This is a genomic window from Corynebacterium sp. AOP12-C2-36 (genome assembly GCF_052379185.1).
Taxonomy (GTDB): Bacteria; Actinomycetota; Actinomycetes; order Mycobacteriales; family Mycobacteriaceae; genus Corynebacterium.
The window spans coordinates 1-57,671 of the sequence record NZ_JBQSYJ010000014.1; the positions used below are offsets into that span (position 1 = coordinate 1).

The 57,671-nt window shown below is 69.6% G+C and carries 45 protein-coding genes and 1 tRNA gene (1 of these 46 running past the window's edge); 25 read left to right on the plus strand and 21 right to left on the minus strand.

The genetic code is table 11. The features are described 5' to 3' along the window. Positions 1 to 94: 94 nt before the first annotated feature. From ACT3UN_RS12225 to ACT3UN_RS12240, 4 genes are read right to left on the minus strand one after another with little or no spacing between them, the layout of a single operon-like run. On the minus strand, positions 95 to 985 hold the full coding sequence (locus ACT3UN_RS12225; protein WP_301442533.1) for a patatin-like phospholipase family protein: 891 nt from the start codon (positions 983 to 985) through the stop codon (positions 95 to 97). Next, a complete protein-coding gene (locus ACT3UN_RS12230; protein WP_301442532.1) occupies positions 982 to 1,650 on the minus strand; it encodes an SDR family oxidoreductase in 669 nt (222 codons plus the stop codon). The genes ACT3UN_RS12225 and ACT3UN_RS12230 overlap by 4 nt, the downstream gene beginning before the upstream one ends. Before the next feature lie 52 nt (positions 1,651 to 1,702). Next, the gene (locus ACT3UN_RS12235; protein WP_301442531.1) at positions 1,703 to 3,436 is read right to left on the minus strand and encodes a hypothetical protein; all 1,734 of its coding nucleotides are present in this window, start codon (positions 3,434 to 3,436) and stop codon (positions 1,703 to 1,705) included. Then, complete coding sequence (locus ACT3UN_RS12240) at positions 3,433 to 4,161, minus strand: DUF4232 domain-containing protein (protein ID WP_441582160.1); 729 nt, start codon at positions 4,159 to 4,161, stop codon at positions 3,433 to 3,435. Before ACT3UN_RS12240 ends, ACT3UN_RS12235 begins: the two co-directional genes overlap by 4 nt. A 120-nt stretch (positions 4,162 to 4,281) precedes the next feature. Between ACT3UN_RS12240 and ACT3UN_RS12245 the strand changes: the two genes are divergently transcribed. Beyond that, complete coding sequence (locus tag ACT3UN_RS12245) at positions 4,282 to 5,451, plus strand: acyl-CoA dehydrogenase family protein (RefSeq protein ID WP_301442529.1); 1,170 nt, start codon at positions 4,282 to 4,284, stop codon at positions 5,449 to 5,451. Positions 5,452 to 5,774: 323 nt separating this feature from the next. On the opposite strand, the gene ACT3UN_RS12250 is transcribed toward ACT3UN_RS12245, so the two are convergent. Together ACT3UN_RS12250 and ACT3UN_RS12255 are read right to left on the minus strand one after the other, a co-directional pair. Then, positions 5,775 to 6,326 carry a DUF402 domain-containing protein gene (locus ACT3UN_RS12250; RefSeq protein ID WP_301442528.1) on the minus strand — a complete coding sequence of 184 codons (552 nt, stop codon included), beginning with the start codon at positions 6,324 to 6,326 and terminating at the stop codon, positions 5,775 to 5,777. A 28-nt stretch (positions 6,327 to 6,354) separates the two neighbouring features. Beyond that, positions 6,355 to 7,158: an Rv1157c family protein gene (locus ACT3UN_RS12255; protein ID WP_441582159.1), complete on the minus strand. Its 804-nt coding sequence runs from the start codon at positions 7,156 to 7,158 to the stop codon at positions 6,355 to 6,357. Between the two features lie 286 nt (positions 7,159 to 7,444). Between ACT3UN_RS12255 and typA the strand changes: the two genes are divergently transcribed. The 6 genes from typA (at position 7,445) to dapC (ending at position 14,411) form a co-directional block, all read left to right on the plus strand. Then, positions 7,445 to 9,355, plus strand: coding sequence for a translational GTPase TypA (gene typA / locus ACT3UN_RS12260; protein WP_444657199.1), 1,911 nt, complete (start codon positions 7,445 to 7,447; stop codon positions 9,353 to 9,355). Between the two features lie 47 nt (positions 9,356 to 9,402). Further along, complete coding sequence (locus tag ACT3UN_RS12265; protein ID WP_441582157.1) at positions 9,403 to 11,289, plus strand: ABC transporter family substrate-binding protein; 1,887 nt, start codon at positions 9,403 to 9,405, stop codon at positions 11,287 to 11,289. Then, complete coding sequence (mshB, locus tag ACT3UN_RS12270) at positions 11,282 to 12,274, plus strand: N-acetyl-1-D-myo-inositol-2-amino-2-deoxy-alpha-D-glucopyranoside deacetylase (RefSeq protein WP_441582156.1); 993 nt, start codon at positions 11,282 to 11,284, stop codon at positions 12,272 to 12,274. The genes ACT3UN_RS12265 and mshB overlap by 8 nt, the downstream gene beginning before the upstream one ends. A 5-nt stretch (positions 12,275 to 12,279) precedes the next feature. Beyond that, on the plus strand, positions 12,280 to 12,735 hold the full coding sequence (locus ACT3UN_RS12275) for a hypothetical protein (protein ID WP_301443812.1): 456 nt from the start codon (positions 12,280 to 12,282) through the stop codon (positions 12,733 to 12,735). Positions 12,736 to 12,901: 166 nt separating this feature from the next. Continuing rightward, positions 12,902 to 13,225, plus strand: a complete 324-nt coding sequence (gene fdxA, locus ACT3UN_RS12280) for a ferredoxin (protein ID WP_301443811.1) — start codon at positions 12,902 to 12,904, stop codon at positions 13,223 to 13,225. Positions 13,226 to 13,268: 43 nt separating this feature from the next. Further along, the gene (dapC, locus tag ACT3UN_RS12285; RefSeq protein WP_301443810.1) at positions 13,269 to 14,411 is read left to right on the plus strand and encodes a succinyldiaminopimelate transaminase; all 1,143 of its coding nucleotides are present in this window, start codon (positions 13,269 to 13,271) and stop codon (positions 14,409 to 14,411) included. Positions 14,412 to 14,509: 98 nt separating this feature from the next. Here the strand turns inward: dapC and ACT3UN_RS12290 are convergent, their stop codons facing one another. The 3 genes from ACT3UN_RS12290 to ACT3UN_RS12300 form a co-directional block, all read right to left on the minus strand. Beyond that, positions 14,510 to 17,155 (minus strand): ABC transporter permease, encoded by a 2,646-nt coding sequence (locus ACT3UN_RS12290; protein WP_444657200.1) that lies wholly within the window; start codon positions 17,153 to 17,155, stop codon positions 14,510 to 14,512. 144 nt (positions 17,156 to 17,299) lie between these two features. After that, positions 17,300 to 18,244 carry a 2,3,4,5-tetrahydropyridine-2,6-dicarboxylate N-succinyltransferase gene (dapD, locus tag ACT3UN_RS12295; RefSeq protein ID WP_441582153.1) on the minus strand — a complete coding sequence of 315 codons (945 nt, stop codon included), beginning with the start codon at positions 18,242 to 18,244 and terminating at the stop codon, positions 17,300 to 17,302. 55 nt (positions 18,245 to 18,299) lie between these two features. Further along, complete coding sequence (locus tag ACT3UN_RS12300) at positions 18,300 to 19,754, minus strand: amino acid permease (protein ID WP_301442203.1); 1,455 nt, start codon at positions 19,752 to 19,754, stop codon at positions 18,300 to 18,302. Positions 19,755 to 19,865: 111 nt separating this feature from the next. Between ACT3UN_RS12300 and dapE the strand changes: the two genes are divergently transcribed. The 5 genes from dapE (at position 19,866) to ACT3UN_RS12325 (ending at position 24,567) form a co-directional block, all read left to right on the plus strand. After that, positions 19,866 to 20,993, plus strand: a complete 1,128-nt coding sequence (gene dapE, locus ACT3UN_RS12305; RefSeq protein WP_444657209.1) for a succinyl-diaminopimelate desuccinylase — start codon at positions 19,866 to 19,868, stop codon at positions 20,991 to 20,993. A 5-nt stretch (positions 20,994 to 20,998) separates the two neighbouring features. Beyond that, positions 20,999 to 21,850, plus strand: a complete 852-nt coding sequence (locus tag ACT3UN_RS12310; protein ID WP_441579243.1) for a TIGR00730 family Rossman fold protein — start codon at positions 20,999 to 21,001, stop codon at positions 21,848 to 21,850. 11 nt (positions 21,851 to 21,861) lie between these two features. Continuing rightward, positions 21,862 to 22,134: a hypothetical protein gene (locus tag ACT3UN_RS12315; RefSeq protein ID WP_301442204.1), complete on the plus strand. Its 273-nt coding sequence runs from the start codon at positions 21,862 to 21,864 to the stop codon at positions 22,132 to 22,134. Next, on the plus strand, positions 22,131 to 23,621 hold the full coding sequence (locus ACT3UN_RS12320; protein WP_441582152.1) for an aminopeptidase: 1,491 nt from the start codon (positions 22,131 to 22,133) through the stop codon (positions 23,619 to 23,621). Before ACT3UN_RS12315 ends, ACT3UN_RS12320 begins: the two co-directional genes overlap by 4 nt. A 64-nt stretch (positions 23,622 to 23,685) precedes the next feature. After that, positions 23,686 to 24,567, plus strand: a complete 882-nt coding sequence (locus tag ACT3UN_RS12325) for a methyltransferase domain-containing protein (RefSeq protein WP_301442206.1) — start codon at positions 23,686 to 23,688, stop codon at positions 24,565 to 24,567. Positions 24,568 to 24,590: 23 nt separating this feature from the next. On the opposite strand, the gene ACT3UN_RS12330 is transcribed toward ACT3UN_RS12325, so the two are convergent. Both ACT3UN_RS12330 and ACT3UN_RS12335 read right to left on the minus strand, forming a co-directional pair. Further along, positions 24,591 to 26,120, minus strand: a complete 1,530-nt coding sequence (locus ACT3UN_RS12330; protein WP_441582151.1) for a GH32 C-terminal domain-containing protein — start codon at positions 26,118 to 26,120, stop codon at positions 24,591 to 24,593. Positions 26,121 to 26,190: 70 nt separating this feature from the next. Beyond that, complete coding sequence (locus ACT3UN_RS12335; RefSeq protein WP_301442208.1) at positions 26,191 to 26,850, minus strand: O-methyltransferase; 660 nt, start codon at positions 26,848 to 26,850, stop codon at positions 26,191 to 26,193. Between the two features lie 273 nt (positions 26,851 to 27,123). Between ACT3UN_RS12335 and sigE the strand changes: the two genes are divergently transcribed. The 3 genes from sigE (at position 27,124) to tatB (ending at position 28,854) form a co-directional block, all read left to right on the plus strand. Beyond that, positions 27,124 to 27,711 carry an RNA polymerase sigma factor SigE gene (gene sigE, locus ACT3UN_RS12340; RefSeq protein ID WP_441579246.1) on the plus strand — a complete coding sequence of 196 codons (588 nt, stop codon included), beginning with the start codon at positions 27,124 to 27,126 and terminating at the stop codon, positions 27,709 to 27,711. An 87-nt stretch (positions 27,712 to 27,798) separates the two neighbouring features. After that, complete coding sequence (locus ACT3UN_RS12345) at positions 27,799 to 28,236, plus strand: anti-sigma factor (RefSeq protein ID WP_301442209.1); 438 nt, start codon at positions 27,799 to 27,801, stop codon at positions 28,234 to 28,236. 48 nt (positions 28,237 to 28,284) lie between these two features. After that, complete coding sequence (tatB, locus tag ACT3UN_RS12350; RefSeq protein WP_367620294.1) at positions 28,285 to 28,854, plus strand: Sec-independent protein translocase protein TatB; 570 nt, start codon at positions 28,285 to 28,287, stop codon at positions 28,852 to 28,854. A 76-nt stretch (positions 28,855 to 28,930) separates the two neighbouring features. Here the strand turns inward: tatB and ACT3UN_RS12355 are convergent, their stop codons facing one another. From ACT3UN_RS12355 to ACT3UN_RS12365, 3 genes are read right to left on the minus strand one after another with little or no spacing between them, the layout of a single operon-like run. Then, a complete protein-coding gene (locus tag ACT3UN_RS12355; RefSeq protein WP_301442210.1) occupies positions 28,931 to 30,061 on the minus strand; it encodes an Mrp/NBP35 family ATP-binding protein in 1,131 nt (376 codons plus the stop codon). Between the two features lie 50 nt (positions 30,062 to 30,111). Further along, a complete protein-coding gene (locus ACT3UN_RS12360) occupies positions 30,112 to 30,657 on the minus strand; it encodes a DUF1003 domain-containing protein (protein ID WP_301442211.1) in 546 nt (181 codons plus the stop codon). Between the two features lie 17 nt (positions 30,658 to 30,674). Continuing rightward, positions 30,675 to 32,000 carry a magnesium transporter MgtE N-terminal domain-containing protein gene (locus tag ACT3UN_RS12365; protein ID WP_301442212.1) on the minus strand — a complete coding sequence of 442 codons (1,326 nt, stop codon included), beginning with the start codon at positions 31,998 to 32,000 and terminating at the stop codon, positions 30,675 to 30,677. 130 nt (positions 32,001 to 32,130) lie between these two features. Here ACT3UN_RS12365 and ACT3UN_RS12370 point away from each other — a divergent pair, with 130 nt between their 5' ends. Beyond that, positions 32,131 to 32,325, plus strand: a complete 195-nt coding sequence (locus tag ACT3UN_RS12370) for a hypothetical protein (RefSeq protein WP_301442213.1) — start codon at positions 32,131 to 32,133, stop codon at positions 32,323 to 32,325. 55 nt (positions 32,326 to 32,380) lie between these two features. Next, positions 32,381 to 33,034: a hypothetical protein gene (locus tag ACT3UN_RS12375; RefSeq protein WP_301442214.1), complete on the plus strand. Its 654-nt coding sequence runs from the start codon at positions 32,381 to 32,383 to the stop codon at positions 33,032 to 33,034. 97 nt (positions 33,035 to 33,131) lie between these two features. Here ACT3UN_RS12375 and ACT3UN_RS12380 read toward each other — a convergent pair whose 3' ends face one another. Then, complete coding sequence (locus ACT3UN_RS12380) at positions 33,132 to 36,899, minus strand: multifunctional oxoglutarate decarboxylase/oxoglutarate dehydrogenase thiamine pyrophosphate-binding subunit/dihydrolipoyllysine-residue succinyltransferase subunit (protein ID WP_444657201.1); 3,768 nt, start codon at positions 36,897 to 36,899, stop codon at positions 33,132 to 33,134. Between the two features lie 330 nt (positions 36,900 to 37,229). Here ACT3UN_RS12380 and ACT3UN_RS12385 point away from each other — a divergent pair, with 330 nt between their 5' ends. Further along, on the plus strand, positions 37,230 to 38,006 hold the full coding sequence (locus ACT3UN_RS12385) for a hypothetical protein (protein ID WP_441582150.1): 777 nt from the start codon (positions 37,230 to 37,232) through the stop codon (positions 38,004 to 38,006). On the opposite strand, the gene ACT3UN_RS12390 is transcribed toward ACT3UN_RS12385, so the two are convergent. The 3 genes from ACT3UN_RS12390 to ACT3UN_RS12400 form a co-directional block, all read right to left on the minus strand. Continuing rightward, positions 37,988 to 38,587: a hypothetical protein gene (locus ACT3UN_RS12390; protein ID WP_444657202.1), complete on the minus strand. Its 600-nt coding sequence runs from the start codon at positions 38,585 to 38,587 to the stop codon at positions 37,988 to 37,990. The two genes, ACT3UN_RS12385 and ACT3UN_RS12390, sit on opposite strands and share 19 nt — an antisense overlap. Before the next feature lie 84 nt (positions 38,588 to 38,671). Continuing rightward, a complete protein-coding gene (locus ACT3UN_RS12395) occupies positions 38,672 to 40,141 on the minus strand; it encodes a glyceraldehyde-3-phosphate dehydrogenase (protein ID WP_444657203.1) in 1,470 nt (489 codons plus the stop codon). Positions 40,142 to 40,232: 91 nt separating this feature from the next. Beyond that, positions 40,233 to 41,681, minus strand: a complete 1,449-nt coding sequence (locus ACT3UN_RS12400; RefSeq protein ID WP_301441816.1) for an amino acid permease — start codon at positions 41,679 to 41,681, stop codon at positions 40,233 to 40,235. 90 nt (positions 41,682 to 41,771) lie between these two features. Here ACT3UN_RS12400 and ACT3UN_RS12405 point away from each other — a divergent pair, with 90 nt between their 5' ends. After that, complete coding sequence (locus tag ACT3UN_RS12405) at positions 41,772 to 43,904, plus strand: DEAD/DEAH box helicase (RefSeq protein WP_301441817.1); 2,133 nt, start codon at positions 41,772 to 41,774, stop codon at positions 43,902 to 43,904. A gap of 3 nt (positions 43,905 to 43,907) precedes the next feature. Here ACT3UN_RS12405 and ACT3UN_RS12410 read toward each other — a convergent pair whose 3' ends face one another. Together ACT3UN_RS12410 and putP are read right to left on the minus strand one after the other, a co-directional pair. Further along, positions 43,908 to 44,579 carry an HNH endonuclease family protein gene (locus ACT3UN_RS12410; protein WP_444626385.1) on the minus strand — a complete coding sequence of 224 codons (672 nt, stop codon included), beginning with the start codon at positions 44,577 to 44,579 and terminating at the stop codon, positions 43,908 to 43,910. Positions 44,580 to 44,669: 90 nt separating this feature from the next. Then, positions 44,670 to 46,310, minus strand: a complete 1,641-nt coding sequence (gene putP / locus ACT3UN_RS12415; protein ID WP_444657204.1) for a sodium/proline symporter PutP — start codon at positions 46,308 to 46,310, stop codon at positions 44,670 to 44,672. A gap of 241 nt (positions 46,311 to 46,551) precedes the next feature. Here putP and ACT3UN_RS12420 point away from each other — a divergent pair, with 241 nt between their 5' ends. Genes ACT3UN_RS12420 through ACT3UN_RS12435 form a run of 4 tightly spaced genes read left to right on the plus strand, consistent with a single transcriptional unit; the run spans position 46,552 to position 54,954 of the window. Further along, on the plus strand, positions 46,552 to 49,725 hold the full coding sequence (locus ACT3UN_RS12420; RefSeq protein WP_444657205.1) for a DEAD/DEAH box helicase: 3,174 nt from the start codon (positions 46,552 to 46,554) through the stop codon (positions 49,723 to 49,725). Next, positions 49,718 to 50,920 carry an SWIM zinc finger family protein gene (locus tag ACT3UN_RS12425; protein ID WP_301441821.1) on the plus strand — a complete coding sequence of 401 codons (1,203 nt, stop codon included), beginning with the start codon at positions 49,718 to 49,720 and terminating at the stop codon, positions 50,918 to 50,920. Before ACT3UN_RS12420 ends, ACT3UN_RS12425 begins: the two co-directional genes overlap by 8 nt. After that, the gene (locus ACT3UN_RS12430; RefSeq protein ID WP_301441822.1) at positions 50,913 to 52,208 is read left to right on the plus strand and encodes a metallophosphoesterase family protein; all 1,296 of its coding nucleotides are present in this window, start codon (positions 50,913 to 50,915) and stop codon (positions 52,206 to 52,208) included. Before ACT3UN_RS12425 ends, ACT3UN_RS12430 begins: the two co-directional genes overlap by 8 nt. Positions 52,209 to 52,218: 10 nt before the next feature. After that, complete coding sequence (locus ACT3UN_RS12435; protein ID WP_444657206.1) at positions 52,219 to 54,954, plus strand: AAA family ATPase; 2,736 nt, start codon at positions 52,219 to 52,221, stop codon at positions 54,952 to 54,954. 53 nt (positions 54,955 to 55,007) lie between these two features. Here ACT3UN_RS12435 and ACT3UN_RS12440 read toward each other — a convergent pair. Beyond that, positions 55,008 to 55,080, minus strand: a tRNA-Arg gene (locus tag ACT3UN_RS12440). 100 nt (positions 55,081 to 55,180) lie between these two features. Here ACT3UN_RS12440 and argS point away from each other — a divergent pair. Beyond that, the gene (gene argS / locus ACT3UN_RS12445; RefSeq protein WP_301441824.1) at positions 55,181 to 56,857 is read left to right on the plus strand and encodes an arginine--tRNA ligase; all 1,677 of its coding nucleotides are present in this window, start codon (positions 55,181 to 55,183) and stop codon (positions 56,855 to 56,857) included. A gap of 9 nt (positions 56,858 to 56,866) precedes the next feature. Continuing rightward, positions 56,867 to 57,671, plus strand: partial view of a diaminopimelate decarboxylase gene (gene lysA / locus ACT3UN_RS12450; RefSeq protein ID WP_441579675.1) — the 5' portion only. 602 nt of this gene lie beyond the right edge of the window; the window shows 805 of its 1,407 coding nt (coding positions 1-805); the start codon lies at positions 56,867 to 56,869; its stop codon lies beyond the right edge, outside the window.

The window sequence follows — 57,671 nt, forward strand, 5'->3', positions numbered from 1 at the left end:
GGAGACCACCGTCCCCGCTGGACCTGACGTACATGATGGGAACTGTACAGTGCTTTCGGCGATCCGGCGCGGTATGCCCGACACACCCCGGGGTTCAGGCGGTGAGGAAGTCCTCCCAGCGCGCCCAGTCGTCACGCATCTGGTTCTCACCGTCGGTGAAGGACGCCCGCAGCTTGTCGATCTTGCGCTCGGTGTTGGAGATGCGCATGTGCTCGGGGAAGAACAACAGGGCACGGCCCTGCTCCTCGAGCTCCAGGAGACGACGCTTCGTGGCGTTGTAGCGGCCCGGGCGGGTGATCACCGCCTCGGCGACGGCCGGGGTGTCGCGCAGCACCCGGCGCACCGCGCCGGGGTACTTGACCTCGGGCTTGACGTAGTCGCGCGGGCGGGTGCAGACCACCAGGAACTTGCTGAAGCCGTCCTGCTCGGCGGCTTCCAGCGCGATGCCGCCGGAGGATCCCAGGGCGCCGTCCACGTAGGGTTCCCCGTCGACGACGGGGGTCTTCATCAGCACCGGCATCGTCGAGGACGCCCGGACCCGCTTCATCAGCGAGGGGAGGTCGGTGAGGTCCTCGCGTCCCCAGTAGACGGTCTCACCGGTGCGGGCGTGCATCGCACCGACGCGGAAGGGCGTCGGGTCGGCGGTGAAGGTGTCCCAGTCGAAGGGGAACTCGTTGCCGGGGAGCCCGGAGGTCTCGTAGATGAACTCGGCGTTGAAGTAGCCGTCGCCGCGCAGGAAGGAGCTGATGCCGCCGGTGCCGGGGGCGGCCCCGAACTCCACGAAACTCTCGCGGGCGCGCTCGGCGTCGTGCGAGAGCATGTTCACCGTGTGCGAGGCCCCGGCGGAGATGCCGCCGACCCAGCCGACCTGGACCTCGTGCTCGATCAGGGCGCTGACACAGGCGGCCGTGTAGCTGTTGCGCATGCCGCCGCCCTCGAAGATCAGGGCCACGTCGGGCGCGGCCAGTGCGGAGGAGCCGCTCACCACTCGACCCCGCGCAGCGCCTCGTGGGGATCCTCGTTGCCGGCGTTGAACCGGATCGTGCGACCGGAGGTCTGCGGGCACTCGAGTGCGGCGACGATGGTCTGGGCCACCGTCTCACGCGGGACCTCGGTGGCGTCCGTGCGTCCGTCGCCCTCGGGCAGGATCTCGATGCCGCCACGGTCGCGGTCGTCGGTCAGCCGGCTCGGCGCGATGATCGTCCAGTCCAGTTCGGAGTCCCGCAGGTGCTGGTCGGCGGCCGCCTTGGACTCGGCGTAGGGGTAGAAGTCGCTGTCCTCCGGGAAGCTGTGGTCCAGGTACGAGCCCGACCACGACAGCATGATGAACCTGCCGACACCGACCTCCTCGGCGGCGTTGATGGTGCGGATCGCCGCGTCGCGGTCCACGGCGAAGGTGCGCTCCGGGTTCCCGCCGCCGGCGCCGGCAGCCCAGATGACCGTGTCGTGGCCCTCGAGCAGGTCGGCGATGGCGTCGGTGCTCATCGTCTCGACGTCCGCCACCGTCGGGGTCGCCCCGGTCTCGCGGGCGTCGTTGAACTGGTCACGCGAGCGGATCACGGAGGTCACCGAATTGCCCGCCTCGACGAGCATCGGTGCCGTGAGCCTGGCGACCTTCCCGTTGCCGCCGATGATGACGATGTCGTACATGGTGTGGGGTGCCTTTCGTCGAGGGCGTTGTCGCGTCGCTGGTCTCCCCAGCCTAGCGGGCCGTGAGCGCGCCCACAGCCCCGGCACCGACGCACACGTGGGCGCCGGGTGGGCCGTCGATCTCCGCCAGGATCGTGCCGCCTCCGCCGGAGAGGTTGACCCACCTGGTGACCAGGTCGGTGTCGACGTCCACGTCCACCGCACGCGCCCGCCACTGCGCCTCGTCCTCCAGGCCGTTGGGGGTGGACAGTTCCACGGTCAGCTCCCGGTCGGCGGTGGCGGTGAACTCCCACGTCCAGTCGCCGAAGGGCAGCGCGGGTTCCACGGTGATGATCTGCGGCTGGCCGGCGTCGACACGGACGCCGCAGTCGGGGACGTCGCCCTGGACGCGGCGTGCGACGTCGAGCACGTGGGCCTCGGCGACGCGTCCGTCCGGCAGGACGACCGTGGGCGCGGTGCTCACGTCGCCGACACCGTCCCCGCCGCCACCGGCGGCGATCGCGCCGACCCTGTTGTAGGGCGACATCAGCGGGGTGAGGACCTCCAGCGGGGTGTTCTGGTCGAGTAGGACGGTGCCGGCGTCCTGCGCCTCCGACACGGCCTGCCGCACGCCGGCGAGGTACGCGGCGGTCGCGTCGTCCGACCACGCGGACACCCACGTCACGGTCGAGACCGTGGAACTCAGCGTGAACAGGACGGCGGCCAGTACCGCGGTCCAGGTGCGTGCCATTACCGGGGCCGCGGCCACCACGAGCACCACGGTGACCGACCACCAGTCGGCGTAGTAGTGCATGCCGCGGGCGAGCAGGTCGGACGCCCCGTCGCCGGTGCGTCCCTCACGCAGCAGCAGCAGGACGACCAGCAGGTACGCGCAGGACGCGGCCAGCGCCGTGAGCGCCGCGAGGAACGCCGCCGGGCGGCGGCGCGTGCGCGCCAACGTCCACACGAGCAGGACGGCCAGCAGGACGCCCACGATGACCTGCACCAGGGTCGACGTCGTGGAGAACGCGGGGGAGGGGTCCCACCGGTCCCAGCTCCACGGCCCGCCGAGGACGCCGGGCAGCACCGAGGAGCCGAGCGCGGAGGTGACCCCGTGCAGCCCCGGCGCCTCACCACCGCCGTCACCACGTCCGACCAGGGCGAGGTACACCCCGGCCCATGCGAGGGTGAGCAGCGCCGGCGCCACCAGCACCAGCCGGTCGCGGGAGGGGCCCCGGCGCACCCGCAGGACGAGCGCGACGGCCAGCACCGCCGGCACCACCGTCAGCGCCCGCTCCGTCATGAGCAACCCGCCCAGCAGCACCAGCGTGGCGAGCGTGGTGCGCAGCACGACCCCGCGCGGGGCTGTCAGCGCCAGGCCGACACCTGCGGCGGTGAGCTGCCAGGCCAGGGCGTTGACTCCGGCCGACCACCACCCGGTGGCGGTGCCCAGGAACGGGGAGAACACCAGGGCGGTGAACCCCAGGACCCGCAGACCCCACCGGTCGGTGAGCCGGCCGAGCAGGACCCGCCACAGGCCCACGGCCAGGGCCGTCGCCGCCAGGGTGACCACGCACGGCAACCACCACTGCAGGGGTGCGAGGGAGTCCACGGCGATCTGCAGCGCCGCCGAGCCGGGCATCAGGTGCCCGTCGTAGGGGGCCCACAGTCCGGAGTCACGGAAGGACGGAGGGATGACCAGGTCGTCCCAGTAGAAGGTCCGCTGGCTGAGCTGCCACCCGCGCAACGCCAGGAGCGCGACGACGAGCAGCAGCGGGAGCAGGACCGGGAGCCGGCCCCGTCTCACGCGCCGTCGGTCAGGGGCTGGACGGACAGCAGCGTCACGTCATCGGCGGTGCAGGCGGTCAGGTCAGGCACGTCGAGGACGGTGGTCTGCTCCTCCTCCGGCACGATGACCTGTAGACCACCGGCCGGGGTGGGGCCGCAGGCGGTCTCGTCGTAGTTCTCCGCCCGGCCGATGCTCAGCGCCGACGTCGCGGTCGACCCCGCGGCGAGCTCCACCACCGACGACGGCACGTTCTCCTCACGCTCGGCCGGCGCACCGACCGGCTCGCCGGCCTCGTCGACGAGGGTGACCCCGGGGAACCCGGCGAGGGCGCAGGAGCCGTCGGAGGTGTTGGTGAACTCCACGTCCAGCAGGATGCTGCCGGCCGCGCCCTGGGACTGATCCGCGGTGACGTCCAGGTCGCCGGTGGTGCACCGCCTGTCGGCGCCGGACGCCGCGGCGCCCTCCGAGGTTTCAGTGTCGCCGCCGCTGCCGCCGGGTTCGCCGGTGGCCACCGGCGTCGGCGTCGTCGTGCTCGTCGAGGCGTCCGAACCGGCGTCGGACCCGGAGCCGTCGCCGTCGGAACACCCGGCGAGGACGGATAGGGCCAGAACGCCGACCGCGCCGGCGGCGCACGCGGCACCGGCGGCGCGCCGGGGCGTCCTACGACGTCTGTGCAGGTCGTGGGCGCCTCCGGCGGTGAGGCGAGGGGTGGTCGGGGCGTCTGACGGGTGCTCGGTAGACATGACCCCCAGTGTAGGCTGAATCACAACACCGGGTTCACGGTACCTCCACGCGGGACCGCGGCCCCGGGGTAACGTCCCGTGCGAGCACTGCCCACGATTTTCCCCAGGAGACTGACGTCCATGGCTTTCAACCCCGATTTCGACCTCTTCCAGCTGCCGGAAGAATACCGCGAACTGCGCGACAGCATCCGAGGCCTGTCAGAGCAGGAGATCGCCCCCTACGCCGCCGCCGTCGACGAGGACGAGCGCTTCCCGGAGGAGGCGCTCAAGGCCCTCAACGACAGCGGGTTCAACGCCATCCACGTCGGTGACCAGTACGGCGGACAGGGCGGCGACTCGCTGGCTGCGGTGATCGTGATCGAGGAGGTCGCCCGCGTGTGTGGTGCCTCCTCGCTGATCCCGGCGGTGAACAAGCTCGGAACGATGGGCCTGATCCTCTCCGGCTCCGAGGAGCTCAAGCAGCAAGTCCTGCCGGACATCGCCAACGGTGCCATGGCGTCCTACGCGCTGACCGAGCGCGAGGCAGGTTCCGACGCCGGCGGCATGAAGACCAAGGCCGTGCGCGACGGCGAGGAGTGGGTCCTCAACGGCTCCAAGTGCTTCATCACCAACGGCGGCAAGTCCACCTGGTACACCGTGATGGCCGTGAGCGACCCGGCGGCCGGGGCCAACGGCATCTCCGCGTTCATGGTGCACAAGGACGACCCCGGATTCCGCGTCGGCGGGCTCGAGCACAAGCTCGGCATCAAGGGTTCCCCGACCGCCGAACTGTACTTCGAGGACTGCCGCATCCCCGCAGACCGCATCATCGGTGAGGAGGGGACCGGCTTCAAGACCGCCCTGGCGACGCTGGACCACACCCGCCCCACGATCGGTGCCCAGGCGCTGGGCATCGCCCAGGGTGCCTTCGACGCCGCGGTGGACTACGTCAAGGAGCGCAAGCAGTTCGGCAAGCCGATCGCGGCGTTCCAGAACACCCAGTTCATGCTCGCGGACATGAAGATGAAGATCGACGCCGCCCGGCTGATGATCTACACCGCCGCGTCCAACGCAGAGCGTGGCGAGGCCGAGGGCGGCGACAAGCTCGGCCTGCTGGCCGCCGGGTCGAAGACCTTCGCCTCCGACATCGCCATGGAGGTCACCACCGACGCCGTGCAGCTGCTCGGCGGCTACGGCTACACCCGTGACTTCCCGGTGGAGCGCATGATGCGCGACGCCAAGATCACCCAGATCTACGAGGGAACCAACCAGGTGTGCCGCATGGTGATGGGCCGCCAGATCCTGAAGTAGGCGGTTAGACAGGCGCTGAGCCGGGCGCCAGGGGCAAAAATCGAGCGTGGGATGGTTGAACCGTCGGGTTCAACCATCCCACGCTCGATTTCGGCCCCTATGGGGAAGCGACGAGCACCCGGCCCCGGACACAGTGGACCCCCGGACCGAAAGGGCCGGGGGTGCACTGCTGACGTTTCAAGAGGAGAATGCTCAGCTGCCGTATACGAGGTGTCCTTCCGGTGGGGTCCGTGTCGCTCGGCCACCTTCTCGGTGGCACTGACATCAATCTACGACTGCGTTCTTGGGGGAAGCTGTCAGGCTGCTGGAGCGTCAGTGCAAGTTCACGTAGCGCTGTCGCAGGGGGCGGCGAGCTGCACGTCAGTGGCCCAGTGGAGGGGAAAACCCACCCCGTCGAGCCACGCTTCCACGCCGCCGGCGTCGAGCATGCCGTTGATGAGGCGTTGCGAGGAGTGCAGTGCGCGGGACGCCGCGGCGGCGTCGACGTACCCGGCGAGCAGGGCGTCGCCGAGCTCCTCGAGGTCGAGCACCTCCCATTTGCGTCCGGCGTAGGTCACCAGGTCGACGTAGAGGTCGGTGGTGTGCCAGGTGTCGCCGGCGTCCTCGACCAGGGCGATGTCGACGTAGAGGTCCTGGCCGTCGAAGCGTCCGCCCTCGCCCTTCCGGAAGTGGAATCGGTTGACCCGCAGGTCGAGCTCCGGGATGAGCCAGCTCTCGAGGTAACCGAAGCGGGGGTGGTCGGCGGGACGGGCCATGTACAGCATGCCGTCGGTCCGCGACCAGTGGTCCACGGCGCGCAGGAAGCCCTTGGGGTCGGTGTTGGTGTCGTTGACGAGGTCGAAGGTCTCGACCTTGGGCGGGTGCAGGTCGCTCATCTCGGCTCCGGGGGTGGCCGGTGGTGGGTCAGCGGACGTTGAAGATACCGGCGGTGGGCAGGAAGGTGCAGTTGCCCTGGGCGCCCTCCTCGTCGGTGGTCACGCCGCCCTCGAGCAGGGTGAGGACGTTGCCGGGGCCGGTGTCCGCCAGGCCGTTGATGGTGGCGGGGCCGTCGGGGTTGATCCCGCCGAAGCCGAGGGGGGTCTGGCCCACGCGGCCGTTGTCGATGTTGACCCAGTGCACGCGCATGCCGTCGTTCTGGTGCTCGGCGACGGGTCCGGTGCCCAGGGCGGTGAAGACGAAGGAGATCTGTCCGGCGGGGACGCCGGGGAGGGGCAGCTCCGCGGGGCCGGGCACGCCCATGGCCAGGCCGACGGCGTTGCTGTCGCCGCCGATGCAGTTCTGGGCGAGTGTCGGCCAGCCGAACTGGGTGAAGCCGGGGGCGTCCTCGGGCAGGCCCACACCGGGTTCACCGTCGCCGCGGAAGAAGCTGACGACGCGCTTGAGGACACCGGAGACCTCTTCGGGGATCTCGGGCCGGTTGGCGACGTCCTCGATCTGCGCCAGGAGTTCGGGGGTGGGCCGGCCGAGGTTGTCGAGCGGCAGGTCCGGCATGGCCGGGAGCCCGGGCAGTCCCGGGATCGTGGGGGCGGCCTGCGCCGCCGGGGCGGCGGCGAGCGACATGCCGGCGGACGCCGCGGCGGCGGTCAGGACGGCGACGACGGTGCGCGCCACGCGGCGCGTGGGGCGTCCGGCGCGATTGGTGCGTCCTGCCCGGGCCGGGCGGGCGGGGCGGGTGAGCTGGGTGAGCTGGGGTAGCTGGGGTAGCACTGTCAGCCTCTCGGTGGTCTGGAATGGTGCCCCGTACGCTGCGGTCGCCGGGAACATCAAACGTCACATGAGTCCCAACCGTAACATGCGTAACAGGCCGGACCAAGTGTCGGTTTTGCCTACCATAGCAGCGATAGGCGTTCACCGCGCGCCGGAGAGCAGCACACGATAGTCTCGATGAGAGAAAACAGGGTGCTGTCGAGTACCCTGGACCGTCGTTGAACCCCGAGTCGTCCTCCGGGCCCGCCGACCTCGACTCATTCTCAATTAGGAAGCTGAAGGATCTGTGTCACTGACTGAATTCCGCAATGTCGCCATCGTCGCCCACGTTGACCACGGCAAGACCACCCTCGTCGACGCCATGCTGCGTCAGTCCGGGGTCTTCGATGCCCACGGCGAGGTCGAGGACCGTGTCATGGATTCGGGGGACCTGGAGAAGGAGAAGGGCATCACCATCCTGGCCAAGAACACGGCGATCCGCCGTGCCGGCCTGGGTAAGGACGGCGGTGACCTGGTCATCAACGTCATCGACACCCCCGGCCACGCCGACTTCGGTGGCGAGGTCGAGCGTGCCCTGTCCATGGTCGACGGTGTCGTCCTGCTGATCGACGCCTCTGAGGGCCCGCTGCCCCAGACCCGTTTCGTGCTCGGCAAGGCCCTCGAGGCCAAGATGCCGGTCATGATCTGCGTGAACAAGACCGACCGTCCGGACGCCCGGATCGACGAGGTCGTCACCGAGGCGCAGGACCTCCTGCTCGAGCTCGCCTCCGCACTGGACGACGAGGAGGCCGCGGCCGCCGCCGAGACCCTCCTCGACCTGCCCGTGCTCTACGCCTCCGGCCGCGCCGGCAAGGCCTCCACCGAGAACCCCGGCAACGGCAACGTGCCGGAGGCCGAGGACCTGCAGGCCCTCTTCGACGTCCTCTACGACGTGCTCCCGGAGCCGTCCGCAGACATCGAGGCCCCGCTGCAGGCCCACGTCACGAACCTGGACTCCAGCTCCTTCCTGGGCCGCATCGGCCTGATCCGTGTCTTCGCCGGCACGATCCGCAAGGGTCAGCAGGTCGCCTGGATCCACTACGACGCCGACGGCGTCGAGCACACCAAGACCGCCAAGATCGCCGAGCTGCTGCGCACCGTCGGCGTCTCGCGCGTCCCCGCCGAGGAGGTCATCGCCGGCGACATCGCCGCGATCTCCGGCATCGAGGACATCATGATCGGCGACACCCTCGCCGACCCCGAGCACCCGGTCGCCCTGCCGCGCATCACCGTGGACGAGCCCGCGATCTCGATGACCATCGGTGTCAACACCTCCCCGATGGCCGGCCGTGGCGGCGGCGACAAGCTCACCGCCCGCGTCGTCAAGGCCCGTCTGGACCAGGAGCTCATCGGTAACGTCTCCATCCGCGTGCTGCCCACCGAGCGTCCCGACGCCTGGGAGGTTCAGGGCCGTGGCGAGATGGCCCTGTCCGTCCTGGTGGAGACCATGCGCCGCGAAGGTTTCGAGCTGACCGTGGGCAAGCCCCAGGTGGTCACCCGGACCGTGGACGGCAAGCTCCAGGAACCCTACGAGCACATGATCATCGACGTGCCCGAGGAGCACCTCGGTGCCGTGACCCAGCTCATGGCCGCCCGCAAGGGCCGCATGGAGGGCATGGACAACACCGGTACCGGCTGGATCCGGATGAACTTCACCGTCCCGTCCCGTGGTCTGATCGGTTTCCGCACCATCTTCATGACCGAGACCCGCGGCACCGGCATCGCCAACCACTACTCGGCCGGCTACGAGGGTTGGGCCGGCGAGATCAAGGACCGTCCCAACGGCTCCCTGGTCTCCGACCGCACCGGTCAGATCACCGCCTACGCGCTGACCCAGCTCGGCGACCGTGGTGAGTTCTTCGTCGAGCCCGGCACCCAGACCTACGAGGGCATGGTCGTCGGGCAGAACAACCGCGACGAGGACATGGACATCAACATCACCAAGGAGAAGAAGCTCACGAACATGCGTTCCGCCACCGCGGACGCCACCGTGACGCTCGCCAAGGCGCGCAACCTCACCCTCGACGAGGCCATGGAGTTCTGTGGCGGCGACGAGTGCGTGGAGGTCACCCTGGAGAACATCCGCGTGCGCAAGGTCATCCTCGGCGCCACCGAGCGTGCCCGTGCGCTGTCGCGCATGAAGGCCCGCAACAAGTAGGCCGTTCCGGCACAGTCGCAGCCACGTACATGAGGAGCCGTCGCCAGGTGAACAAGATCAGTCGTCCCCGGCGGCGGCTTCCGTCGGTCGTAGCTGCCCTCGCGGCCTGCGGTCTCGTCCTGTCCGCCTGTCAGGCGAACCCCGGTGACGCGCCGACGGTCGAGGAAGCCAACGACCCCGACACCGAGGCCGGCGACGCCGCCGACGGCGGGGGAGACGGCGACACCGGGGCGTCCTCCGTGCCCGAGGAACTGCGCACCATCACCGTGGGCGTGGACCGCATCCCCGCGGACCTGAACCCGCACCTGGTCGGGTCGCGGTCGATGCTGACATCGACGGTCGCCGACCTCACCCTGCCGAGCGCCTTCACCGTCGGCGAGGACGGCGACCGCACCGTGCTCAACACCGACCTGCTCGACGCGGCCGAGGTCACGGCCGGCGAGGAGGACGCACCCACCGAGGTGCGCTACACCCTGGCCAGCGAGGCCCAGTGGTCCGACGGCACGCCCATCAGCGGCACGGACTTCCACTACCTGTGGCAGCAGGTCGTGACCATGCCGGGGACCACCGACACCGCCGGGTACGGGGACGTCGACGACGTCGCCGTGTCCGCCGGCGGCAGCACGGTGACGGTGTCCTTCACCCGTCCGCAGCAGGACTGGCGCGAACTGTTCGCACACCTGCTGCCCAGCCACATCTACGGGGCCGAGGGCCGCAACTTCACCACCTTGCTGGGATCGTTGCCCGCGGCGTCCGGCGGGGTGTACACCGTGCGCCAGTTCGACCCCTCGCGCGGCAACCTGGTCCTGGAGCGCAACACCCGTTACTGGGGCGGGTCCCCGGCACGCACCGACCGGGTGGTCTTCTCCGAGTCGGCCGACCTGAACACCTCCACGCAGATGCTGCGCGCGGGGCAGTACCAGATGCTGACGACCCGTAGCGGGGCGGTGACCTCCGAGTCCGTGGACTCCGTGCCGACGGTGGGCGCCAGGACCGTGGACCTGGACACCCGGCTCGACCTGGTGCCCAACGTGGCCTCCGGTCGCCTCGAGTCCGCCGCGGCGCGGCGCGCGCTGCTGGGCAGCATCGACGCCGACCAGGTCTCACGCCTGGTCACCGGCGCGCCGGACGCCACGGCACCCGCCGGGGTCATCGGCGCGTACGGCGGAGGCGCCGGCGACGTCGACGCGGCGGAGGCCGTCGGGGCGAGCGACGCCGACCCGCTGCGCATCGCCGCGGACACCCTGGACGACGAGGCCGTCGAGGCCGCCCGCCGGGTCGCCGACCAGCTGACCTCCGCGGGCATTCCCGCGACGGTGGTCACCCCGTCCGCGTCCGACCTGTACTCCGCCTTCCTTCCACGCGGCGAGGTCGATGCGGTGCTGGTGTGGCAGGACCGGGACCGCTCGCGCACCGACCTGCGCAGCTCCTTCGCCTGCGACGACGCCGACCGACCCGTGATGTCGCCGTCGCGCTCCCTGCCCACCGAGTCCGAGCTGCCGGAATCCCCGGAGACCCCGGAGAGCACGGAGGACCCGGCTGCCACCGACTCCTCTGAGTCCTCTGAGTCTTCTGAGACCTCCGAACCGACGACCACCAGCCCGGCCCCCGGCGACAGCGAGCTGACCGCCCGGGCGTCGAACGTCTCCGGGATCTGCGACCCCGAACTCGACACGCTGCTGGACGACGGTTCGGACACCCAGGTCTCCGGGTACCTCTCCAACCTGGCGCTCTCGCTGCCGTTGATGGGCGACTCCGTGGTCGTGGGCCGCGCGGCCGAGCTGGCCGGTCCCGCAGGCCGCGTCGCGGACTGGCCGGTCGGGCAGAGCACCGGCCTCTTCGTGAGCATCCCGGAGTGGTTCCGCGCCAGCCAGCAGTCCGACGCCGCCTCCGACGACGAGGCGGACACCACGAATGAGGCAGACGATGACTGACGTGACAACCGAAGAAGCGCGCGGGGACGGCGATCTCGCCGGACTGCGCGTGCTCGCCGTCCACGCCCACCCCGACGACGAATCCATCTGGGGTGGCCTGGCGTTGGCTAACTGGGTGCGCCGTGGCGCCGACGTTTCCGTGGTGACCTGCACCTTGGGGGAGGAGGGCGAGGTGATCGGCGAGAAGTACGCCGACATCGTCGCCGACGGCTACGACATCCTTGGCGGATACCGCATCGCCGAACTCCAGCGGGCCCTCGGTGAACTGGGGCTCGGACGCCCCCGGTTCCTCGGCGGCCCGGGGCGCTGGCGTGACTCCGGCATGGTCGGAACCCCGGCCGCGGAGCACCCGTGTGCATTCGTCAACTCCGGGCAGACGGCCGTCGACCAGCTCGCCGAGATCTTCGACGAGCTGCGTCCCCACGTGGTCGTCACCTACGGCCCGGACGGTGGCTACGGCCACCCCGACCACATCCGTGCCCACGAGATCACCCACACCGCTGCCGACCAGGCGGCTCAGGACGCTCAGGACGCTCACGGCGGCAGGTGGGTGCCGTCGCGGATCTACTGGACCGCCCAGGAACGTGAGCGGGTCGAGGAGGGCCTGCGCGACCTCGACTCCCAGGGTGAGCCGCCGCAGGGTTGGCGGCGTCCCGAGCCCGGGGAGCTGGCCACCGTCCCGGCCCGCGTGGTGGACGCGAGGGTCGAGGGCAGCGGGGAGGACCTGGCGGCGAAGCGTCGGGCCATGGCGGCCCACGCCACGCAGATCTGGGTCGCCGACGGTTCCGTCAGCGACGTCAACGACCGGCCCCGCATTGGGCGTGCAGGTCATGCGGGGACGGTCGCCTACTGCCTGTCGAACCTCATCGCCCAGCCGCTGCTGGACACCGAGAGCTACACCCTCGCCCGGGAATTTCCGGCGCGGGGCGGTGTTTCGCAGGAGACAGTGGACAGACTAGACTGTCTATTTGCCGAAGGGAGGTGAGAGCGATGGGCGCACAGGACGGGACGGACACGTCCCGCACCGCCGAGCCGCACTGGGGAGACCCGGAGCGCTCGCAGGTCCGTCGTGACACCTCACGCTCCGAACGGGTGGCGGGGATCGTCTGGCTGTGCGTCGGCGCGGTCGTCGCCACCCTGTTGTCGGCGCTGTACCTGGGGTCGAGGATCACCGTCGGTGAGGTCTCGGTCCCGTTCCCCTGGCCGGTCGTCGCCGCACCGTGGTTCAACTTCGTGCTGGTCAGGACGGCTATGCTGTGGACCGACAACCGTCGGGTCGCCGCGACACCGTTGTGGGTGTGGCTGGCGACGTACAGCGTCCTGCTGTTCTGGCCGGTGCTCCCGGGGACCGGCGGAGACACGCCCCTCGGCGGTACCGTGTGGGCGGTCCTGCTGCTCGCACTGGGGGCGGCCGGGGGTGGTTGGGCATTACTGCGGTTGAAGTGAGATGATCACTTTCGACGAACGGCTGTGCAGCAGCCACGACTGCGGTGCGCACACCTCACAGGTGCGGGCCACCGGGACCCGGTGACTCCGGGACCCACCGAGCTAGACCAAGAGACAAGACCCCGAGAATCCTTGACAGTGACGAACTCCAGAAGGTGACAACGAGATGACCTACGTGATCGCGCAGCCGTGTGTGGATGTGATGGACCGGGCGTGCGTGGAAGAATGCCCCGTCGACTGCATCTACGAGGGCAAGCGTTCGCTGTACATCCACCCCGACGAATGTGTGGACTGCGGCGCTTGCGAACCGGTGTGCCCGACCGAGGCGATCTTCTACGAAGACGACCTGCCGGACGAGTGGGAGGACTACATCGACTACAACGTCGCCTTCTTCGACGACCTGGGTGACCCGGGCGGAGCCGCCAAGCTCGGCCCGCAGGACTTCGACGTGGAGGGCATCACGAACCTCCCGCCGCAGAACCAGGACTAGCACCGGACAAGCAGAAACCACCACCACAGCCAGAGGAAACCGCATGCCGCGCAGCACCCGCCGAACGCTCTCCGCAGAACTCCCGGATTTTCCCTGGGACTCGCTGGCCGACGCCAAAGCCACCGCCGCGGCGTACCCCGACGGCATGGTCGACCTGTCGGTGGGCACCCCGGTGGACGAGGTCGCCCCGTCGATCCAGCTGGCCCTGGCGGAGAGTGCCGGGGCACCGGGGTACCCGCAGACCGTCGGCACCCCGGCGCTGCGCGCGGCGATCGTCGCGTCCCTGGGCCGGCGCTTCGGCGTCACCGGTGTCGGGGAGGATGCCGTCCTGCCCGTGGTGGGCACCAAGGAGGCCATCGCCTGGCTGCCGTTCCTGCTGGGTGTCACACCCGGGCAGACCGTGGTCATCCCGGAGCTGGCCTACCCGACCTACGAGGTCGGCGCGAAGCTGGCCGGTGCCGAGGTGCTGCGCAGCGACTCGCTCGTGGCGCTGGGCCCGCAGGCCCCGGCGATGATCTTCATCAACTCCCCGGCCAACCCGCACGGCAAGGTGCTCGGTGTCGAGCACCTGCGCAAGGTCGTGGAGTTCGCCCGTGAACGCGACGTGGTCGTGGTGTCCGACGAGTGCTACCTCGGCCTCGGCTGGAACAGTGCCGAGTCCGGAGACGATGGTGCGCCGGTCTCCGTGCTGGATCCGCGTGTCTGCGACGGTGACCACACCAACCTCATCGCGGTGCACTCGTTGTCGAAGACCTCGAACCTGGCGTCCTACCGCTCCGGGTTCCTCGCCGGCGACCGTGACCTGATCGCCGAGCTGCTCAGCGTGCGCAAGAACGCCGGGCTGATGATGCCCGGCCCGATCCAGGCCGCCAGCGTGGCAGCCTTCGAGGACGACGGCCAGGAGATCCTGCAGAAGGAGCGCTACCGCAAGCGTCGCGAACTGCTGTCCGCAGCGGTCGAGGTCGCCGGGCTGCGCATCGACCACTCCGAGGCCGGCCTGTACCTTTGGGCCACCGAAGGCCGACCGTGCCGCGAGACCGTGGACCGGCTCGCCGGGCTCGGCATCCTGGTCGCCCCGGGCGAGTTCTACGGTCCCTCCGGCGCCGAGCACGTGCGTATCGGGCTGACCGCCACCGACGAGCAGATCGTCACCGCCGCGCGTCGCCTCGCCGGGCAGGCGGAGTAGACCGCCCAGGCGGCAGCACCCGCTTTCAGGCAGCAACCCCGCAGGCTGGTCCGACCAGCCTGCGGGGTTGCTGCCTCGACAGGTCGTGCCGACGGCTCCTACCGCGGTTCGACGGCGTCCAGCGGTGGCACCCGGGCCGCGCGCACGGCCGGGGCTACGGCGGCGCAGACGCCGAGCACCACGGACCCGCCGAGGACGGCCCCCAGCAGGCCCCAGGGCACGCTGAGCACCGACAGTCCCACGTCCGAGAGCACGGTGAGCACCGCCCACCCGGCACCCAGCCCGAGCAGCACGCCCGGCACCGCCCCGTAGAGGGTGGTCTGCAGCGACTCGACGACCACCATGCGCCGGACCTGCCCACGGGTGACCCCCACGGCCCGCAGCACACCGATCTCGGCGCGACGTTCCACCACGGACAACGCCAGGGTGTTGACCACACCGAGCACCGCCACCGCGACGGCGAGGGCGAGCAGGGCGTAGACGGCCATGATCACCCGGTCGATCAGCTGGGACTGTTCGCCGGCGTACTCGTCCGGGGTGAGGACGTCGGTGGCCGGGGTGGTGGCCAGGGTCGTGGCGAGCCGGGTGTCCAGCTCGTCGGGACCGGTCGAGCCGTCGCCGGCGACGAAGAGGGCGAGGACGCGGTGACCGCCGCGTCCCTGCGCGCCCGGTGCGAGCCGCCAGAAGGCGCTCGCCCCGACGACGACGTCGCCGAGCACCCGGGACCCCTCGTAGGTGCCCTTGAGCGGCATGGTCACCGAGCGGCCTTGCCCGGGCGCGGCGACCGGCACCATGTCACCGACCTGCCAGCCGTTGTCGGCGGCGTAGGACGCCGACATCGTGACACCGTCCTCGCGGCCCAGGTCGAGGTCGCCGTGGACCCCGCCGACGTCCAGGACGCCGGCGGGGTCGCCGTTGCTCACGGTGACCAGGGGGAGGGTGCCGCCGTCGTGCTGCGACGGGTCGCCGACCGTGGCCAATGCCTTGGCCACGGTGAAGGTGGAGCCCACCCCGTCGGTGTCGCGGACCGCGCTCACCGCCTCTCCGGGCACGGGGACGTCGACGGCCCCGCCCGGGGCGGCGACGACCCGGTCGGCGGTGACCTCGGTGTCGATGACCTCACGCATCGACGCCGCGGTGGACGCCCCGGTCATCCCGGTCACCGTCACCAGGCACAGGCCCAGGGTGAGGGCGAAGGCGGTGCCGGCGGTGCGGCGCGGGGTGCGTCCGGCGTTGCGGACCGCGAGTCCGCCGGGGGCGCGGAAAGGACGCCCCGGGACCAGGTCGAGTACCCCCACGAGGCAGTGTCCCAGCACCGGGACGACCACGGTCGAGACCCCCGGGGAGAGCAGGTAGGTGCCCAGCAGCACGGCCAGGAGCCCCGCCGCGCAGAGGCCGCCGCGCACGCTGGTGCCCCAGTCCCAGTCCCCGTCCCCGGTAAGCACGGCCAGCACCGTCGCCGCGGCACCGAGCACGGCGAGGACGCCGCCGACGACGGTGCGCCGGACCAGCGGCGTCGCGGCGTCCTGCGCGTCGGCGACGGTGGGGGAGGCGACCGCGGCACGTCGGGCAGGTCCCCACGCGGAGACCACGGTGGTGACCGTACCCAGCACCAACGGCACCAGGGCCGTCGCGGCACCCGGTGAGGACGCGACCTCGGCAGGCTCGGGCAGCGGCAGTCCGGAGGTCACTTTCGCGGTCGCCCAGAGCCCGGCGACGACCGCGCCGGCGCCGGCCAGCACGCCGAGCACGGAGCCGAGCACGCCGATCACGACGGCCTCGGCGAGCACCGAGACGCCGACCTGCATCCGCGACATGCCCAGGCCGCGCAGCAGAGCGAAGTCGCGTAGGCGTTGACCGACGGTCATCGCGAAGGTGTTGGCGATGATGAACATGCCGACGACCAGGGCCAGTGCACCGAACACCGCCAGGGTGTAGCGCAGGAACGCCAGGCCGGACGTGGCGGGCGAGCGTTCCTGGGCGGCCAGGGCCTCGGCGGTGCGCACCGAGGGAGAGTCGTCCTGGCCGGAGAGCTCCCCGTCCAGCTTCTCGGCGACGTCGCCGGCGGACCTGCCCCCGGCGACGGTGAGGCCGAGGCCCGGGAGTCCGTCGGCGGCGAGTTCGCTGCGGTAGTCGTCCTCGTTGAGGGCCAGGCGGACGGCACCGTCTGCGCCGCCGCCGTCACCGTCGCCGTGGTAGAGCCCGGCGACGGTGACCTGCAGGTCGCCGGCGGCGTGGCTGACGGTGAGTTCGTCACCGACGTCGAGCCCGGCGGTGGCGGCGACGTCGGCACCGAGGGCGACCTCGCCGGGGGCGGGTTCCGTGCCCTCGACGATCCGGGTGTCCGGGTCCAGGGCGGTGGACGCGTCGTGCCAGGGGCCCGGGCGCACCGGGACGCCGCCGGTGTCGACGGTCGTCCCGTTGTCCGCGCCGCCGCGGGTGAGCACCACGCTGCGCCGGTCCAGCACGGTGAGCCGGTCGACCAGCGGGTCGTCCTGCAGGCGGTCGGGGATGTCGTCGGGCAGGACGAGGTGACCGTCGCCGGGCAGCACCACGACCTCGGCGCGGCCGTGGCCGGGGGAGAGCAGGCGGTCGACGGAGTCGTCGAGCACCCCGGACAGCACGGCGGTGCCGGAGATGAAGGCGGTGGAGAGCACCACCGCCAGCACCGTGAGCGCCAGGCGACCGAGGTGTGCGCGGAGCCCGCGGGTGCTCAGCCGCAGGACGGTGGCCGCCGCGCTCATCGGGGGCGGGTGAGGGTGGGGAGCAGGAGGGCAGGTGAGGCTGCGGGGAGTCCCATGGGGAGAGGAGAGCTTTCCGGGCCGCCGACGGCCCTGGAGGAGGGAGGAGAGCGGGGAGAGGGAGGAGAGTGGGCGTGCGCCCCCGGTCTAGTTCTTGTGGAGGTCCTCGTTGAGCTCCACCGAACCGCTGCGACGGGCCACGGCCTCGACCGCGCCGGACACGGAGTTGCGGCGGAAGAGCACGTTGGAGACACCGGAGAGTTCGGAGGCCTTCACGGTGGCGCCGTCCTCGACGCCGAGGGCGCAGGCGACGTCGCCGGAGACCACGGCCTTGGTGCCGAAGGTCACGTACAGGCCGGCCTCGACCACGCAGTCGTCGCCGAGGGAGATGCCCAGCCCGGAGTTGGCGCCGAGCAGGCAGCGCTCACCCACGGAGATCACGGCCTTGCCGCCGCCGGACAGGGTGCCCATGATCGAGGCGCCGCCGCCCACGTCGGAGCCGTCGCCGACGACGACGCCGCCGGAGACACGGCCCTCGACCATCGAGGAGCCCAGGGTGCCGGCGTTGAAGTTCACGAAGCCCTCGTGCATCACGGTGGTGCCCTCGGCGAGGTGGGCGCCGAGGCGGACACGGTCGGCGTCGCCGATGCGCACCCCGGACGGCACCACGTAGTCGACCATGCGCGGGAACTTGTCCACGGACAGCACGGTGACCCGGCCGTGGCGGCTCAGGCGGGCGCGGGTGGCCTCGAAGCCGTCGACGGCGCAGGGGCCGAAGTTCGTCCACACCACGTTGGCGAGCTTGCCGAAGATGCCCTCCAGGTTGCAGCCGTGCGGGCGGATCTCACGTCCGGAGATCAGGTGCAGACGCAGGTAGACGTCGGCGGTGTCGGTGGGGGTGGCGTCCAGGTCGTCGATGACGGTGGAGACCACGGTGCGCCGGACGCCGCGGTCGGCGTCCTCGCCCTCGAGGTGGGTCAGGTCCAGGGGGGCACCCGGTGCGGCCCCGAGGCCGAACTCGGGGTACCACACGTCCAGGACGGTGTCGTCTGCGGTCAGTGTCGCGATTCCGGTTCCGTAAGCGGCAGTCATGGTGAGTCAGTCTACCCGGACCCGGGTGGGCGCACGGCCGGTACCCGGTGTGCTGCTAGGCGCCGGCGGTGGCTTCCTCAGCCTCCCTGGCCTCCGTGCGCGCGTGGTGGCGGGTGACGTAGAGCCCCAGCAGGCTGACCGCGGTGAACGCGATGGCCACGGTGACCACCTGGTCGCGGGCGGTCTCGTCGAAGAGCATCAGCACCGCCAGGCCGACCAGGGCCACCAGCGTGATGATCGGCAGCACGGGCCAGGCCCACATTCGCACCTTCAGGCTGCCCTCGGCCTCCAGCTGCGGTCGCAGCCGCAGCTCGCTGAGCACGATGATGAACCAGATCACCAGCAGGCAACCGCCCACGGCGTTGAACAGGATGTTGATCAGGTTGTCCGGGCCCCAGACCTGCAGACCGACGGAGACGAAGGCGAAGACCAGGGAGCAGACCACCGCGGCGGTCGGCACCTTCTGCGCGGAGACCTTCCGAAACATCTTCGGGGCATTGCCCTGGTGGGCGAAGGAGAAGGTCAGCCGGGAGGTGGCGTAGATCTGCGCGTTGAACGCCGACAGCAGCGCCAGCACGATGATCGCCTCCATGAACCCGACCACGCCGGGGACGTCCGCCATGGCCAGCACCCGGGTGAACGGGGAGTCCGCGGCACTGTCGGCCTCGTCGAGGGTGGAGACGTTCAGCAGGGCGACGATCACCAGGATCGAACCCAGGTAGAACACCGAGATGCGCCACACCACGGCACGCACCGCGGCGGTGATCGCCTCGCTGGGCTTCTCCGACTCCGCGGCGGCGATCGTCACGATCTCGATACCGCCGAAAGCGAAGGCGACGGCGAGCAGACCGGCGGCGATGCCGGAGATGCCGTAGGGGGCGAAGGGCGTGAAGTTGTCGACGCCCACCGCCTCGTGGCCGGGCAGCAGGCCGAAGATCAGCAGCGCGCCGACGACCAGGAAGAAGACGATGACGGCGACCTTGACGAAGGAGAACCAGTACTCGAACTCACCGAAGCCACGCACCGAGGCCAGGTTGATCACGGTGAACAGCACCACGCAGATCAGCCCGGGGATCCAGCCGTCCACGCCGAACCAGTTGCCCATGATCGCCCCGGCACCGGTGATCTCGGTGCCCATCACCATGATGAGCATGAACCAGTACAACCAGCCGGTGGAGAACCCCGCCCAGGGGCCGAGGGCCATCTTCGCGTAGGTGGCGAAGGTGCCCGAGGCCGGACGTGCCGCGGCGAGCTCGCCGAGCATGCGCATCACGAACACCACGATGATGCCGGCGACGATGTAGGACAGCAGGACGGCCGGCCCGGCCGCCTTGATGCCCACCCCGGTGCCGAGGAAGAGACCGGCGCCGACGGCGGAGCCCAGTCCCATCATCGTGAGGTGCCGGACCTTCAGGCTGTGCCCGAGATCCCTGTTTCCGGCCTCGGCCGGGTCGGCCCCCTGCGGATCGGAGGGTTGGCCGGCGGGGGAACCGGCGTGCTGTGTACTCATAGGTTCAAATTCTCGCACACTGGGCAGGCGGTTTCCGGCACAGGTCGTTAGAGTGAGGGCACGATGAACAATTCGACTCCCCCCGTCAACGACCATCCCACCGAACTGACCCTGTCCGGCCTGACCGGCTCCCCGGTGGAGCTGACCCGGGCGCTCGTCGACATCCCCAGCGTCTCCCACGAGGAGAAGGACATCGCCGACGCGCTGGAGCGGGTGCTGGGCGAACTCGCCGCCCAACACGACCACGTCACCGTGGACCGCAACGGCAACACCCTGGTCGCACGGACGAACCGGGGCCTGCCCACCTGCGTCATCCTGGCCGGGCACATCGACACCGTCCCGGTGGCGGACAACGTCCCCTCGGTGCGCCGGGCGGACGGGGAGGGCCGCGACGCCATCCACGGGCTCGGCTCGGTGGACATGAAGTCCGGCGACGCGGTCTACCTGCACGCCTTCGCGACGCTGGCCGGCTCGCCGGAGCTGGCCCACGACCTCACCCTGGTGCTCTACGAGGGGGAGGAGGTCGCCACCCGCTACAACGGGCTGGGCCACCTCGTCACCGCCCACCCCGAGTGGCTGGTCGGCGACGTCGCCCTGCTGGGCGAGCCGTCCGGCGCGGTCATCGAGGCAGGGTGCCAGGGGACGCTGCGGCTGCGGGTGACCGCCCACGGCACGCGCGCGCACTCGGCGCGCGCGTGGCTGGGCGACAACGCCGCCCACCGGCTCGGCGGGGTCATCGCACGCATCAGCGACTACACCCCCCGCGACGTCACCATCGACGGCTGCACCTACCGCGAGGGCCTCAACGTGGTCCACCTGGAGTCCGGGGTCGCCACGAACACCATCCCCGATGAGGCGTGGATGTTCGTCAACTTCCGCTTCGCCCCGGACCGCTCCGGCGAGCAGGCGCTCGCCCACACCCTCGACGTCCTCGGCGTGGGGACGCCGGACGCCCCGGCCGAGGGCTTCAGCGTCGAGGTCGACGACCTCGCGCCGGGTGCGCTGCCCGGGCTCAGCCAGCCCGCGGCGCTCGCCCTGGTGGACGCCACGGGTGGCAACGTCCGCGCCAAGTACGGCTGGACCGACGTCGCCCGGTTCTCCTCGCTGGGGATCCCCGCGGTGAACTTCGGGCCGGGCGACCCCGGACTGTGCCACACCCCGCAGGAGAACTGCCCGGTGGAGATGATCGAGACGGTGAGTGACCAGTTGATCGACTACCTGACACGAAAGGCACGGTAAGCACGGTGAGCAGAGAGAATCCCCAGCCGTTCACGTTCCAGGGACCGGTGGTGCGACGGGGCATCGACGGGGTCTACCCGAACACCCCCTACCCGCGGTCCACGACCGACCAGCGTCTCCTCGACGAGCAGCCGAACACCGACTGGCTGCACGCCGACCCGTGGCGGGTCATGCGCATCCAGTCGGAGTTCGTGGAGGGCTTCGGGGCGCTGGCCGAGCTCCCCAAGGCAGTGACGGTGTGGGGTTCCGCACGCGTCGCCGAGGACCACCCCTACTACGCCACGGGGTGTGAACTGGGTCGCCGCCTCAACGAGGCCGGCTACGCCGTGATCACCGGTGGCGGTCCGGGGCTGATGGAGGCACCGAACCGGGGTGCCGCCGAGAGTGGTGGACTGTCCGTGGGGCTGGGTATAGAACTGCCCCACGAACAGGGACTGAACTCCTGGGTGAACCTGGGCCTGAACTTCCGCTACTTCTTCGTGCGCAAGATGATGTTCCTGAAGTACGCCCAGGCCTTCATCTGCCTGCCGGGCGGATTCGGCACCCTCGACGAACTCTTCGAGGCCCTGGTGATGGTGCAGACCGGCAAGGTCCGCCAGTTCCCGATCGTGTTGCTCGGCTGCGACTTCTGGAGCGGCCTGGTCGACTGGATCACCTCACGGCTGGTCGACGAGGGCATGATCTCGGAAGGTGATCCGGACCTGTTCCTGGTCACCGACTCCCCGGAGGAGGCCGTGGCGTACTGCGTGGCCGCCCACCAGGGGCAGGTCGAGGAACTGGAGGAGAAGCGTGCCCGGTTGCTCCGGGAGCTCCAGGACCTGGAGAAGCAGGCCGGGGCCACCGGGGATCTCGGGTAACCTCGGCTGCCATGTACCTGCTCATCACCGTCATCGCCGCCCTGCTCGCGGGCCTGGTGCTGGTCTACCTCGTGCTCGTGGTCTTCGACCGTGAACCGGCGGCACCGGGAAGCACCCGGGCCGAGCGACTGGCAGGCAAGCGGGACGCCGCCCTGCGGATCGAGGGGCTCACCGCCCAGCTCGCCGAGCGGGACGCCACGATCGCCGACCTCCGGTCCGACCTGGGGACCGCCCCGGGTGATACCCAGGCCACCGACCACGAAACCGAGGAGAAGCTCCTGTGAAGAGGATCCCGAACCTACCTCGTCCCACCCCGGAGATCACCGTCGGTACCACGGTGACCGGCAGCGACGTGGTCGACTGCCGGGTGCTGGTCGACGAGAAGTCCACAGCGGACCTCGCCGCGGACCTTGCCGCGGACGGGGTCTGGGAGGTCCGTGTGCCCGCTGAACCCACCGCGTTGACCGACCTCGCCGAACTGGCCGATGAGCCACGCCTCGGCGACGACGGCTGGCGGGCCGCCGGAGCCGTGCTCAGCCGCCGGCTCAGCACGCTGATCGACGCCCACCCGGTGCGCGCCAAGCGCCACACCGTCCAGATCCGGGTGCCCCGGACCGCCACGGTCCAGAACCTGCGCAACCTCGCCATGGGCATCGTGTTGGGCGGCCGGTCCATGGTCGTGACCAGGAAGGACGCCGCGGCGGAGGTGCGTTCCGTGCACCTCGACGTCAGCGATGTCAGCGGTTCCGACGGTAACGGTTCCGACGGTGGCGATGTCGCCATGGTCAAGCGGGTGGAGGACGCGGTGCACCGCGGTCGGGTGCTCGGAGCGGCGACCATGATGGCCCGTGACATCGACGCGGTGCCCTCGCCGACCGCGACCTCGGTGTGGTGGCGACGCAAGGCCAAGGCCGTGCTCGGCGACGTGCCGGGCACCCGGGTGAAGACCCACGGGCGCGGTTGGCTGCAGCGCAAGGGGTTCGGCGGCCTGCTGGCCACCGCCTCGGCAGGGACCAGCGTCAACGACCCGGACGGTGAGGACGAGGTCGGGCTGGTCGAGATGTTCTGGGACCCGGCGGCCGCCGAGGGCGACCTCACCGACGAGCGTCCGGACGTCCTGCTCGTCGGCGGGGCCACCGTGCCCGCGGTGATCCGTGCCCTCGCCGAGCTCAAGGGGCCGAAGAAGGTCGTCGGCCTGGTCCCCGTGCACGGCTACAGTCCGCCGGCGTCCGTCCCCGGGCGGGCGAAGGCCGTCATCGAGCACGTCAACGGCACGACCACGCAGATCCCCGGGTTCAGCGGGGCCGCGGAACGCGCGGAGGTGTGCCGGCGGCTGGCCGCCGCCGACGCGGTGGCCTACGGCGTCCAGCGCTACCGGCCGCGCCGCGTGGTCGTCGTCGGCGCGCTCACCACGGCGTCGAAGTCGGCGCTCGGGGAGCTCACCGGTGCCGTCAGCGGTGACCCGCGCGACGCCCAGGCCGTCCGGCGCGTCACGCTGCGTGGCGCCCGTGTCGGTGAACGGTGGTGGCCGCTGCCGTCGCCGACGCACCTGGAGAAGAAGGTCAGCACCCGCGAGGCCGACGTCACGGTGGCCTCCGACGGGCCGGAGGCCCTGGTGGCGCCGCTGTTCCTGCGACGTTTCGCCGCCGGTGTGCCCTGCACGGTGCTCGACACCACGGGCCCGTCGTGGTCCGAGTCTGTCCGTGGCGAGGTGGACCGGGGTAGCTCCGGGTTCGCGGCCAGGACTCTTGTAGAGTGGTTCCGGAAGTAGCCGACCCGGTGCTTCCCAGTCCCGTTTCTGACTAGTCCCGCAACCGAGGGGAGACCTCGCACCCGTGCTCTCTGATGTCATCGACCTGCTCGCCGACCCGGTGGACGGCACCCTGTTGCGCGCCGGTGACGACGCGTGGAAGACCCTGGTGTCCGACTCCGGCCACAACTACGACGTGGCCCGCCAGGGGTACGTCACCCTCGCCGGTGGCGCGGGCCTGCGTTACTCCGGCGACGACGCCGAGATGATCCAGGCACGCGAGACCTTCCTGTCCGGCGGACACTTCGCCCCCTTCGTCGAGGCGATCACCGACAACGTCGGTCACGCCCTCGACGACGCCGGGGTCGCCGACGACGCGCACCCCTCCGTCGTGGAGATCGGTGCGGGCACCGGCTACTACCTGTCGCACACGCTGGACTCCATCGTGAACTCCCGGGGTGTGGGCATCGACGTGTCCGTGCCGGCAGCCAAGCGGCTGGCGTCCTGCCACCCGCGCATCGGTGCCGTCGTGGCCGACGCCTGGTCACGTCTGCCGTTGCGCGACGGCGTCGTCGACGCGGTGACGGTGATCTTCGCCCCGCGTAACGCCGCCGAGTTCGCCCGCGTCCTGTCCCCGGAGGGGCAGGTGGTGGTGTTGACCGCGGACGCCGGGCACCTCGCCGAACTGCGTGAACCACTGGGCATCATCGATGTCGAGGAGGGGAAGGTCGAGCGGATGATCACCCAGGCGTCCGGGCACCTGGTGCCGGTGGGGGAGCCGCAGAACGTGGAGTTCGAGATGAACCTCGACCAGGCGTCCATCGCCGCGCAGATCGGCATGAGCCCGTCCGCCCGCCACATCCACCCCAAGGTGCTCGCCGAGCGGATCGCCGGGTTGCCCGAGACGATGACGGTGACTGCCCGCGCGGCGATCACCCGTCTGAAGCGCGACCCGCAACTCGGCTGAGTCGAGGGGGTCGACTCCGGGGCCTATTCGCCGGGGTCGACCCCTGCGGCGAGGTCACGGTCGGCCAGCACGGCCTCGCGGATGAGCTTCTCCTGCTCCTCCGGGTCGTCCAGGTGGGCGAGCTGACGCTGCAGCTGGCGTCCCAACGACTCCATCGCCGACAGCACCCTGGCGCCACCGGTGGCACGTACGGCGAACCGGTCGAAGGAACCGGGACCGGTCAGCGCGGTGGTCAGTGAGACCAGCCCGCCGTCGGCGAAGACCTCACAGACCGGGCCGTCGACGAAGATGGTCAGTGTGTCGCTGTCGGCGTCGGCGAGCGGGGCCGACCGGGTGTCACCGTCGCGGGTGACCGAGACCTCCTCACCGGAGTGGGTGATGCCGAGCAGGACGTTGCCCTCGGTGTCCAGCACGTCGACGGTGGCCGAACCGCTCTCCACCGACAGCTGGGCGGTGTAGACCGCCGCACGGTCGGTGTAGGAGCGGACCGCGGTGGGGAGTCCGATCACGTCCTGGTAGAGGTGTCCGTCACGCAGGCTGAGGAAGCGCGGCACCGACAGGCAGTTCGCCCACGTCGCCGGCTCATCGCCGTCCTCGCTGTGCGGGAAGGCGCCCACGAGCCCGGAGAGCACCGGTCGGGTGCCGTGCACCAGGCGGGGCCGGGTGAAGTCGTGGCCGTGGTCGAGGACCTGGAAGTCCGTGGCGGTGCGGAACGTGGTCCCGTCGAGGTCCCCGACGATGTAGCCGGTCGTCTCGCCGGACTTCGTGCCGGCCGCTCCGTCCGTGCCCACGGCCAGGCTGTCGTCCGGGTAGGTGATGAACAGGACCACCCGGTCCTGGCCCGTGCCCAGGTCCGTCATCAGCGTGATGCGCGGAGCGTAGGGGCGTCCCTCGGGGACGGACTCGCCGACGAAGGTGAGCTCGCCGCGTACCGTCCAGGACTGGCGGTCGGGGGAGTCCAGCACCACGATGCGGGCGTCTTCGTCGTCGACGAGGTCGAGGGCGAGCATCGTCCACCCCTCGCCCCGGCGCACCACCGACGGGGTGGCGAGGTTGTGGACGGGGAACGCGGAGTCGTCGACGTCGACGGCGCCGAGGCGCTCGACGAAGGGGGAGACCACGCTGGGGTCGTCCGACACCTCGGTCGTGGCGGACGCCAAGTCGGCGATGCGTGCGCGCTGGAGGGTGAAATCCCGTGCCCCACGGCGGCCGTGGGCGACGACGTTGGACTGCAGGGACGACGGCGCGGCATCTGCGGCGTCGGCAGCGGCGGTGGTGGTCACGAAGAAGAGCTCCACCCCGTCGTCCACCGGTACGGCGGACCCGGCGAGGCAGTCGATCTCGTCGTCGCGGGGGATGAGGACGTCGTCGCACACGTCCCAGCCGTAGGGGATCCCGGAGGCGACCTGGTGGGCCCACCGGGCACCGGCGTCAGGTCGTGGCCGGAACTGGTGGAAGACATGGAGGGACTCTCCCCGGCTCAGGGCTCCGGCTGGGGCCTCGAGAACGCCGACTTCCGCGGTGACGTGTAGTTCAGGTCTGTAGCGGTTCACGGCATCCCTGTATACCACCGTTAGCAAAGTCGGGGCCGTGGAATCGTCTCCACCGTCGCCGCCGTCCGGACTACCGTGCGGCGTGTGTGGTGATCACGGTGCACCCGGCGCCCAGGGGCAGACGGGCCACGGTGACGTCGTCGAGGGAACGCAGGTGTTCCTCGGCGTCGGCGGCGGCGCGGGTCTGCCGGTCCGAGTTCTCCGGGTCGCCCAGGGAACCGTCCAGCAGGGAGTCCAGCAGGACCAGGATGCCGCCGGGGCGCAGGACCGGCAGCGCGGCGTCCACCGTCGCCGTGAGGTGCTCCACGGCCGACTGTGAGACGATGATGTCGTAGGAGGAGGTCGCCAGCCGCGACACGCCCACCAGGGGGGCGGAGGGCAGGAACCGGTACGCGTTGGAGCGCACCCCGGCGGCGTTGAACGCCGAGCGTGCCAACGCCTGGTGTTGGACCTCGGGGTCGATGCAGGTGACGTGGCCCCCGCCGGGCAGCCCGGCGAACAGGTGCAGGCCGATCACCCCGTAGGCGGGGGACATGACCACGGCCGTGGGGGAGGTGCTGGTGACCTGCGCCGCCAGGAACGTGAGGAACTCGCCGGTCATGGCGTCCGGCTTGAGCAGCCCGTACTCGTTCGCCGAATCGCGGGCGGCGTCGAGTGTCTCGTCGGTGGCGGCCGTGCTGTTGACGTAGTCGCGGACGGCGTCGAGGGCGGAGCTGGATTCTGCGTTCACGGCTGTAACTCTAGGTGTGTCGGGGAGTCCTGGCGGTGACCGCCCCCGGCGAGTCGCCACAGCTCGCGGACAACGTGGGAACCGTGGATACCAGTGTGAACATTGTGCCTGGAGGGGTGCCGCAGCGGTATTGCCACCGAGGGTAGGTAACCGATATATTTAACGACGAAGTCAATTGCTGCCTGGTCCTCTTGGTGAGTCCGCCTTAACCTCACAGGAAAACCGAAGCGACCAGGTACTCCGTGGCAATGCACGTGCGTGAGGATGGATATCATGAACACCGCAGCAGACCCCGGCACCACCGGGGCGACCGACGCCTTCGACCGCGGTGAGGGCGACATGCCGAGCTGGAGCGAGCTGGTGCAGGAGCACGCGGACAGCGTCTACCGGTTGGCCTACCGGCTCAGCGGTGACCGGCAGGACGCCGAGGATCTCACGCAGGACACCTTCATGAGGGCGTTCCGGTCGCTGAAGTCCTACCGTCCAGGCACGTTCTCCGGGTGGCTGCACCGGATCACCACGAACCTCTTCCTGGACATGGTCCGCCACCGCGGCACGATCCGGATGGAGGCCCTGCCGGACGACTACGACCGCGTGGAGGGCACCCGGCTCGGGCCGGAGCGGGCCTTCGAGATGAGCAACCTCGACCCGGCCCTGGAGCGGGCGTTGGACGATCTCAGCGCGGAGTTCCGCGTCGCGGTGATCCTGTGTGACGGTCTCGACATGACCTACGAGGAGATCGCCGACACCCTCGGGTTGAAGATGGGCACGGTCCGCTCACGCATCCACCGGGCGCGGACCCAGCTGAGGGCCAGTCTGGAGCGCTCCGCCGGCGAACTCAGCTACGTGCCGCAGTCTTAGCGCTATCATCGATGGCAACGAAGCCATTGAGTCCGTTGATGCCGGACGGCGCACGGTAGGTGCGAGGCCGACGAGGAGGTCCCAGTCATGTCGGAAGTCGGGCGACTGTCAGATGTCGGTCATCTGACCCCAGAGGTCGTTGCGGCGCTGGTCGACGGGGAATTGACCCGCGGCGCCGAACACCGGGCCCGGATTCACCTGGTGCACTGCGGGGAATGCCGTGAGGAGGTCAGGGCTCAACGCCAGGCCGCCGAGCGACTGCGGGGCAGCATCCCGATGGACGAGATCCACGTCTCGGGCAGCCTGATGAGCCGTCTGGCGCGCATCCCCGACGACTGCGACGGCACCGGCCCCGGGGAGCAGGACGCGGCGGCGGAGCATGACCCGGTGGGCATCGACGGGTGCCGCCGGCCGGACAGCCTGACCGGCCGGATGGCGGCCGCCGCGCGCAAGGTGCAGCGCCGCACGACGGGATGGACGGCCAATGGCCGCTCGAAGTCGCCGCGTCAGCAGGGGGAGGGCTAGGATCGAGATGTTGTCAGTACCGAGTGATCCGAGAGAGAGGCGTGGCAGGTGTTCTCCAGCGTCGGGTGGGTTGAGATCCTCATCATTGTCGTCGTGGGCATTATCGTCGTCGGGCCCGAGCGCCTGCCGCGACTGATCACGGACGTCCGCGCCCTGCTGCTCGCCGCTCGCAACGCCATCGCCGACGCGCGCAAGGAACTCGACCAGGACTTCGGGGAGGACTTCGAGGAGTTCCGCAAGCCGCTGTCGCAGCTCAACAGCGTGCGGCAGATGGGCGCCCGGGGATTCATCACCAAGACGCTGCTGGACGACGACGACAGCTTCCTCACGGACCTGGAGTCCTCGGCGAAGGACGTCACCGGCGCTTTCCGGGGGACCGGGTCGCGGATCTCGGGGCAGGCCCCGAAGAACCCGCCGCGTCCCACGGAGGTTCCCGCAGAGCCCGCTGCAGACCCCGCCGTGGGTGCTCCGGATGCGGGGGCGGCGGATCCTCAGGCGGACGGCGGCTCGGCAGGGGCCGTGGGCGGGGAGGAGCCCCGGGTGGAGCTGCCCCAGCAGGACGAGGTCGGTCAGTCCCGGGACTGGGGACGCTCCGGAAGCTACGACGACACGATGTAGGGCAACACACTTGTAGGCCAGACAGTTCAGGCGCCTCACCCGGCAAGGTGAGGCGCCTGAGACGTGTAGTGGTCGGCTACTGCCCGGCGACCCCGAGGTTCAGCTGACGCCCGGCCAGGGACTGCCGGCGGGTGGAGAGCTTGTCGGCGATCGCGCCGAGTGCCTTGCCCGCGGCCGAGTCCGGCTCGGAGATGGCGATCGGGTTGCCGAGGTCGCCGCCGATGCGCAGGTTCGGGTCCAGCGGGATCTGCCCCATGAGGGGAACCTCCCCGCCGGTGAGCTGGCTCAACCGGTCCGCCACGACCTGGCCGCCACCGGTGCCGAAGATGTCCATCCGGCTGCCGTCAGGCATGTCCATCCAGCTCATGTTCTCGATGACCCCGCCGATGCGCTGACGGGTCTGCTCCGAGATACTCCCGGCACGCTCGGCCACCTCGGCGGCCGCCGTCTGCGGCGTCGTCACGATCAGCAGTTCGGCGTTCGGCACGAGCTGTGCGACGGAGATCGCCACGTCGCCGGTTCCCGGCGGGAGGTCGAGCAGCAGGATGTCCAGGTCGCCCCAGAAGACGTCCGCCAGGAACTGCTGGATCGCGCGGTGCAGCATCGGCCCGCGCCACACCACCGGCGAGTTGCCCTCGAGGAAGTGCCCGATGGACATGATCTTCACCCCGTGCGCCTGCGGCGGGATGATCATGTCGTCGACCTGGTGCGGGCGGTGGTTCGAGCCCATCATGTGCGGCACCGAGTGACCGTAGATGTCGGCGTCGACGACACCGACGTTCAGCCCGCGCCGCGCCAGGGCGGTCGCGAGGTTCACCGTGACCGAGGACTTGCCGACACCGCCCTTGCCGGAGGCCACCGCGAAGACGCGGGTCGTCGACTCCGGCTGGGCGAAGGGGATGACCGGCTCGGAGACACCGCCGCGCAGCTGGGTGCGGAGTTCGCGACGTTGCTCGTCACTCATCACGTCCGTGGCCACCGTGACACTCTCGACCCCCTCCACGCTCTCCGCGGCCTCGCGGGTACGCGTGGTGAGCGTGGACTTCATCGGGCAGCCGGCGATGGTGAGGTAGATCTCGACGGCCACGGACGAGCCGTCGACGTCGATGGACTTGACCATGCCGAGTTCCGTGATCGGCTTGTTGAGTTCCGGGTCCTCGACAGTGTCCAGGGCGCTGCGAACTGCTGATTCAGTGACAGTAGACATTGACCCCGATGATACGCCCACCCCGATTCAGGGCCAATCACCGTGTGCGGTCAGCGGCCGCCGGCGGCCGTCTCGTCCCTGTCATCCGGCAGTTCGTCGTTGCGACGGTCCTCCAGCTTGTCCTCGATGCGGCGCAGCACGTCCCCGAGGTCGTCGAGTTCGCGGCGCAGGTAGTCGCGGGTCACGTTCTCGCCCACGGCGATGCGCAGTCCGGCGAGCTCACGGGCGAGGAACTCGGTGTCCGCCTTCGTCTCCTCGGCTCGCCGGCGGTCCTCGTTCAGGGACACACGGTCACGGTCGTCCTGCCGGTTCTGGGCCAGCAGGATCAACGGTGCCGCATAGGCGGCCTGCGTGGAGAACGCCAGGTTGAGCAGAATGAACGGGTAGACGTCCCAGTTCCACCAGAAGCCGCCGACGTTGAGGCAGATCCAGACGATCACGATGATCGTCTGCCACATCAGGTAGCGGCCGGTTCCGAGGAAACGGGCGACCTTCTCGGCGCCGACGCCCACCGCGTCGTCGTTGTAGGCGAACAGGCGGCGACGAGGCCCCGTCGACGGGGTGTCGAGGTCGGTCCGGGAGAAATTGTCGGGCATGGGGTGTCTCTTTCTCGTCAGGCGGACGGGGTGGTGGTGGCAGCCCGGCGGTTGCTGCGCCAGTCGTCGTCGCGCCAGTTCTCCGGCAGCAGGTGGTCGAGCAGGTCGTCGACGCCGACGACCCCGAGCAGGTGGGAGTCCTCGTCGAGGACCGGCGCGGAGACCAGGTTGTAGGTGGCGAAGTAGCGCGCCGCGGTCTCCTCGGTGTCCTCCGGGTGCAGCGCCGGAAGCTCGAGGTCGAGGATGCCGCCGACCAGGGACGACGGCGGTTCGCGCAGCAGCTTCTGCAGGTGCACGCACCCCAGGTAGCGCCCCGTCGGGGTGGCCTGCGGTGGGCGGACGACGAAGATCAACGAGCTCAACGACAACGGCACCTCGGGGTTGCGGGCGTGCGCCAGGGCCTCGGCGACGGTCGCCTGCGGGGTGAGGATGATCGCGTCGGAGGTCATCAGCGCACCGACGGTGTCGGGGGAGAAGCTCATCAGACGGCGCACCGGCTCTGACTCCTCCGGGTCCATCAGCTCGAGCAGGACGTCGGCCTTGTCCCCGGGCAGTTCACCGAGCAGGTCGGCGGCGTCGTCGGGGTCCATCTCCTCCAGGATCGTCGCGGCGCGCTCGATGTTGAGCACCTCCACGATCTCGGTCTGCTCGTCGTCGGGCAGCTCGGCGATGACGTCGGCCAGACGCTCGTCGTCGAGCTCGGCGGCGACGCGCAGCCGGCGTTCCCGGTCCATGTCGCGCAGGGCGTGGGCGACGTCCGCGTTGCGCATCGTGGCGAACTCGGCGATCAGCTCGGCGTCCATGTCAACCGGCCCGGTACCCGAGGCGGACAGACCGTGGACGTGGGTGAAGGGGATGACCGCCGGGGTGGTGCGCCGGCCCAGTCGTCCGCGGGTGAACACGGCCACCCGGCTGAGCTCCCACTCACGGGTCCGGGTGCGTTCCAGCTCCACGTCGGAGATCTCCACGGCCCGTCCGGCCAGGTGGCCGAACTCCGGGTCGTCGGTGTGCACCATCGCCCCGACGAGATCCTCCATCACCGAGATCTCACCGGCACGGGAACGGAAGGGACGCAGGCTCACCGAGCTGGTGTTGAGGGTGACCTCCTTCGGGTCGATCGAGGCGATGCGGCCCATGGGGAGGAAGATGCGGCGTTTCGCGCCGACCTCCGCGACGATGCCGAGAGCGACCGCGCGGGTGGAGCGGATGGTCAACACGACGTCACGGACGCGTCCGAGCGACTCGCCGTCCGCGCCGAGCAGGAGCATCCCGGCGAGACGGCCGGCGAAGAACCGTGTGGTGATCCGGCTGGGGTTCCTGCCGGCGTTCGCAGTGGAGTTCATGGAACTAGAGGTTACGGCACAGCTTCCTGTGACCGCGCCCTGAACCGGCCTGTACGGCTTCTTCCGGGACGCGCACTGCAGGTATTCTGGTGCGGATGTCGAGCTACTGCCGAATGAGCGGAAGGAAACCATGTCGCGTCTGATAGCCGGTGGCCTGTGCGGGGTCGCGCTCATCCTCGCGGTGCTGGGGAGCCCGTTGTGGATCCCCCATGCGGTGGCGGCGGTGGTGGCCACGGCCGGGGCGCTGCTCTCCGACCGTGCCCGGTGGTGGGGGATCGTGCCCTGGCTGGCGCTGGTGGGCGTGTATCTCGTGGCGTGGTGGTGAGATGGGTGTGAGAGGCTGGGCCGGTGGCGGACGAGACGATGGACAGGACGGGCGCATGAGCACTCACGGGAACACGGCACGTGCCGGACGGTGGACGCGCGCCGGCGCGCGCCGTACGGCGGTCGCGGCGTCGGTCCTCGTAGCGGCGGCAGGGGTGTCGTCCTGCACGGCAGGCGGTGTCACCGGCCCCGCGTCGGTGGCCATGAGCGAGGAGACCTCGGGTCCGGTGTACCTGGGGGTCACCGACGACACCGTCCAGCACCGGCTGGAGGACAGGTACCGCAGTGCCTTCGAGGCGGCGGGCCGGGAGGTCGAGGCCCGGGACGTGACCACGGGTGACCGGCTGGACAAGCTGCACAACGGCGAGGTCAGCGTGGTGATCGGTTGTGTGGGCGAGCTGCTCGACGAGCTCGACCCGGCGAAGGGCGAGGAGCTGCGGGGGCTCTACGCCGAGGCACAGGAGGAGGGTGCGGACGCCTCGCAGTGGCGCGACATCGCCCACTCGACGATGTTCTCGGCGCTGCCGACGGATCTGCAGGCCAGCGACCCCGGTGAGGTGGCGGCGTGCGACGACGACTCCCTGCCGCAGAACTTCGTCGCCGTCTACCGCAAGACCGCGCTGGACCGTCCTGACCGGCGGGCGTTGAACAACGTCGCCGGAGGGGTGTCCGACGACGACCTCGCCGAGGAGTCGTCCGACAGCTCCTAGCCGCCCGGACATGCCGGAGGCCCGGCGGGAACCTTTCGGTTCCCGCCGGGCCTCCGGCTTTTCCCCGCCCCCGGCCGGCGACGGCGGGGTGGGGACGCTACTTCGCGAACGCCTCGTTGAGCAGCTGCTCCTGCTCAAGCTTGTGGACCTTGGCCAGGCCGGTCGCCGTGGACGACTGGGCGCGGCGGGAGACGCGCTTCAGGCGCAGACCCTCGATACGCTCCGGCAGGTTGAGGGCCAGGAACGGCCACGGGCCCTGGTTGGCGGGCTCGTCCTGGACCCAGCGGTACTCGGCGTTCGGGTACCGGTCCAGGATCTCCTTGACACGGTTGTGCGGCAGCGGGTGCAGCATCTCCATGCGGGCGATGGCGACGTCGTCGCGACCGTCCTCCTGACGCTTCTTCTCGAGGTCGTAGTAGATCTTGCCCGAGCAGAACAGGACCGTGGTGATCTCCTCGTGCGTGGCGGCGGAGTCCGCCAGGCGCGGGTCGTCGAGCACGGAGCGGAAGCCCTTGACCTCGGTGAAGTCCTCCACCGGCGAGGTCGCGGCCTTGTTGCGCAGCATCGACTTCGGGGTGAAGACCACCAACGGACGACGCATCGTGCCCATGGCGTGGCGACGCAGCAGGTGGAAGTGGTTCGCCGGGGTGGACGGCTGGGCGATGGTCATCGAACCCTCGGCGGCCATCTGCAGGAACCGCTCGATACGGGCGCTGGAGTGGTCCGGGCCCTGTCCCTCGTAACCGTGGGGCAGCAGCATGATGACGCTGGAGAGCTGACCCCACTTCGCCTCACCGGAGGCGATGTACTGGTCGATGATGGTCTGGCCACCGTTGACGAAGTCACCGAACTGGGCCTCCCAGGCGACGACGGCGTCGATGTTGCCCACCGAGTAGCCGTACTCGAAGCCGAGACCGGCGAACTCGGTCAGCGGGGAGTTGTAGGCACGGAACGATCCGCCGTTGCCGGACTCCTCGGCGAGCTTCTCCAGCGGGCTGTAGGCCTCGGTGGTCTCGGAGTCGAAGAGCACGGCGTGGCGCTGGGTGAAGGTGCCTCGCAGGGAGTCCTCACCGGCCAGGCGCACGAGACGCCCGTCCTGGGCCAGGGTGGAGAAGGCGAGCAGCTCGCCGAAGGCCCAGTCGATGCCGCCCTTTCGGGTCATCTCCTGACGGCGCTTGACGACCGGCTTGACGCGCTGGTGGACGTTGAATCCCTCCGGGACGCCGGTGAAGGCGTCTCCGACGGCCTCGACGACCTCGCGGGAGACGGATGTGTCCAGCCCACGGGTCAGGGCCTGGGAACCGGCGATGCCGGTCTGCTCGGCCGGGGCAGTGCCCTTCTCGGCCTCGCGCACCTGGTTGAAGACCGTCTCCAGCTGGCCGTGGAAGTCGTCGGCGGCGCGCTGGGCGTCCTCCTCCGACAGCTCGCCACGTCCCACGAGGGTGTCGTGGTAGAGAGCGCGCACGGTGGAGCGGTCGTGGATGCGGTCGTACATCTCCGGCTGGGTCATCGACGGGTCGTCGGACTCGTTGTGACCGCGTCGGCGGTAGCAGACCAGGTCGATGAAGACGTCCTTGCCGAAGCGGCGACGGTACTCGACGGCCAGACGTGCGACCCAGACGACTGCCTCGGGATCGTCGCCGTTGACGTGGAAGATCGGGGCGTCGAAGCCCTTCGCCAGGTCGGTGACGTAGTGGGTCGAGCGACCGGAGTCCGGGGTCGTGGTGAACCCGATCTGGTTGTTGACCACGACGTGCACCGTGCCGCCGACGGAGTAGCCGTCGAGGCGGGCGAGGTTGATGGTCTCCTGGACGATGCCGAGGCCGGTGAAGGCCGCGTCGCCGTGCATCAGGATCGGCATGACCGGGTGCTCGGCCTGGCTGGTCGAGATGTCCTGGTGGGCGCGTGCGAGACCCTCCATGACCGGGTTGACCGCCTCGAGGTGCGAGGGGTTCGCGGTCAGGGTGATGTCGATGTCGTTGTCACCGAACATCTGGGTGTACTGGCCGGTCTGGCCGAGGTGGTACTTGACGTCACCGGAGCCGCCGGCGACGGTCGGCTCGATGTTGCCCTCGAACTCGGTGAAGACCTTGGAGTACGGCTTGCCCACGATGTTGGCCAGCACGTTGAGGCGGCCACGGTGGGGCATGCCGATGACGACCTCTTCGAGACCCTGCTCGGCGGCGGAGTCCACGGCGGCGTCCAGCAGCGGGATCAGCGACTCGGCACCCTCGAGGGAGAAACGCTTCTGGCCGATGTACTTGGTCTGCAGGAAGTTCTCGAAGGCCTCTGCGGAGTTCAGGGTCTGCAGGAGGTACTTCTGCTCGGGGTTGGACAGCTTGGGCTGGCCACCCTCGATCTGCTCCTCGAGCCACTGACGCTCGTCGTGGTCGAGGATGTGGGTGTACTCGGAGCCGACCTTCAGCGTGTAGGCGCGGCGCAGCGTGGCCAGCACCTCGCGGAGGGTCATCTTCTCGCGGCCGGCGAACCCACCCACGTTGAAGCTGCGGTCGTAGTCCCACAGGGTCAGGCCGTGGGTCTCGATCTCCAGGTCGGAGTGGTCGGGGACCGGCAGACCCGGCTGGGTCCACAGCAGCGGGTCGATGTCGGCGATCAGGTGACCACGGCTGCGGTAGGCCTCGATGAGCTGCATGACGCGGGTCGACTTGTCGACGCCGATGTTCGGCAGGTCCTGGCTCCAGCGCACGGGGGCGTAGGGCACGGCCATGGCGGCGAACAGGTCGTCCCAGAAGTCGTCGTTGATCAGCAGGCGGCTGATGTCGCGCAGGAACTCGCCGGACTCCGCACCCTGGATGATGCGGTGGTCGTAGGTGGAGGTCATGGTGACGAGCTTGCCGACACCCATGTCCGCCAGGCGGTCCTCGGACGCGCCGGCGAACTCCGCCGGGTAGTCCATGGCACCGACGCCGACGATGGTGCCCTGCCCGCGGGTCAGGCGCGGAACGGAGTGGCGGGTGCCGATGCCACCGGGGTTGGTGAGCTGGATCGTCACACCGCTGAAGTCGTCCATCGTCAGCTTGCCGACACGGGCACGGCTGACGATGTCCTCGTAGGCCTCGACGAAACCGTCGAAGGTCAGGGTCTCGCACTCGCGGATGGCGGCGACCACGAGGTTGCGGGCACCGTTCTTGCTGACCATGTCGATGGCCAGGCCGAGGTTGATGTGCTCGGGGGTGACCTGGACGGGCTTGCCGTCGACGAGCTTGTAGTTGTTGTTCATCGAGGGGTGGGCCTGGACGGCCTTGACCATCGCCCAGCCGATGATGTGGGTGAAGCTGATCTTGCCCTTACCGCGGGACATCAGGTGGTCGTTGACCATCGCGCGGTTCTCGAACATGAGCTTGGCGGGCATGTCGCGCACGGTGGTCGCGGTGGGGATCTCCAGGGAGATGTCCATGTTCTTGGCGATGGACTTCTGCGCTCCCTTGAGGGGGTGCTCGCCGGCGGTGGGTGCCTCGGCCGGGCCCTTGGGCGCCGGGGGAGCCACGCGGTCCGGAATCGGGTTAACCGATGCAGAAAGCGACTTCTTCGGGGCCACCGCGCCCTTGGGCTTACCGGGCTTGCCGGGCTTGGAGCCGCCGGTGCTGCTCGCCGCGGCCTTCGGCTCGGACTTCGACGGTCCGGTCGAAGCCTTGGCGGTCTTGGTCCCCTTGTCGGCGGACGTGCCGTCGTTCTTGGAGGTCGTGGAGCTCGGGGACGTCGTCCCCGATGCGTGGTCAACCTTGTCCGGCCGCTTGTTGAAGAGTTCCCGCCATTCCGGATCTACGGACTGGGGGTCTTCCTTGAACTGCTGGTACATCTGGTCGACCAGCCATTCATTTTGGCCGAAATTGGTGCTGTTCACAGCAGGTCCTCGCCTCATTTCATGATGTGGTCAATCTCGACGTTCCACCCTACTACAACACCAGTTTCCGTGACCGTGGTGGGGGAGGTGTCGATATTGCCAGCTGAGCGTATGTTTTCAGTAGCTTCGCGTATGGCTCGCGGAGATGGGCCCGTTACCTGGACGAAACCACTCCTGGTGGGCGGCGAAGCGAGAGGCGAGGAGGGCGGGGCCGTGGGCAGGGACGTGTGGCGGCAACTGGGCTAGCATGGTGTCGTTCCGGCAGCCCGACCGCGCGAAGCCTGCGCAAGCTGCACATCATTCGGAGGAAGTACCGAGGAGGCGCCCGCCATGGGGTTCTATGAGGATGTTGCTGAGTCGCTGGATGCCGAGGGCATTGAGTCGAGGGTGAATGACGGGACGGTTTTCGTCCCGGTGTCCTCGGACCTCGAGATCCAGTTCGTGGAGATCGGGGAGGGGGTTCCTGCCGGACTGGTGGCGGCGAACGTGTTCCTCGCCATGGCCGACGTCGCCGAGGATGACGAGGAGTTCGAGGCAGCCCTGGTGGGTGTTGTCTTCTCTGTCGAGGAGGCGGTCGCCACCGTTGCCCGCCATATCGCGACCGACCAGGTCGTCGGCGTGATCCGCGACCTGATCGACGGCACGGACTCCAGGATCGTCGACCTGGAGTTCGTGCAGGACCCGGTCGACGCCCTCCGCGTCTCCGCGGAGATCGGGGAGAGCTCGGAGCTGGTCGTCACCCTCGACGGCGAGTCGACCGAACCGACGGCACGCGTCGAGTTCATCTCCCTTGGCGACGGGTTCGAGGACCTCATGGACGAGGCAATCGCCGACGTCTGGGACGGCGACTCGGTGGGCGAGGAGTACTCGGAGATGGAACGCCAGGCCATGTTCCGTGGGCTGGTCAGCAACGTCGCGGAGATGTCCGAGGAGGTCCTTGACCTCGGCGTGTACACCGACTTCGACCGGCTCTTCGACGTCCTCGCCCTGGCGCAGGTCCAGGCCCCGGACTGGGAGGCTCTCCTGGTTCCGCTGGAAACCCTGTGGGAGGAAGACGACGAAGACGATGAAGACGATGATGGGGACGGTCAGGCCGCGGTGCCGTGACCGGGTTCGGGTGCTGACGCGCGGCCGGGTTCACCGCTCAGGAGGGCGTGCCACGTCCACTCCATGAGTCCGTCGGTCCGGGCGGGCCCGCCGCAGGACTCCTGTGACACCCAGAGCACGTGGCCGCAGACGAGCTGGCCGCCCTGGCCGTCCTCGGCACCCTCGCCGGTCTCATCGGCGTCGGACCTGAGCGTCCGACGGAACAGCGAGTGCACGTCCGTGGTCATGTTCCGGGCGGACGCGGTCAGCTTCGACTTCTCCGCCCTGGCGGTCAGGGTGACCAGGTGGACGGGTGACGGCGGTGGGGTCTCGTCCGGTCCGGCCCCCGTGAGCCTGCGCCACATGGTGGTGGAGACCCGGTGACGTGACATGAACACCTGTGCGGGGCCGGAGGGGAGTGCGATGCGCAGGGACGGGGCCGTCCAGCCGGGGGAGACGCGGATACGGCTGCGCGGGTGGCGCAGGACCGTGGCGCACCGCTCGGCGGCACGGGAGACGGACGGTGCCGGCCTCAGTGCACTGAGCGGCCGACGCATCAGGACGTGGATGGACGGTGTCGTGGGTGTGGTGGTGTTCTCCATGCCGGGAACACTACGGCCGGCCGCGGACATGAATCCGCGACCGGCCGTGGTCAATCGAACATCCGTTCGAAAATAGTGCTGAGGTCAGTAGAGGTCCACCGGTGCGACACGCTGGGGGAACACCCGCGGACGCGCGCCGGCGATCTCCTCGACGATGCGGATCACCTGGTTGGAGTAGCCGTACTCGTTGTCGTACCACACGTAGACCACCAGGTTACTGCCCTCGGCGATGGTGGCGAGACCGTCGACGATGCCGGCGTGGGTGGAGCCCACGAAGTCGGTGGAGACCACCTCGGGGGACTTGATGTAGTCGATCTGCTGACGCAGGTTCGAGTGCAGGGCGACCTTGTGGAGGTAGTCGTTGACCTCGTCGCGGGTGGTCTCGGTGTCGAGGTTGAGGTTCAGCACCGCCATCGAGACGTCCGGGGTGGGGACGCGGATGGCGTTGCCGGTGAGCTTTCCGCCGAGCTCCGGCAGCGCCTTGGCCACGGCCTTGGCGGCGCCGGTCTCGGTGATGACCATGTTCAGACCCGCGGCACGTCCGCGCCGGTCGCCCTTGTGGAAGTTGTCGATGAGGTTCTGGTCGTTGGTGAACGAGTGCACCGTCTCGACGTGGCCGTGGCTGATGCCGTAGCGGTCGTTGATCACCTTGAGCACCGGCGTGATCGCGTTGGTGGTGCAGGACGCGGCGGACAGGATGCGGTCCGAGTCGTCCTCGGTGATGTCGTCGTGGTTGATCCCGTAGACCAGGTTGCACACGTCGCCCTTGCCGGGCGCGGTCAGCAGGACCTTGGCCACACCGTTGGCCGCGAGGTGCTGGGAGAGTCCCTCGCGGTCGCGCCAGCGGCCGGTGTTGTCGACGAGTACCGCGTTGTCGATGCCGTAGGAGGTGTAGTCCACGGACGCCGGGTCGTTGGAGTAGATGACCTGGATCGGGGTGCCGTTGGCCCAGATGATCTCGTTGTCGTGGTCGACGGAGATCGTCCCGTCGAAGGCGCCGTGCACCGAGTCACGACGCAGCAGGCTGGCGCGCTTCTCCAGGTCGTCGTCGCCGTTGCGTCGCACGACCATGGCGCGCAGACGCACGCCGCCGTAGGCGGCTTCGCGGGCGATGAGGATGCGGGCGAGCAGGCGTCCGATACGTCCGAAGCCGTACAGGACGACGTCCGTCGGATCCTTCTCGGTGTGGGCGCCGACGACCTCGGCGAGCTCACGCTCGAGGTAGTCGCGCAGTGTGCCGGCGGACTCGCCCTCGGCCTCGTAGCCGGTGGCCAGGCGTCCCAGGTCGATCGAGGCGCTGCCGAGGTTCATCTCCACCAGCTCCTGCAGGATCGGCAGGGTGGAGCTCAGCGGCAGCTCACGGTCGGTCACCAGACGTGCGTAACGGTGCGACTTGATCACGTCGACACCGGTCACGTTGATCAGCAGGCGACCGAAGACGGACGTGACGACGTTGTGCTCCCGGTGCAGGCGGGAGAGGAGCGGGAGGATCTGCTCGGCAAGCAGGATGCGGGAGTTCCAGTCGCTCTGGGAATCGGTGGCCGGTGCACTCATGGGTGTGGGAGCTCCTAGGGGGCGGTCGTGATGGTCCCCGGTAAGGGGGTAGAAGGACACTACAAAGGTAAGGGAACGGACGTACGGAGAGCTACTCGCCCCCGATGTCATCCCCCCGCTGCGGGGAGTCGGACGCTGGATCAGACGCGGCGGCGGCCGCGCGGCGCCGGGTGAGGGGGTAGAGCGCGGTCATCGCGACCAGGAAGATCACCCCCGCCCAGAGGGCGGAGTGGTACTCGTCCATCCAGACCATCGTCCCGAAGGTGATCAGAATCACCCCGATGGCGAAGAACTGGCCCACCGGCCACAGCGGGACCGGGAACGCCGGGGGAGTGCCGTCGTCCTTCGTCACCGCGTTCCTGCCGTAGCGGCTGCCGAGGTGGGCGAGCAGGATCATCAGCCAGACGAAGACGGTGGCGAAGGTGGCCAGCGCCGCGATGCTCTGGAACATCTCCGCAGCGGTGCTGCTGGCGAGCTGAAGGGCCACACCGACCAGCAGGACGACCAGCATGACCCCGATCGTGGTCACCGGGACGCCCCGGTGGTTCAGCCGCGCGAAGATCCGCGGGGACAGGCCCTGGCGGGCCATGCCGAAGACCACGCGTCCGGCGCCGTAGAGGTCGGAGTTGATCGCCGAGAGCGCAGCGGAGACCACCACGACGTTCAGTGCCGCCGCGGCCCAGCCGATGCCCAGGTCGCTGAAGATCTGGACGAACGGGGACTCCTCGCCGGTGATCTGCCGCCAGGGGATCACCGCCACGATCACCAGGATCGCCAGCACGTAGAACAGCAGGATGCGCATCGGCACGGTGTTGACGGCCTTGGGGATCGTCTTCTCGTGGTCGGCGGCCTCCCCGGCGGTAACCCCGATGATCTCGGTGCCGCCGAAGGCGAAGAGCACGAGGATCAGGGCGCTGAACACGCCGGTCACGCCGTTGGGGAACAGGCCGCCGTCGTTCCACAGGTTGTCGAATCCGGCGGACCCGCCGGTGTCGAGGTTGAAGACCAGGATCGCCGCACCGCCGAGGATCATCGCCACCACGGCCGTGACCTTGATCGAGGTGAACCAGAACTCCAGCTCCCCGTACCAGCGCGCACTGGCCAGGTTCGCCGCGCCGACGATCAGCAGTGCCACGGAGACCCAGACCCAGCCTGGGGTGTCGGGGAACCAGAAGGTCATGTACACCGTGATGGCCGTGAGGTCGGCCAGGCACACGATGATCATCTCGAAGGCGTACATCCAGCCGGTGATGTAGCCGGCCCAGCCGCCCAGGTACCGGCGGCAGTACTCGGCGAAGGACCCGGGGGCGGGGTCGGCGACGGCCATCTCGCCCAGGGCCCGGAGCATGAAGTACACCACGGCGCCGCCGAGCAGGTAGACGAACACCACGCCGGGGCCCGCGGCGCCGATGGCGCCGGACGAACCGTAGAACAGGCCGGTGCCGATCGCGGAGCCCAGTGCGATGAAGTGGATGTGCCGGTGGGTCAGCGTGCGGCGGAGCTGGCGTTCCTGCCGGACGGGGGCGCTTAAGTCACTCACGGACTCACATACTAACCATCGGGGAGTCCTATATCACAGCGCGGGCCGGTCGAATCGCTTTTATGGCGCCGACCACGTACTGTGAGGTCAATGTCTGAAACTGAGAACGTAACCGGCGACGAAAATATGCCGGAAACCTCCCAGTCGTCAGTACCTCAGGAGAATCTGCACGAGGATGCCACCTCCCCGGTCACGGGGTCGTCGGACCTCGGTGACGAAGTGGGCGCAGAGATTCCCGAGAGCACTGTGGACGGGGACGTCACCGAGAAGAACATCCAAACAGAAAACGAGAAGAACGGCTTCGACACCCTCGGCCTGCCGCCGAAGATCCTCGAGGCCGTGGAACGGGTCGGCTTCACGACCCCGTCGCCGATCCAGGCGTCCACCATCCCCACCCTCATGGAGGGTCGGGACGTCGTGGGTCTGGCGCAGACCGGTACCGGTAAGACCGCTGCCTTCGCTCTGCCCGCGCTGTCGCGCCTCGACCCCAACCAGCGCACCCCGCAGGTCCTGGTTCTCGCCCCCACGCGAGAGCTGGCCCTGCAGGTCGCCGATTCCTTCGAGACCTTCGCCAAGCAGCTCGGCGGCGTCAGCGTCCTGCCGATCTACGGTGGCGCACCCTACGGTGCCCAGCTGTCCGGCCTGCGCCGTGGCGCCCAGGTCGTCGTCGGCACCCCCGGTCGTGTGATCGACCACCTGGCCAAGGGCAGCCTCGACCTGTCCGGTCTGCGTTTCCTCGTCCTCGACGAGGCCGACGAGATGCTCAACATGGGCTTCCAGGAGGATGTCGAGCGCATCCTGTCCGACACCCCCGACGACCGCCAGGTCGCCCTGTTCTCGGCCACCATGCCGTCGGCGATCCGTCGCCTCTCCAAGCAGTACCTGAACGACGCCGCCGAGATCACGGTGAAGTCCACGCAGCGCACCGCGGAGAACATCGAGCAGGACTACCTGTACGTCACCTACCGCAACAAGCTCAACGCGCTGACCAGCATCCTCGAGGTCACCGACTTCGACGCGATGATCCTCTTCGTCCGTACGAAGAACGACACCGAGGAGGTCGCCGAGAAGCTGCGTGAGCGCGGGTTCGACGCCGCCGCCATCAACGGTGACATCCCGCAGAACCAGCGTGAGCGCACCGTCGACCAGCTCAAGGACGGTCGCCTCGACATCCTCGTGGCCACGGACGTCGCCGCCCGTGGTCTCGACGTGGAGCGCATCACCCACGTCTTCAACTACGACATCCCGCGCGACACCGAGTCCTACGTGCACCGCATCGGCCGTACCGGCCGTGCCGGTCGCCACGGCCGCGCGATCCTCTTCGTCACCCCGCGTGAGGGCCGGCTGCTCAAGAACATCGAGCGGGCCACCAAGTCCAAGCTCAACGAGATCGAGCTGCCGGGCGTCGACCAGGTCAACGAGGCACGCAAGAAGAAGTTCCACGCCTCGATCACCGAGTCGCTCAAGGGCAAGCAGGTCGCGACCTTCCGCGACCTGATCGCCGAGTACGCCACCGAGAACGACGTCGAGCCCACGGAGATCGCCGCGGCCCTGGCCGCCAAGCTCCAGGGCAAGGAGCCGTTCCTGATGGAGGAGATCCAGGAGCCGCCGCGTCGCGAGCGTCGTGACCGCAACGACCGTGGGGACCGTGGCGACCGCCGTGACGGTTTCGACGGCCAGTCCGGTGTGCACCGCCCGTTCAAGGAGCGCTTCAACAAGCAGGCGCCCACGGTCACCGACCGTAACGGCAAGTCCCTCGCGGTCTACCGCATCGGCGTCGGCCACCGGCAGCGCGTGCGCCCGGGAGCCATCGTCGGTGCCCTGGCCAACGAGGGGAACATGAATTCCCGCGACTTCGGCCGGATCAGCATCTTCTCCGAGCACTCCCTGGTGGAGCTGCCGGCCGACCTGCCGCGCGAGACCTTCGAGTCCCTCGACCAGACCCGGATCTCCGGCAAGCTGATCAACATCGAGCCGGATCCCGGCGCCCCCGCCGGACGCCCCGCGCGTACCCGTCAGGACGGCGACCGCGGCGGTGACCGTGGTGGCAACCGCGGCGGCGGGCGTCCCCGCGGCGACCGTAACGATCGCAACGACCGTAACGACCGCGGCAACCGCGGCCGGAACGACCGTGGCAACGGCGGCGGACGTTTCGACCGCGACCGCAGCGACCGCGGTGGACGCGGCAGCTTCCGCGGCAACCGCGGCGCGAAGCGCGACTGACGGTCACAGACCGCACACCCGTCGTGCCGCGTCCGCGTCCGCGGCACTGACGGTGAGCCGGTAGGTCAGGCTCACCACGAGATAGCGCGCGGCATAGGCACAGCCGGCTCCCGAGAGGGAGCCGGCTTTCGCCGTCTGCGGGAGCCATTCACCCAGCGTCCCGTCACTCTTGGCCTGGTTCGCCGCGCCGGAGACCGCCAACAGGTTGACCTCCCGGTCGTTGGCGAAGGCCACGCGCGTCGAGCGCTCCCACCCCCACGCGCCGTGGTCCCACGCCGCGGAGAGGGGGACCACGTGGTCGATCTCCACGTCCCCCGGGCTCAGCGGTCCACCGGTGTACACGTCGGTGGTCTCGCCCGTCGCGACGGGGCAGGAGCCGGGCGTACCGGGGGAGTGGTCGGCGAAGGCGTCCAACAGGACGAGGTGCCGGGTGCTGCACCCCACCCCGTCGCCGTACTGCTGCGACCACCCGCCGAAGTGCTCGCGCGAGTAGCCGAGCACGTGGACGCGGCGCGGGACGGTGCGCAGCTCGTCCAGCGCCGCCGTCACGGACGCGCGGTCGGCGGACGCCGGGGCGTCCTGCGCCCGTCCGGAGGGGGTCAGCACGCAGGCGGCCAGCAGGGCGCCGGCGACGAACAACGGCGGGAACGACGAAACCGGCCGGGGGAGTCTCATGGTGAAGAGAGACTCCCCCGACCGGTCCGGAGGTTCCCGTCCGGGGCAGATCCGCGCGGGGCGCGGGTCAGTGCCCGGGGTGGATCACTGCTAGAGCTTGCCCTCGGCAGACTCTGCCTCGACCTTGGCACGGGCGGCCTCGAGGTCGGCGTCGCCGTTGTCGACGGTGAGCTGGGCGAAGCGCAGGGCCTCGTCGAACTCGTCGGTGATCTCCTTGGAGGGGGCCTTGGTGGCCAGGGTGACGGTGACCATCAGGATGACGTTCAGCGCCACGCCCGGGATCATCTCGTACAGGCCGAAGGGCTTGTCCATGACACCGAACTGCGGCAGGCCACCCCAGATGAAGGCGACGAGCGCGCCGGCGATCATGCCGGCAGCCGCACCCTGGGTGTTGAGTCGACGCCAGTACAGCGAGGCGACGATGACCGGGCCGAAGGCCGCACCGAAGCCGGCCCAGGCGAACTCCACCAGGCCGAGGATCGCGGAATCCGGATCCAGGGCGATGAGCGCGGCGATGATCGCCACGATGACGACCATCGCACGCGACAGGTTCTTCAGCAGCGTGTCCGAGGCGTTCTTGTTGATCATGCCCGCGTAGATGTCCTCCACCAGTGCGGAGGCGACCACGAGCAGCTGCGAGGAGACCGTGGACATGATCGCGGCCAGCACGGCTGTGAGGATCAGGCCGGCGACCAGCGGGTGGAAGAGCACCTTGGCCATGTCCAGGAAGTTGGTCTCGTAGTTCGCCGTGTCGGAGAACATGGCCTCCGGGGTCTGGGCGAAGAAGACCGGGGCGGTCATGGCGATGAACACCGCGCCGATGAGGCACAGGAACATCCAGCTGACGCCCCAGCGACGGCCGGCGACGGCGTCGGACGGCTTACGCATGGCCATGAAGCGAACCACGATGTGGGGCTGGCCGAAGTAGCCGAGGCCCCAGGCGAGGTTCGAGATGATGATGATGAACGCGGCCCAGGTGGTCGTGTCGTTGAACTGGAACAGGTTGTAGAAGTTCGAGTTCGCCGCGACGGCGTTCACTGCGCCGTCGGCCATCGACCCGTAGTCGTTGTCGAGCTGGTAGGTGAAGATGTCCCCCGGGTTGTCCAGGGAGATGATCGCGAAGACGGGCACCAGGATCAGCGCCAGGAACATCATCGAGCCCTGGACCACGTCGGTGTAGGACACCGCGAGGAAGCCGCCGACGAAGGTGTACACCACGGTGACGGCACCGATGATGGCCAGGCCGGTGAGGTAGTCGCCGTCGAAGCTGGACTGGAAGTAACGTCCGCCGGCGACCATGCCGGAGGACACGTAGAAGACGAAGAAAACCAGGATGATGATGCCGGCGACCACACGCAGCGTGTGGCTGTGGTCGCGCAGGCGGTTCTCGAAGAACGACGGCACGGTGATCGAGTTGTTCGACACCTCGGTGTAGCTACGCAGCCGGGGTGCGACCAGCTTCCAGTTCAGCCAGCAACCGATCAGCAGCCCGACGCCCATCCAGATCTCGGAGAAACCTGACATGAACAGTGCGCCGGGCAGACCCATCAGCAGCCAGCCGGACATGTCGGACGCGCCGGCGGACAGTGCGGCGACGAACGGGTGGAGGCCGCGGCCTCCGACCATGTAGTCCTCGTACTTGTCTGTCTTGGTGAAACTCCAGACTCCGATGCCGAGCATCACAGCCAGATAGATCACCATGGCGATAATGAACCAGGTTTGTTCACTCACCGTTGGCCTCCTCAGTAGGTGGTAGCGGTTGATCGTTCAGAATTAGCAGGCGCCACCCCACTACGTGGGGAGGCGACACCCCATCAGGGTTCCATGTCCGCACCGTGATATCCAGCCGGACAGCCAAAAAACCCGAATGTTCCCCCCAGGATTCTGCCAGGATCACGCTGGTATGCCCGTTGTTCGACCGTTCGGGTGCGCGCGTGGTTTCCATGTCCGTGCCCCGTGGTACACAAGGGGAGTGACTGACTACCAGGTTCATCTCCTCTGGCTCAACGGCCAGGGCCTCCACGTCTGGGCGGAACGTGTCGAGGGGCATGCCGCCGTCGTCGACGCGTCCGAGATCGCCGAGGGCGCCCTGCCGGACCGGCTGCGCACGTTGATGACGGCACGCCCGTTGCGCCGCCGGGAACCGGTGCAGGTGGCGACGCCGAAGGGTAAGGTGCTGGCGCTCGACCTGCCCACCCAGGGCTACACGCCCGACCAGGCGCTGGAGGTGCTCGGCGAGTTGTCGCGCCACGTGCGTTCGGCGGGCTCGGACGAGGGGCTGAGCCCGGAGTCACTGTGGTTCATCCGCCTCTACGAGCTCCTCCTGGAGGCGGTCCACGCCGGCCGGGTGATGATGAAGATGCAGTTCGCCGACGGCCGGTGGTTCCCCACCTGGTGTCTGTCCACCAGCGGCGACCACAACCGCGTGGTGCGCGAGTTCCAGGCCGGTGCACCGGCTGTGCTCACCCTCAACGGGGGGCCGGACGTGCTGCTGCGTGCCGCCGACGAACTGGTGCACTGGATGTGCGTGCGGCTGTTGCAGGACCGCATGGAACTGGTCGGAGGACTTCCGGAGAACCACTTCATCCACTCGTTGGTCACCGGGGAGGCCGACAAGCGGGCCAACTCGGCGGTCGCCGAGCTGTTGAACGGCTGGCGTGCCTCGGCCCGCGCGGCGTCCACCCGGCTGGTGCTGTCCCTGGAGGAACCGGACAGTCTCGCCGGCGCGGTGACCCCCGGGCACAACCGGGTGGCGGGCAAGGAGGCCGGGCCGTGTTGGCGCGTGGAGGTCAGGTTGTCGGTGGATGACGGGCCTGCCCAACCGATCAAGGCAGCCGAGGCCACCGGGTCGGTGCGTCAGTCCCTGCGCACCGGGCTCGACCAGGCCTACCGGGCGTGGCCGCAGCTGCGAGAGTACACCTCGGCCGCGGAGGCGTGGCTGCGCACGAAGCTGTGGTTCCCGCCGTCGGAGTCGCTGACCGGGCGACCGGAGAAGGACCGCGTGGTCTACCTCGCGCTGGACATCTCCCAGGTGGAGACCCTGCTGGGAGAGGCCGTCCAGGCGCTGTCCTCCAGCGGCATCGAGGTCCTCGTGCCGCGGGCGTGGTCGCGGGTGCGACCGGACGTGCGGGTCAAGGTCACCCCTGTCGGTCAGGGGCCGGGCTCGGGGAAGATGGGCCTGGACCAGGTCCTGTCGTTCGACTGGTCGATCGCGGTCGACGGGGAGGAGCTCAGCGCCGAGACGATGGAGGAGCTGATGACCAGCGCCTCGTCGATGGTGGAGATTCACGGGCGCTACGTCCGGCTCGACACCAACTCCCTCAACGCCGCGCGCAACTACTTCGCCAGGCTGCGGGACGCGGCGGCGGAGGCGGCGGACGCAGCGTCCGGCGACGGGTCGGACGGTGCGCAGCTCACCCTCGTCGACCTCGTCGACGCGGAGCTGGACTCCCTGTCCGAGGGTGGCCCGGGGATGGAGGAGATCACGGTCGACGCGGAAGGCTGGCTCGACCGGCTCGTTCGTTCCTTCTTCCCGAACCCGTGGAAGGACGAGGGGCGTCCCGCCCTGGCCCCGCCGGAGATCGTCGAGGTCCCCGCCATGGTGCAGTCGACGCTGCGTGACCACCAGCGCCGTGGCCTGAACTGGTTGGTGTGGATGTTCCGGCACCGCATCGGCGCCATCCTCGCCGACGACATGGGGCTGGGCAAGACCCTGCAGGTCCTGAGCCTGCTGGCGTGGGAGCGTGAGGCGGGCGAGGTCGAGGGGCCGACGTTGGTCATCGCGCCCACCTCGGTGCTCGACACCTGGCGTTCGGAGGTGGATCGCCATGTCCCGGGGCTGTCGGTGCTGGTCGACCACGGTTCCCGGAAGGTCGCCGAGAAGGACTTCGTGGAGCGCGCCACGTCCAACGACATCGTGCTCACGACCTACGGCACCGTGGCCCGTAACCCCGCGCGCTACGGCCGGCTCACCTGGGGCCGGGTCGTCGCCGATGAGGCGCAGAACATCAAGAACCCCGGTACCGCGCAGAGTCGGGCGGTGGGCCTGATCCCCGCCGGCCACCGGCTGGCGTTGACCGGTACCCCGGTGGAGAACCGCCTGGCGGAGCTGCATTCGATCCTCAACTTCTGCAACCCGGGGATCCTGGGCAGCGCCCAGGCCTTCCAGAACCGGTTGGCGATGCCGGCGGAGAAGGGGGAGAACGACGACAGCCGCGACCAGTTGCGCAGGCTCGTGGAACCCTTCATCCTGCGCCGGGTCAAGGACGACGAGTCGGTGGGGCTGAACCTCCCGGACAAGCACGAGGTCATCGACCAGGTGCCGCTGACCGAGGAGCAGGCGGCGCTCTACGAGGCGTACACCTCGAGCCTGGAGCGTCGGATCGCCGAGGCGAAGGGCAAGGGTCGCAGCGGGATCATCCTCGGCGCCCTGGTGCGCATCAAGCAGATCTGCAACCACCCGGCGCACTTCACCGGCGACGGGTCCGGGCTGATGAAGAACGGACGGCACCGGTCGAAGAAGGTCGAGCGACTCTTCGAGATCGTGGAGGAGGCACTCGCCAGTGGCCGCAAGGTGCTGGTGTTCACCCAGTTCCCGTCCTTCGGGGCGATGCTCGCTCCGGAACTGCAGCGCAACTTCGGTGAGCTCGCCGACGGTGGTGTCCCGGTGCTGCACGGCGGACTCAGCCGTGGTGAGCGCACGAGGATGGTCGACGGCTTCCAGTCCGACGACGGGCCGAAGGTGATGATCCTGTCGACACGGGCCGGAGGGACCGGCATCACGCTGACCCACGCCAGCGTGGTGGTGCACATCGACCGGTGGTGGAACCCGGCGGTCGAGGACCAGGCCACCGACCGGGCCTACCGGATCGGGCAGGGACGCGAGGTGACCGTCCACAAGCTGGTCTCCGTGGGTACCCTGGACGAACGCATCAACGACATCCTGAGTTCGAAACGTGAGCTGGCGGGAGACATCGTCACCACGGGTGAGGGGTGGATCGCGAAGCTGGACGACGGCGACCTCGCCGAGCTCTGGATGCTCAGGCGCTCCACCGTGGACAGGACGTCCGCCGGCAGCGACAGGGCGGAGCCCGCCACCCGCGGACGCGCCGGTGAGAGGGAAGGGAACGGGGATAACGATGAGTAACCGCTGGGACGAACGTCGCAAGGCCAGGGAGAGGATCGGCATCCCCCAGCCCGAGTGGGGCGACAACGTGGTGTCCGCGGACTTCAGCCGCGGTCGTGGCGCCACGAAGAAGCCGGGACGCGCCCGCCAGCCCGACCCCACGTCACCGGTGCAGCCGGACGGTTCGGACGGCGCGGGCGGCGCGGGCGGCAAACGGGCTCGGCGTGGTACGGGCGCCGAGGAACCCCGGAGTGCCAGGGAGGGGTGGGCCGCCGAGGAGATCATGCGTACCGCCACCGCGCAGGCCGACTCCTCGCGGCTGTCGCGTGGGCGGACCTACTTCCGCGGCGGCCACGCGACCCGGATGGAGTACGAACTCGGGCGGGTCGACGCCCTGGTCAGCGGTACCCAGCTGGAACCTTTCGAGGTGCAGATCCGGTGGCGTCCGCTGACGCGCCGGCAGGTCGACTTCGTCATCGGCGAGTGCAGCGACCAGCCCGACAACGTCCGTCGGCTGCTGGCGGGCATGCGTCCGACGGCGTCTGTGGCCAGTGTGCTGTTCGGCGTCGAGCACTACATGGACTCGTTCTGCACCTGCCCGGACCTCGCGGAGTTCTGCAAGCACCGGGTCTGCGTGGCCTACGCGCTCGCCGAGAGGTTCTCCAAGGACCCCGCGGAGTTCCTCGCATGGCGCGGAGTCGACGTGGAGGAGCTGCTTGCTGCGACCGGAGGCGCGGTCAGCCCCCCGACGGGCTGGTCGGACGAGGACACGGGGAAGGCAGACGGCTCCGGGGACGCCGGGGCGTCCGGGTGGGCTGGGTGCAACGGCAACGGCAACGGCACCGCCAGCGGCAGCGGGGAAGATCATGCAGCCGACGGCTCCGACGGGTCGCAGGAGGACACGACGACCTACACACCGACGGAGTTCTGGGGCGACCCGGAGGCCCTCCCGTCCTGGGGCCCGCTGGAGATGGAGTTCGGCCTCGAGCTGGGGGACACACAGGCCAGGGACCGTGCCCTGCGCAAGTTCAGCTGGAACAACGCCGACCAGCTCCGCGTGCTCGACACGCTGACCCGGTGCTATGAGGCGCTCACCGCCCTGGACGACCCCAGCGAGCCCTACGGGCAGGACGGTCCGCGCGGAGCCGGGGGCAAGGTGTTCGAACGCGAGCCGTGGATGTCCGGGCCGGATGATAGAAGTGGTGACCATGACTGAGACAGCGGCGTTACCCGTGGGCCTGCCCCCTCTGCCGGAGGACGGCGTGTTCCGGTTCATGCACACCTCCGACTGGCAGCTGGGCATGGACCGTTGGTTCCTCGGCGACGAGGCGGGGCCCCGGTACCGGGAGGCACGTCTGGCCGCGGTGGAGCGGCTGCTCGTCACCGCCGGTGAGCGTGGCTGCGCCGCCGTGGTCGTGGCCGGTGACGTCTTCGACGACAACCTCGTCGACCCGGTCACGTGGCGCCGGGCCGTGGACATCCTGCGGCGCAGCCCGGTCCCGGTGTTCCTGCTGCCGGGTAACCACGACCCCTACGACGCAGCCAGTGTCTACCGGTCCCGGGAGTTCGACGACCTCGCGCCGACCGTGCAGGTCCTCACCGACAGCCGGCCGCGTACCGTCGCCCGGGGTGGGGAAGAGGTGGACGGTGCGGTGCCTGCCGAGATCCTCGGCGCGCCTCTGTTGTCGAAGTACATGAGCGCCGACCCGGTGGCCTCCGCGCTGTCCGGGTCGGGCGCTGGAATCAGCTCCGCCGGTACCGGCGATGATGCGGAGGCCGGGGGGCTGGAGCAGAAGCAGCCGGGCGCGGTGCGCATCCTCGTGGGGCACGGCGCGACCCAGTCGCGGACCTCCGGCGGCGACCCGGCGGTCATCGACGTCGACGCCGCCGCAGCGGCCTGCCGTGACGGGGTCATCGACTTCCTCGCCCTGGGCGACACCCATTCGGTGGGGTGCCTGCACCAGGACGGGACCGTCTGGTACTCCGGCAGCCCCGAGGTCACCGACTTCCGTGAGGAGGACGGCGGCGGTGAAGGCCGCTCGGGCCACGCCCTGATCGTGGACATCACCCCGGTAGCCGGCCGGCCCGCGTCCACCGTGGGGGTCGAGGATATCCGCACCGGGCGCTGGCGGTTCCAGGCGTTGTCGGCCCAGATCAACGGTCCACAGGACGTCGAGGAGTGGATCGGCCGACTCGAGGAGATGCAGGAGAAACGCACCACCGTGGTGAAGTACGCGCTGACCGGCACCGTCGACCTGGCGACCGCGGCGGTGCTGGACCAGGAGATGGAACGGATGCGTCCGGCGTTCGCCGCACTGTACGAACGGCAACGGCTGATGGACCTGCACGTCGTCCCGGGCGACCAGGAGCTGGTGGGCGCGGACTGGCCGGGGGTCGTCGGAGTGGCGGCGAGACACCTCGCCGACCGCGGTGCCCACGAGGACGAGACCGCCCAGGACGCGCTTCGCCTGCTCTACCGGCTCAGCGCACAGAAGGGGAGCTAGGAACAAGACGATGCTGAAAATCAGGTCACTGACCCTGTCGCATGTGGCGGGGGTCGAGCACGCCCACGTGGAGTTCCCGGACAACGGGGTGCTCGTGGTCCACGGGCCCAACGAGGTGGGCAAGTCCACCCTGTTGCGCGCGATCCGGCTGCTGCTCGACGACACGCCCACCAGCTCACGCAAGCGGGAGGTCAAGGCGCTCAAGGACGTCGGCGTCGACGAGCCGACCACGATCAGTGCGCAGATGCTCGTCGGGGACATGGAACTGCACCTCACCAAGGCCTACAACAAGGGCACCGGACGGTGTGAACTGCAGGTCAGCTCGCCGCGCGCGGAGAGCCTCACCGGACGTGAGGCCTCCGACCGCTTCGCCGAGATCCTGCGTGGCGAGGTCGACACCGACCTGCTGGACGCCCTCACGGTGGAGCAGGGGGCGAGTCTCGACCAGCTGGCCGCCGCCGGCCTCGGACCGCTGGAACGGGCGCTGGCCGAGGAGACCGGGGTCGACGACCCCGCCGCGGGGGACCAGGGCGACATCGGTGCGGCATCGACCCTGGTCGACCGTATCGCCGCCGAACGGGCCCGCTACTTCACCCCGGGTGGCAGGGCGTCGAAGGAGCTCAAGGCGGCCGACGATGAACTGGCGGTGGCCGAGGACGTGCACCGCACCGCCGAGTACGCCTACGACCAGGCGCAGAAGCTGATCACCGACCTCGAACGCCTGCGTGCCGAGAAGGACGAGGTCACCCGCCAGGAGCCGAAGGCACGTGCCGAGGCGCAATCGACCGCCGCAGACCTGGAGAAGGGCCGTGAGCGCCAGCGCAGGATCGACGAGCACACCCTTGTGGTGACCAGGGCGAAGCAGGCACTGGAACTGGCGGAGCAGCGACTCCAGGTGCGTGAGGACCGGGTGGCCGAACTGACCGAGGCGACCACGGTCCGGGATGTCGCCGCCACGGCCGTCACCGCCGCGACGGAGGCCGCCGACGGGGAACGCCACCGCGAGGCGCAGCTGCGCGAAACACTGGCGCAACTGCGACGCCGTGCCCGCACCCTCTCCGCCTACGGCAGGTACCTCGACGCCAGGGAGCGCCGGGCGGCGGTGGCACAGACCCGCCAGGTACTCGCCGAACAACAGGAGAAGGCGGAGGAGGTCTCCCGGAAGATCGAGGAGACCCGGCGGCAACTCGCCGAGAACCCCGTCACACCGGAGCTGGAGTCGAAGATCCGGCAGGTCGAGGCCGAGCACCACCGGGCCCTCGGTGTCCGTGATGCCTCGGCGACACTCGTCGAGGTCAGCGGGCCGGCGGGGACACACTTCCGCGTGGACGGCGGCGACCACGAACTCGCCGAGGTTCCCGAGAGCCTGCGGGTCACCTCCCCGCGGGCACTGGAGTTCGGCGACGTCACCGTCAGCGTCACCCCGGCCCGGGGCAAGGACGGGCAGCTCGAGAGCGGTGACCTCGACGCCGAGGTCGAGAGGACGCAGACGTCCCTTCGCGCCGCCCTCACCGAGGCAGGGGTCTCCACGATCGAGGACGTGGCGGGGCAGGCAGAGGCCAGGCGTGTGCTCCAGGAGTCGCTCGGGGAACTGCGCATCACCCTGAGCCAGGCCACCGGCGGACTGTCCTTGGACGAGCACCGCCAGAAGATCGAGGAGAACGACCGGGACCACCGCGCCGCCGACACCGCGGCCACCGCCGCCCACGACCTCATCGCCGAGGAGGATCCCGACGGCGAGGTCGAGCTCCCCGACGAGGCCGGTTCCGCGACGTCCGCCCCCTCTGCGACCTCCGGCACCGGTGAGGTGACCCGGCAGGTCGACGAGGCTGAGGCGCAGGCGGAGAAGACCAGGGAGGACCTCGACACCCTGGCACGCACCGGGGCCGTCGCCGTGCTGAACAGCAGGGTGGAGGAACGTGACCGCGCCGACGCCCGGGTGGGCACCATCGCCACGGCCCTGGAGAACATGCGCGCCGACGTCGACGACGACCACCTGCGACAGCAGGTGAGCGGTGCCAGCCAGGACGTTGCCACGGCACAGGGGGAGTTGGACGCCCTGCTCGCAGAGACCGACCACAGCGCCGGCGACCTCGACACGCTCGAAGGGCTCGCCGAGGGTGCCCAGTCACGGGTGAAGCGACTGCGTGACCGCGCCGACCGCATCGGCCACGAGATCTCCGGGGCCAACGGTGCGCTCGGTGAACACAGCGGTGTCGCCGAACGCATGGAGGCGGCCACCTCCCGGCTGCAACGCGCCCGTCGTACCCGGGAACGCGTCCACCGCCAGGCCCAGGCCGCCGACGCACTCCACCAGGCGGTGCAGGCCGCCCGTGACGATGCGCGACGTCGCTACGAGGCGCCCTACCGGGCCTCCGTGGAGAAGCTCGCCCGCACCCTCTACGGCCGGGCGGTCACCATCGAGTTCGACGAGGACCTGCGCATCTCGCGCCGGGTGCTGGACTCCACCGCACTCGACGCCGCGCAGCTGTCCGGCGGCGCCAGGGAACAGCTGTCGATCCTGTCCCGCCTCGCCGTCGCCGACATCGTGGGCAAGGGGGAGGGCGTGCCGGTGGTCATCGACGACGCCCTCGGTTTCGCCGACTCCGCGCGGGTGCAGCGGATGAACGTGGTGCTGTCACAGCTCGGCAGGACCAACCAGATCATCGTGCTCACCTGCGACCCCGCACGGTTCGACGGCGTCCCCGGGGCCACGGTGACCTCCATGGCGCAGCTGCAGGGCTGACATCGAGAAGCGGCCCGACCACCATCGACGATGGTGATCGGGCCGCATCAGTGTGCCCCCGAGACGATTCGAACGTCCGACCGCTGGTACCGGAAACCAGTGCTCTATCCCCTGAGCTACGGAGGCAATGCGGTCACTATAGCACCGCGGATCCGTGCCACCGCAAAACCCCCGGACGGGACGCGATTCGCGGAGTCCAACCCCGGACTTGTTACTCTCGTGGGTTGTGACCCCAGCTGAACTCGCCTCCATCATTACCGAGACCACCCGCACCGTCCTGACGGAGCATGATCTCGACCCCGCCGTCGTGCCTGACCTGGCCACCGTCGAACGTCCCCGCAACCCGGAGCACGGCGACTACGCCACCAACATCGCGCTGCAGACAGCGAAGAAGGCCGGCACCAACCCCCGTGAACTCGGCACCTGGCTCGCCGAGGCACTCGGGAAGGTCGACGGGGTGGACGAGGCCTCCATCGCCGGCCCCGGTTTCATCAACATCCGGCTCGCCGCCGACGCCCAGGGCAAGCTCGTCGCCGACATCATCACCGCCGGCGACTCCTACGGCACCGGCGACGACTACGCCGAGCAGCGCATCAACCTCGAGTTCGTCTCCGCCAACCCCACCGGCCCCATCCACCTGGGCGGTACCCGCTGGGCGGCCGTCGGCGACTCCCTGGGCCGCATCCTCGCCGCCCGCGGTGCGGCGGTGACCCGCGAGTACTACTTCAACGACCACGGCACCCAGATCGACCGGTTCGCCAGGTCGCTGGTCGCCTCGGCGAAGAACGAGAAGGCCCCCGAGGACGGTTACGGCGGAGAGTACATCGCCGACATCGCCAACCAGGTCATCGAGGCCACCCCGGACTGGGCGGACAACGACGACGCCACCATCCAGGAGATCTTCCGCTCCCAGGGCGTGGAGCTGATGTTCGCGCACATCAAGCGCACCCTCGCCGAGTTCGGCACCGAGTTCGACGTGTACTTCCACGAGAACGCCCTGTTCGAGTCCGGTGCGGTGGACAAGGCCATCGCCACCCTGAAGGACAACGGCAACCTCTACGAGGCCGAGGGCGCCTGGTGGCTGCGGTCCTCCGAGTTCGGTGACGACAAGGACCGGGTGGTCATCAAGTCCGACGGCAACGCCGCCTACATCGCCGGCGACATCGCCTACATCGCCGACAAGATCGACCGCGGGCACAACCTGTGCATCTACATGCTCGGCGCCGACCACCACGGCTACATCGCCCGGCTCAAGGCCGCGGCCTCCGCCCTGGGCTACGACTCCGACCAGGTCGAGGTCCTCATCGGCCAGATGGTCAACCTCGTGCAGGACGGCAAGGCCGTGCGCATGTCCAAGCGCGCCGGCACCGTGATCACCCTCGACGACCTCGTCGAGGCGATCGGTGTGGACGCCGCCCGCTACGCGCTGATCCGCACGTCCGTGGACTCCTCGCTGGACATCGACATGAGCCTGTGGGCCAGCGAGACCAGCGACAACCCGGTCTACTACGTGCAGTACGGCCACGCGCGTCTGTGCTCGCTTCAGCGCAAGGCCGCCTCGTTGGGTGTGGAGATCCCCGAGGACCTCTCCACGCTGGACTTCTCACTGCTCGACCACGAACGCGAGGGTGACCTGATCCGTACGCTGGGCGAGTTCCCGGGTGTGGTCGCCACGGCCGCCGAGCTGCGTGAGCCGCACCGCATCGCCCGGTACGCCGAGCACCTCGCGGGCACCTTCCACCGCTTCTACGACTCGTGCCAGGTCCTGCCGAAGTCGGACGAGCCCAACGGCGCCGACACCGCCGCGATCTTCCTGGCCCGTCTGGCCCTGGCCGACGCCACCCGACGTGTACTCGCCAACGCCCTGGGCCTGCTCGGGGTTTCCGCACCGGAGAGGATGTGACCCGCCACCATGGATCCTGACGTCCACCTGCCCCAGATCCCGCTGCGTAAGCGCACCGAGACCCTCGAGGACTTCAACAAGATTCCCGCGCACGTCTTCCCGATGTCCTCGGGACGCACCGGTGAGGGCGAGCTGGTCATCGCCGGCAACCGCGTCACCGACCTCGCCGAGCGCCACGGCACGGCCCAGTTCGTGATGGACGAGGCCGACTTCCGCGCGCGCTGCCGTCGTCTCGCCGTCGCCTTCGGCGGTGGGGAACGGGTGCACTACGCGTCCAAGGCGTTCCTGTCGCGCACCGTGTGCCGCTGGATCGACGAGGAAGGCCTGGCGCTCGACGTGGCCAGCCACGGCGAGCTCGCCGTGGCCCTGGCCGCCGGTTTCCCGCCGGAGCGCATCACCGTGCACGGCAACAACAAGAACCGCGGGTTCATCACCGCCGCCGTGCGCGCCGGTGTGGAGCTCATCGTGATCGACTCGGTCATCGAGATCGAGCGTGTTGCCGAGATCGCCCGGCAGGAGGGACGTCGCCAGGACGTCCTGGTGCGGGTGAAGCCGGGCGTGCACGCCGACACCCACGAGTTCATCGCCACCAGCCACGAGGACCAGAAGTTCGGCTTCTCGCTGGCCTCCGGCTCGGCCGAGGACGCCTGCATGACCTGCCTGTCCACCGAGGGGCTGCGCCTGCGCGGGCTGCACTGCCACGTCGGCTCGCAGGTCTTCGACGCCGACGGTTTCGCCCTGGCCGCCGACCGCCTGCTGGGACTGTGGGTCCGCCTCGTCAGCGGCGAGTCCACGCACGACGCATCCGAGACCG

Coding starts and splice junctions, on each gene's coding strand:
- ACT3UN_RS12230 (WP_301442532.1), bottom strand. CDS start 1,650: ATGTACGACATCGTCATCATCGGCGGCAACGGGAAGGTCGCCAGGCTC.
- ACT3UN_RS12240 (WP_441582160.1), bottom strand. CDS start 4,161: ATGTCTACCGAGCACCCGTCAGACGCCCCGACCACCCCTCGCCTCACC.
- ACT3UN_RS12245 (WP_301442529.1), top strand. CDS start 4,282: ATGGCTTTCAACCCCGATTTCGACCTCTTCCAGCTGCCGGAAGAATAC.
- ACT3UN_RS12250 (WP_301442528.1), bottom strand. CDS start 6,326: ATGAGCGACCTGCACCCGCCCAAGGTCGAGACCTTCGACCTCGTCAAC.
- mshB (WP_441582156.1), top strand. CDS start 11,282: ATGACTGACGTGACAACCGAAGAAGCGCGCGGGGACGGCGATCTCGCC.
- ACT3UN_RS12275 (WP_301443812.1), top strand. CDS start 12,280: ATGGGCGCACAGGACGGGACGGACACGTCCCGCACCGCCGAGCCGCAC.
- fdxA (WP_301443811.1), top strand. CDS start 12,902: ATGACCTACGTGATCGCGCAGCCGTGTGTGGATGTGATGGACCGGGCG.
- dapC (WP_301443810.1), top strand. CDS start 13,269: ATGCCGCGCAGCACCCGCCGAACGCTCTCCGCAGAACTCCCGGATTTT.
- ACT3UN_RS12290 (WP_444657200.1), bottom strand. CDS start 17,155: ATGAGCGCGGCGGCCACCGTCCTGCGGCTGAGCACCCGCGGGCTCCGC.
- dapD (WP_441582153.1), bottom strand. CDS start 18,244: ATGACTGCCGCTTACGGAACCGGAATCGCGACACTGACCGCAGACGAC.
- ACT3UN_RS12300 (WP_301442203.1), bottom strand. CDS start 19,754: ATGAGTACACAGCACGCCGGTTCCCCCGCCGGCCAACCCTCCGATCCG.
- ACT3UN_RS12315 (WP_301442204.1), top strand. CDS start 21,862: ATGTACCTGCTCATCACCGTCATCGCCGCCCTGCTCGCGGGCCTGGTG.
- sigE (WP_441579246.1), top strand. CDS start 27,124: ATGAACACCGCAGCAGACCCCGGCACCACCGGGGCGACCGACGCCTTC.
- ACT3UN_RS12345 (WP_301442209.1), top strand. CDS start 27,799: ATGTCGGAAGTCGGGCGACTGTCAGATGTCGGTCATCTGACCCCAGAG.
- ACT3UN_RS12355 (WP_301442210.1), bottom strand. CDS start 30,061: ATGTCTACTGTCACTGAATCAGCAGTTCGCAGCGCCCTGGACACTGTC.
- ACT3UN_RS12360 (WP_301442211.1), bottom strand. CDS start 30,657: ATGCCCGACAATTTCTCCCGGACCGACCTCGACACCCCGTCGACGGGG.
- ACT3UN_RS12365 (WP_301442212.1), bottom strand. CDS start 32,000: ATGAACTCCACTGCGAACGCCGGCAGGAACCCCAGCCGGATCACCACA.
- ACT3UN_RS12370 (WP_301442213.1), top strand. CDS start 32,131: ATGTCGCGTCTGATAGCCGGTGGCCTGTGCGGGGTCGCGCTCATCCTC.
- ACT3UN_RS12375 (WP_301442214.1), top strand. CDS start 32,381: ATGAGCACTCACGGGAACACGGCACGTGCCGGACGGTGGACGCGCGCC.
- ACT3UN_RS12385 (WP_441582150.1), top strand. CDS start 37,230: ATGGGGTTCTATGAGGATGTTGCTGAGTCGCTGGATGCCGAGGGCATT.
- ACT3UN_RS12390 (WP_444657202.1), bottom strand. CDS start 38,587: ATGGAGAACACCACCACACCCACGACACCGTCCATCCACGTCCTGATG.
- ACT3UN_RS12395 (WP_444657203.1), bottom strand. CDS start 40,141: ATGAGTGCACCGGCCACCGATTCCCAGAGCGACTGGAACTCCCGCATC.
- ACT3UN_RS12405 (WP_301441817.1), top strand. CDS start 41,772: ATGTCTGAAACTGAGAACGTAACCGGCGACGAAAATATGCCGGAAACC.
- ACT3UN_RS12410 (WP_444626385.1), bottom strand. CDS start 44,579: ATGAGACTCCCCCGGCCGGTTTCGTCGTTCCCGCCGTTGTTCGTCGCC.
- ACT3UN_RS12425 (WP_301441821.1), top strand. CDS start 49,718: ATGAGTAACCGCTGGGACGAACGTCGCAAGGCCAGGGAGAGGATCGGC.
- ACT3UN_RS12430 (WP_301441822.1), top strand. CDS start 50,913: ATGACTGAGACAGCGGCGTTACCCGTGGGCCTGCCCCCTCTGCCGGAG.
- ACT3UN_RS12435 (WP_444657206.1), top strand. CDS start 52,219: ATGCTGAAAATCAGGTCACTGACCCTGTCGCATGTGGCGGGGGTCGAG.